The organism is Saccharopolyspora spinosa NRRL 18395 (assembly GCF_000194155.1).
Lineage (GTDB): Bacteria > Actinomycetota > Actinomycetes > Mycobacteriales > Pseudonocardiaceae > Saccharopolyspora > Saccharopolyspora spinosa.
This window is the reverse complement of record NZ_GL877879.1, coordinates 2090879-2147451: the sequence shown is the minus strand read 5'-3', so window position 1 is coordinate 2147451 and position 56573 is coordinate 2090879. Positions and strand designations below refer to the sequence as shown.

Annotated in this window: 46 protein-coding genes, 2 pseudogenes and 1 riboswitch; of the genes and pseudogenes, 27 read left to right on the top strand and 21 right to left on the bottom strand. The window is 68.6% G+C overall.

Features of this window, described 5'->3' with window-relative positions; all coding sequences use genetic code 11:
* Positions 1-1102 precede the first annotated feature (1102 nt).
* Entirely contained in the window at positions 1103-1423 is a 321-nt protein-coding gene (locus tag SSPN_RS0129160; RefSeq protein ID WP_029535817.1) for a GYD domain-containing protein, read from the top strand.
* A 270-nt stretch (positions 1424-1693) separates the two neighbouring features.
* On the opposite strand, the gene SSPN_RS0129155 is transcribed toward SSPN_RS0129160, so the two are convergent.
* On the bottom strand, positions 1694-2677 hold the full coding sequence (locus SSPN_RS0129155) for a pirin family protein (RefSeq protein WP_010311997.1): 984 nt from the start codon (positions 2675-2677) through the stop codon (positions 1694-1696).
* Between the two features lie 90 nt (positions 2678-2767).
* Between SSPN_RS0129155 and SSPN_RS0129150 the strand changes: the two genes are divergently transcribed.
* Together SSPN_RS0129150 and SSPN_RS0129145 are read left to right on the top strand one after the other, a co-directional pair.
* Positions 2768-3106 (top strand): GNAT family N-acetyltransferase, encoded by a 339-nt coding sequence (locus tag SSPN_RS0129150; protein WP_010311995.1) that lies wholly within the window; start codon positions 2768-2770, stop codon positions 3104-3106.
* 651 nt (positions 3107-3757) lie between these two features.
* Positions 3758-4057: a hypothetical protein gene (locus SSPN_RS0129145; protein WP_010311994.1), complete on the top strand. Its 300-nt coding sequence runs from the start codon at positions 3758-3760 to the stop codon at positions 4055-4057.
* A gap of 41 nt (positions 4058-4098) precedes the next feature.
* On the opposite strand, the gene SSPN_RS0129140 is transcribed toward SSPN_RS0129145, so the two are convergent.
* Entirely contained in the window at positions 4099-4335 is a 237-nt protein-coding gene (locus tag SSPN_RS0129140) for a hypothetical protein (protein WP_010311993.1), read from the bottom strand.
* Between the two features lie 186 nt (positions 4336-4521).
* Here SSPN_RS0129140 and SSPN_RS0129135 point away from each other — a divergent pair, with 186 nt between their 5' ends.
* Entirely contained in the window at positions 4522-5496 is a 975-nt protein-coding gene (locus SSPN_RS0129135) for an iron-siderophore ABC transporter substrate-binding protein (protein WP_010311991.1), read from the top strand.
* 23 nt (positions 5497-5519) lie between these two features.
* A complete protein-coding gene (locus SSPN_RS0129130) occupies positions 5520-6524 on the top strand; it encodes a FecCD family ABC transporter permease (RefSeq protein ID WP_010311989.1) in 1005 nt (334 codons plus the stop codon).
* Between the two features lie 47 nt (positions 6525-6571).
* Here SSPN_RS0129130 and SSPN_RS49405 read toward each other — a convergent pair.
* Positions 6572-6736 (bottom strand): annotated as a pseudogene (locus tag SSPN_RS49405) (IS110 family transposase); the annotation flags it as partial.
* 49 nt (positions 6737-6785) lie between these two features.
* On the opposite strand from SSPN_RS49405, the gene SSPN_RS49400 reads away from it, so the two are divergent.
* From SSPN_RS49400 to SSPN_RS0129110, 4 genes are all read left to right on the top strand, one after another.
* On the top strand, positions 6786-6962 hold the full coding sequence (locus SSPN_RS49400; RefSeq protein WP_158309667.1) for a transposase: 177 nt from the start codon (positions 6786-6788) through the stop codon (positions 6960-6962).
* A 13-nt stretch (positions 6963-6975) separates the two neighbouring features.
* On the top strand, positions 6976-7995 hold the full coding sequence (locus tag SSPN_RS0129120) for a FecCD family ABC transporter permease (RefSeq protein WP_010311982.1): 1020 nt from the start codon (positions 6976-6978) through the stop codon (positions 7993-7995).
* Positions 7992-8594 carry an MSMEG_1061 family FMN-dependent PPOX-type flavoprotein gene (locus SSPN_RS0129115; protein ID WP_010311980.1) on the top strand — a complete coding sequence of 201 codons (603 nt, stop codon included), beginning with the start codon at positions 7992-7994 and terminating at the stop codon, positions 8592-8594. Before SSPN_RS0129120 ends, SSPN_RS0129115 begins: the two co-directional genes overlap by 4 nt.
* A 1043-nt stretch (positions 8595-9637) precedes the next feature.
* Positions 9638-11131, top strand: a complete 1494-nt coding sequence (locus SSPN_RS0129110; protein ID WP_010311978.1) for a DHA2 family efflux MFS transporter permease subunit — start codon at positions 9638-9640, stop codon at positions 11129-11131.
* Positions 11132-11440: 309 nt separating this feature from the next.
* Here the strand turns inward: SSPN_RS0129110 and SSPN_RS0129100 are convergent, their stop codons facing one another.
* The 7 genes and pseudogenes from SSPN_RS0129100 to SSPN_RS0129070 form a co-directional block, all read right to left on the bottom strand.
* On the bottom strand, positions 11441-11998 hold the full coding sequence (locus tag SSPN_RS0129100) for an inorganic diphosphatase (RefSeq protein WP_010311975.1): 558 nt from the start codon (positions 11996-11998) through the stop codon (positions 11441-11443).
* A gap of 132 nt (positions 11999-12130) precedes the next feature.
* A complete protein-coding gene (locus tag SSPN_RS49395; protein WP_010311973.1) occupies positions 12131-12937 on the bottom strand; it encodes a hypothetical protein in 807 nt (268 codons plus the stop codon).
* Positions 12938-13110: 173 nt separating this feature from the next.
* Positions 13111-15066: an acetate--CoA ligase gene (gene acs, locus SSPN_RS0129090; protein WP_010311970.1), complete on the bottom strand. Its 1956-nt coding sequence runs from the start codon at positions 15064-15066 to the stop codon at positions 13111-13113.
* Between the two features lie 45 nt (positions 15067-15111).
* Entirely contained in the window at positions 15112-15336 is a 225-nt protein-coding gene (locus tag SSPN_RS0129085; protein WP_010311968.1) for a hypothetical protein, read from the bottom strand.
* A 19-nt stretch (positions 15337-15355) separates the two neighbouring features.
* Positions 15356-15416: riboswitch (Fluoride riboswitch) on the bottom strand.
* Between the two features lie 288 nt (positions 15417-15704).
* Positions 15705-17982 (bottom strand): annotated as a pseudogene (locus SSPN_RS46380) (heavy metal translocating P-type ATPase).
* 35 nt (positions 17983-18017) lie between these two features.
* Complete coding sequence (locus SSPN_RS0129075; protein WP_010311964.1) at positions 18018-18980, bottom strand: hypothetical protein; 963 nt, start codon at positions 18978-18980, stop codon at positions 18018-18020.
* 68 nt (positions 18981-19048) lie between these two features.
* Entirely contained in the window at positions 19049-19258 is a 210-nt protein-coding gene (locus tag SSPN_RS0129070) for a heavy-metal-associated domain-containing protein (protein ID WP_010311963.1), read from the bottom strand.
* A gap of 404 nt (positions 19259-19662) precedes the next feature.
* Here SSPN_RS0129070 and SSPN_RS0129065 point away from each other — a divergent pair, with 404 nt between their 5' ends.
* The 6 genes from SSPN_RS0129065 (at position 19663) to SSPN_RS0129045 (ending at position 23910) form a co-directional block, all read left to right on the top strand.
* Positions 19663-20070 (top strand): ArsR/SmtB family transcription factor, encoded by a 408-nt coding sequence (locus SSPN_RS0129065; RefSeq protein ID WP_010311961.1) that lies wholly within the window; start codon positions 19663-19665, stop codon positions 20068-20070.
* A complete protein-coding gene (locus SSPN_RS0129060; RefSeq protein ID WP_237710775.1) occupies positions 20063-20737 on the top strand; it encodes a cation efflux transmembrane domain-containing protein in 675 nt (224 codons plus the stop codon). Before SSPN_RS0129065 ends, SSPN_RS0129060 begins: the two co-directional genes overlap by 8 nt.
* Before the next feature lie 191 nt (positions 20738-20928).
* A complete protein-coding gene (locus tag SSPN_RS0129055; protein WP_010311956.1) occupies positions 20929-21402 on the top strand; it encodes a carboxymuconolactone decarboxylase family protein in 474 nt (157 codons plus the stop codon).
* A 163-nt stretch (positions 21403-21565) separates the two neighbouring features.
* On the top strand, positions 21566-22171 hold the full coding sequence (locus SSPN_RS46375) for an SDR family NAD(P)-dependent oxidoreductase (protein WP_010311954.1): 606 nt from the start codon (positions 21566-21568) through the stop codon (positions 22169-22171).
* A complete protein-coding gene (locus tag SSPN_RS60530; RefSeq protein ID WP_010311952.1) occupies positions 22168-22374 on the top strand; it encodes a hypothetical protein in 207 nt (68 codons plus the stop codon). Before SSPN_RS46375 ends, SSPN_RS60530 begins: the two co-directional genes overlap by 4 nt.
* A 345-nt stretch (positions 22375-22719) precedes the next feature.
* A complete protein-coding gene (locus SSPN_RS0129045; protein WP_029535814.1) occupies positions 22720-23910 on the top strand; it encodes a cytochrome P450 in 1191 nt (396 codons plus the stop codon).
* Here SSPN_RS0129045 and SSPN_RS46370 read toward each other — a convergent pair.
* The gene (locus SSPN_RS46370) at positions 23870-24301 is read right to left on the bottom strand and encodes a monooxygenase family protein (protein ID WP_010311949.1); all 432 of its coding nucleotides are present in this window, start codon (positions 24299-24301) and stop codon (positions 23870-23872) included. The two genes, SSPN_RS0129045 and SSPN_RS46370, sit on opposite strands and share 41 nt — an antisense overlap.
* Positions 24298-24414 (bottom strand): DUF4188 domain-containing protein, encoded by a 117-nt coding sequence (locus SSPN_RS60525; RefSeq protein WP_237710774.1) that lies wholly within the window; start codon positions 24412-24414, stop codon positions 24298-24300. Before SSPN_RS60525 ends, SSPN_RS46370 begins: the two co-directional genes overlap by 4 nt.
* 544 nt (positions 24415-24958) lie before the next feature.
* On the opposite strand from SSPN_RS60525, the gene SSPN_RS0129035 reads away from it, so the two are divergent.
* Genes SSPN_RS0129035 through SSPN_RS0129025 form a run of 3 tightly spaced genes read left to right on the top strand, consistent with a single transcriptional unit; the run spans position 24959 to position 37540 of the window.
* Complete coding sequence (locus tag SSPN_RS0129035; RefSeq protein ID WP_010311945.1) at positions 24959-34192, top strand: non-ribosomal peptide synthetase/type I polyketide synthase; 9234 nt, start codon at positions 24959-24961, stop codon at positions 34190-34192.
* A complete protein-coding gene (locus SSPN_RS0129030; protein WP_010311943.1) occupies positions 34182-35837 on the top strand; it encodes a phytoene desaturase family protein in 1656 nt (551 codons plus the stop codon). The genes SSPN_RS0129035 and SSPN_RS0129030 overlap by 11 nt, the downstream gene beginning before the upstream one ends.
* Positions 35838-35839: 2 nt before the next feature.
* A complete protein-coding gene (locus SSPN_RS0129025) occupies positions 35840-37540 on the top strand; it encodes a phytoene desaturase family protein (RefSeq protein WP_010311940.1) in 1701 nt (566 codons plus the stop codon).
* Positions 37541-37579: 39 nt separating this feature from the next.
* Here SSPN_RS0129025 and SSPN_RS0129020 read toward each other — a convergent pair whose 3' ends face one another.
* The gene (locus tag SSPN_RS0129020; RefSeq protein ID WP_010311938.1) at positions 37580-38773 is read right to left on the bottom strand and encodes a cytochrome P450; all 1194 of its coding nucleotides are present in this window, start codon (positions 38771-38773) and stop codon (positions 37580-37582) included.
* A gap of 165 nt (positions 38774-38938) precedes the next feature.
* Between SSPN_RS0129020 and SSPN_RS0129015 the strand changes: the two genes are divergently transcribed.
* Complete coding sequence (locus SSPN_RS0129015; protein WP_010311936.1) at positions 38939-39796, top strand: SAM-dependent methyltransferase; 858 nt, start codon at positions 38939-38941, stop codon at positions 39794-39796.
* A 190-nt stretch (positions 39797-39986) separates the two neighbouring features.
* Here the strand turns inward: SSPN_RS0129015 and SSPN_RS46365 are convergent, their stop codons facing one another.
* Positions 39987-40532: a TetR/AcrR family transcriptional regulator gene (locus SSPN_RS46365; protein ID WP_010311933.1), complete on the bottom strand. Its 546-nt coding sequence runs from the start codon at positions 40530-40532 to the stop codon at positions 39987-39989.
* A gap of 124 nt (positions 40533-40656) precedes the next feature.
* Here SSPN_RS46365 and SSPN_RS0129005 point away from each other — a divergent pair, with 124 nt between their 5' ends.
* The 3 genes from SSPN_RS0129005 to SSPN_RS0128995 all read left to right on the top strand — a co-directional run bounded on the left by SSPN_RS0129005 (position 40657) and on the right by SSPN_RS0128995 (position 44614).
* Positions 40657-42165, top strand: a complete 1509-nt coding sequence (locus SSPN_RS0129005; RefSeq protein ID WP_010311932.1) for a CocE/NonD family hydrolase — start codon at positions 40657-40659, stop codon at positions 42163-42165.
* A gap of 289 nt (positions 42166-42454) precedes the next feature.
* Entirely contained in the window at positions 42455-43906 is a 1452-nt protein-coding gene (gene argG / locus SSPN_RS0129000) for an argininosuccinate synthase (protein ID WP_010311930.1), read from the top strand.
* A 177-nt stretch (positions 43907-44083) separates the two neighbouring features.
* The gene (locus SSPN_RS0128995; protein WP_029535812.1) at positions 44084-44614 is read left to right on the top strand and encodes a dihydrofolate reductase family protein; all 531 of its coding nucleotides are present in this window, start codon (positions 44084-44086) and stop codon (positions 44612-44614) included.
* Positions 44615-44987: 373 nt separating this feature from the next.
* On the opposite strand, the gene SSPN_RS0128990 is transcribed toward SSPN_RS0128995, so the two are convergent.
* Positions 44988-45809: a lipase family protein gene (locus SSPN_RS0128990; protein ID WP_010311927.1), complete on the bottom strand. Its 822-nt coding sequence runs from the start codon at positions 45807-45809 to the stop codon at positions 44988-44990.
* Positions 45810-46068: 259 nt separating this feature from the next.
* Here SSPN_RS0128990 and SSPN_RS0128985 point away from each other — a divergent pair, with 259 nt between their 5' ends.
* Positions 46069-46932 carry a LysR family transcriptional regulator gene (locus tag SSPN_RS0128985; RefSeq protein ID WP_010311926.1) on the top strand — a complete coding sequence of 288 codons (864 nt, stop codon included), beginning with the start codon at positions 46069-46071 and terminating at the stop codon, positions 46930-46932.
* On the opposite strand, the gene SSPN_RS0128980 is transcribed toward SSPN_RS0128985, so the two are convergent.
* Positions 46925-47110: a hypothetical protein gene (locus tag SSPN_RS0128980; RefSeq protein ID WP_010311925.1), complete on the bottom strand. Its 186-nt coding sequence runs from the start codon at positions 47108-47110 to the stop codon at positions 46925-46927. The two genes, SSPN_RS0128985 and SSPN_RS0128980, sit on opposite strands and share 8 nt — an antisense overlap.
* A 367-nt stretch (positions 47111-47477) precedes the next feature.
* Between SSPN_RS0128980 and SSPN_RS0128975 the strand changes: the two genes are divergently transcribed.
* Positions 47478-47702, top strand: coding sequence for a hypothetical protein (locus tag SSPN_RS0128975; protein ID WP_010311924.1), 225 nt, complete (start codon positions 47478-47480; stop codon positions 47700-47702).
* On the opposite strand, the gene SSPN_RS0128970 is transcribed toward SSPN_RS0128975, so the two are convergent.
* The 3 genes from SSPN_RS0128970 to SSPN_RS52255 are packed head-to-tail and all read right to left on the bottom strand — an operon-like array spanning position 47692 to position 50500.
* Positions 47692-48921 (bottom strand): cytochrome P450, encoded by a 1230-nt coding sequence (locus SSPN_RS0128970; protein ID WP_010311923.1) that lies wholly within the window; start codon positions 48919-48921, stop codon positions 47692-47694. The two genes, SSPN_RS0128975 and SSPN_RS0128970, sit on opposite strands and share 11 nt — an antisense overlap.
* 24 nt (positions 48922-48945) lie before the next feature.
* On the bottom strand, positions 48946-50340 hold the full coding sequence (locus SSPN_RS0128965) for an NAD(P)/FAD-dependent oxidoreductase (RefSeq protein ID WP_010311921.1): 1395 nt from the start codon (positions 50338-50340) through the stop codon (positions 48946-48948).
* Positions 50330-50500 (bottom strand): ferredoxin, encoded by a 171-nt coding sequence (locus tag SSPN_RS52255; protein ID WP_083822211.1) that lies wholly within the window; start codon positions 50498-50500, stop codon positions 50330-50332. The genes SSPN_RS0128965 and SSPN_RS52255 overlap by 11 nt, the downstream gene beginning before the upstream one ends.
* A 540-nt stretch (positions 50501-51040) precedes the next feature.
* Between SSPN_RS52255 and SSPN_RS63025 the strand changes: the two genes are divergently transcribed.
* Together SSPN_RS63025 and SSPN_RS60520 are read left to right on the top strand one after the other, a co-directional pair.
* Positions 51041-51202, top strand: a complete 162-nt coding sequence (locus SSPN_RS63025) for a helix-turn-helix domain-containing protein (protein ID WP_083822160.1) — start codon at positions 51041-51043, stop codon at positions 51200-51202.
* A gap of 339 nt (positions 51203-51541) precedes the next feature.
* Positions 51542-51748, top strand: a complete 207-nt coding sequence (locus SSPN_RS60520; RefSeq protein ID WP_237710773.1) for a hypothetical protein — start codon at positions 51542-51544, stop codon at positions 51746-51748.
* 246 nt (positions 51749-51994) lie between these two features.
* Here the strand turns inward: SSPN_RS60520 and SSPN_RS61850 are convergent, their stop codons facing one another.
* Together SSPN_RS61850 and SSPN_RS60505 are read right to left on the bottom strand one after the other, a co-directional pair.
* Entirely contained in the window at positions 51995-53362 is a 1368-nt protein-coding gene (locus SSPN_RS61850; protein ID WP_010311909.1) for an alkaline phosphatase D family protein, read from the bottom strand.
* Positions 53363-53932: 570 nt separating this feature from the next.
* Complete coding sequence (locus SSPN_RS60505) at positions 53933-54073, bottom strand: FAD-dependent oxidoreductase (protein WP_010311905.1); 141 nt, start codon at positions 54071-54073, stop codon at positions 53933-53935.
* A gap of 600 nt (positions 54074-54673) precedes the next feature.
* Between SSPN_RS60505 and SSPN_RS0128935 the strand changes: the two genes are divergently transcribed.
* Entirely contained in the window at positions 54674-56542 is a 1869-nt protein-coding gene (locus SSPN_RS0128935) for an HSP90 family protein (RefSeq protein WP_010311903.1), read from the top strand.
* Positions 56543-56573: the final 31 nt, after the last annotated feature.

Below are 56573 nucleotides of genomic sequence, written 5' to 3'. Positions count from 1 at the left end.
TGTGCGGGAAACTAGCGCATAGGATAGGCAAATGGCAGCTTGGGATCTGGGCTCCAGGTGTCTTCTCGTCGAGGGACGACTCTAGTTCTTCCGCTTGGGAATGTGAAGAACCGAGGCGACCTTGGTGCGTGCCTGTTCGCGCCCTGTATCGAGTGGGTTGCGTCGAGTTTTCTCGTAATTGCCGCGTTCCGGCATTCGGGCAGCAGCGTCGCGGCGAGCGTGACATGCCGGTCTGTGGGATCGGAATCGCCGAAGTGGTCCGCGACGTGCCAGTCCTGCCGGCCCCGTCCGCGGTGACGTGCACCACTACCGGCGGGTCCGGTTGTTGAACAGGGCGGCTCCGTGTATGTGTCGTTCCTGCTGCACGCCCGGCGCGCCGAGGGGCGCTACGGCGACCCCTCCACGCGATCCTGCGGCAGGTCGGCGATGCTGGCTAGGTCGGTGGGCAGGAGGACCTGATCATCGATGTGGCAATCGAAATGGCATCCCAGCAAGGGAAAACATGCCAGCTTGAGCCGCTGGGGTCGGCAGCCGCGTCACCGCCAGCTGTCCACAAAGGTCTGTGTCGGATCAATCGCAGGTGATCCGGCACAGACCGGCTGGCGCTTGGGATCGGTACTGCTGTGGATCTACCGCGTCCCCGGTGGATGATTTCCGCAATTTATATTGAAATGAGCGTTTCCAGCCTCGTCTTGCGTTGTGGTGCGGGTGGCGGAACCTCAGCGGTTCGATTTCAATGGAAAATGCGGTACCGCGAGAGCCGGGTACGGCTCAGCTGGCCGCGATGAAGTCGGCGACCAGCTGGCTGCGCGCGCCTTGACTTGGCCGTTGAGTGTCCTCAATGGACATTGTGGGATCGGAGCTGGCCTGGTTCGAGTTCCGGCGGCTTGGAAGGCTCGGCGTCGAGTCCCGGCACCAATGTTCTTCTTTTGATTAGTATTTTCAGTATTGAATGAATTCAATGTGCGAAGGCCCTTGGACTCTTTCCCAGCCTTGGGCGCTTTCCCAGCACGCATCGACGACGGACCGTGCACTTCGGGGCCTTCACGAAGCAGGGAGAGAGCGTACGGTCCGTGCGCGACCAATCGAGGGTGTGATCGAAGTGTCCAAGTACCTGGTGCGGGCGACCTACACCGCCGAGGGTGTCAGGGGCCTGCAGAAGAAAGGCGGCACGGCCCGGGTGGAGGCGGTGCGAAACGCGGTCGCCAAGCTCGGTGGCGAGGTGGAATCGTTCTACTTCGCATTCGGCGACTACGACACCTACGTCGTGGTCGACCTGCCGGACAACGCCTCGGCGGCGTCGCTCGGCCTAGCGGTCAGCGGCTCCGGTGGCGCACGCACGGGAACGGTAGTCCTGCTGACACCTGCCGAGGTAGACGACGCGGTGTCGAAGGAGTTCGACTACCAGGCACCGGGCGATTAACGCAGGAGGTCGGTTCACCGGCCTTCAGCTTCCTGGCGGTCCGGGCCGGCAGCGCCGACGATGCCTTGACCTGGGGAAGGTGTGGGCGGGCGGCATCCGACATGCTCCCGCAAACGTGGTTCCGGGTGCCGGAACGCGGGTAGGTCGGGGCGGCGTTCCTCACCGAGGCCGACGAGTTCCGTTCGCCGGCGAGGTGAGGACGCGCTTGAGACGCGCTCGAGCTGTTCTTCGTGCGGCGAGCCTGACCATGCCCAGATCTGAATCCCGTGGCTACCCGCGGAGTTTGAGGCGGGCGTTGGGGAGTTCGGGGGCGGGCAGGGTTTCGCGCCACTGGTCGGGGAACGGCCCGTACTGGGTCTTCTCGTCGCTGTCCCGCCGCTCGCGTTCGTGCTGCCACTGCGCGCGGAACGCCGCGATCTCCTCGTGGCTGCGTCCGATGAAGTTCCACCACATCACGATCTGCTCGCCGAGTGGTTGCCCGCCGAGCAGCACGACGCGCACGTCCCGACCCGCCGCCACCAGGTCGAGGTGATCGGCACCGGTCTGCTGGTGGACGAGCTGCCCTTCGGTCGCGTCGACCCCGGCGGCGGTCACCTCGCCGGTGTCGACGAGTACGCCGTGCTCGAACTCGGGAGCGACGTCCAGCCGCAACGACTGGCCCGCGCGCAGTGTGATCTCCGCCCCGAGCAGCGGCGTGTAGGTCTGCACGGGAGAGGTTTGGCCGAGCAGGCTGCCAAGGAAGACGAGCACGCGGGCGCCGTCCACGTCCAGTGCCGGCGGTGCGTAGCTCTCGAAGTCGGGGGCGACGAAGCGGTGCTGTTCTGGCAGCGCCACCCACAGCTGCGCTCCGTGCAGCACCGTCGTCTTCTGCGTCGAGTGCTCGGAGTGGGCGATGCCGGAGCCCGCGGTCATCAGGTTCAGCTCGCCGGGCCGGACGAAGGCGTGGCTGCCGACGGTGTCGCGGTGCTCGATTTCGCCGCTGAAGAGCCACGACACCGTCTGCAAGCCGGTGTGCGGGTGTCCGTCGACGCGCATGCCTCCGGTCGAGGAGACCTCGTCGGGCCCGTAGTGGTCGACGAAGCACCAGGCTCCGATCAGCGACTGCGCCCGCTGCGGCAGCGTGCGGCGCACCGTCATCGCACGTGGACCGCCGAGGGGGACCAGTCGCGGCTCCAGGACCCGGCCGCGCACGGTCGGGGCCTCGCCGGTGTTCTCGCAGGTCAGTTCGGCGGGCGCGGTTTCGAGGTTGCTCATCGCAGCCGCCACCTCCGTTGCGGTTTCACGTAAACGTTTATACGCCAGGGCCGCGGGCATAATGGCGGGGTGATCGACGGGGAGGATGAGATGGGCACTGGGCAGCTCGTGCGGAACGCGGTCGAACGCCATCGCTACGAGATCAGCGTCGATGACGAGCTCGCGGGGTTCACCGAGTACGTCGACCGCGACGGGCAGCGGGTGTTCTACCACACCGAAATCGACGACCGGTTCGCCGGACGCGGGCTGGCCACCGCGCTGATCTCCGATGCGTTGAGCGACACCCGCGCCGAGGGCAAGCGGATCGTCCCGGTCTGTCCGTTCGTCGCGAAGTACCTCGGGAAGCACGACGACTTCGCCGATATCGCAGATCCGGTGACGCGGGAGGTGCTTGCCGAGATCCGCGCGCTGAACCAGCGGCAGGGCTGAGCGCCGCCACCTGGACAGGGTGTTGCGGATCGCCCGCAGCCTCGCGAGACCGGCCAGGACGGCGTCGTGGTTTTGGGCGAGCAGCATCTAGCGGGGGTGTTGGCAGCCCGGTTCGCGCCCGACCGGTGAACTTGGGGTAGTTCTGGCTTTGGCCGCGATGAATCGTTTCAGGTGGGCTGGGTGGCTGTTCGTAGCGGGTGGATCACGGTCTGCAATGGACTGGAGGAATGGAGGGCATGTCCGGCATCGGATGGACGGGGCAGATGTCATTCGCGGCAAAGCGCTTCCAATTCATATCGAGCATCCCCTCTCGGCAAGAACCCCCGTGCGGCACCGGCGCGTGCGTTGTTGTTGATCGGTCGGGGGCTCGTCCCGTGTCCTCGGCAATCTCGCGGCTGCGGCACCGGGCTGGTTTTCCTTGGGTGCAAGGAGTTTTTCCGCCTGACAGGCCCGCCGGAGGCTAGCGCGGTGTCGCATTCAGGCGCGGGGAACTTCTCGGCCGCAACAATCGAGATCACCCATCCGGAATCGCAGTCGTGATCGGACGACGCCAGACCGGTAGTCGAAGTTGACCGAAGCGCGAGTCGAGGGCGTTGTGGCGCAACGTCCACAGCTCGTGTCAGCCTACATCAGTCTCAAGAGGACGGTGTCGTGGAAATACAACCCGCGAACGACGCAGAGCGGATCGCCGTGCTGCGCCACCTGCACGCCCAGCTCCGGATCGCTGTTCCATCGCTGGTCGTCGCGCCGGACAGCGACGAGGTGCGCATGATGCTCGATGACCTGCGGAGGACCATCGACGACAAGTGGCGGATGCTCACCGCCGCCGCACCCAGAACGCTGGCCGCCTTGCGTTGCGCCTTCGAATACGCGGGAACGGGTCGGCCCGACCAGTGCGCGTCCGAACTGGTCGCCGCGCACCGCCACCTCGCGGCGATCCTCAACTCCTGACGAAATCCCGCTTGACCGAGACGGATTTGTAGCCGAGATAGTCAATCGAGGAAGCGGGGGCGGCCGCGTTCCAGGCGGCGGGGCTGGACGGCACCACTGATAGTGCTCCTCGCCGTCCCGGTCGTGCGGTTCGTCCCGCCGCTGGCGTCGTGGATCGCGCCGATGACGTCCAGCGAGCTCGCAGGAGGCCCGCGTGGACCAGGCCCAGCAGCCTCGCGGCTCGTGGCGCGGCTCGCGGCGAAGGTCTCCACGGGCTCGTGCTCGCCGGGCAGCCGCATCCCGACCCGTCACTCGCCCGACGTGTCCTACGCCTTCGTAGGGCTCTCGCGGGGTGCGGTGTGGTCGTTTGGCCGACCCCAGTGCTGGACCTCGGCGGATCAATTGGCTAGCTTAGGTTAGGTTTGCTTAACTTCGAAGATGGGGTGTTGATGCGTTCATCTGGTCTGCGGACGCGCGGCTTAGTCATGACGGTCCTGCTGGGTGTGGTGTTGGCGCTCACCGGCTGCGGGGCGCCGGCGGCGGAGCGCGAGACGACGGGTTCCGAGGAGGCCGCCGGGCAGTTCCCGGTGACCATTCCGACGGCGTTCGGCGACGTCACCGTGCCCAAGCGGCCGCAGCGCGTGGTCGCCCTCGGGTGGGGAGACGCGGAGGTCGCCCTGACGCTGGGCGTGCAGCCGGTGGGCGCGGCGGACTGGCTGCCGGTGGGTGGCGACGGGGTTCCGGTGTGGATGCCGGCGGACAAGCGGTACGCGAAGCGGCCGGCGATGCTCGGCACCCTGGAGGTCGACATGGAAGCCGTGGCGGCGCTCGAACCCGACTTGATCCTGGACACCCGGGCCAGTGGCGAGCGCAGCCGCTACGACCTGCTGTCCGGGCTGGGGGTGCCGGTGGTGAGCATCCCGCCCGATGGCAAGGCGTACCGAACGGACTGGGAAGACCAGCTCGACATGATCGCCAAGGCGCTTGGCAAGTCGGCCGAGGCGCAGGAGGTCCGTGCCGGTGTGGAGGAGTCCTTCCGCAAGGCGGCGGCCGCGCACCCGGAGTTCGCGGGCAAGACCACGGTCGTCGGCTCCAAGACGGTCGGCTCCTACGGCGCCTACGTCAACGGTGGTTCTCGCATCGAGTTCATGGAACGCCTCGGTTTCGTGCAGTCGCCGCAGGTGCAGTCCCTCGCCGGCGACAGCTTCTCGGTCAAGATCTCGCCGGAGCGGATGGACCTGCTTAACGCCGACTTCGTGTTGATGTCCCCGATCGGCGTGAGCCCCGGCGACATCGCCGGCGATCCGCTGTTCCGGGCGGTGCCCGCGGTCCAGGCCGGGCATTCGGTCGTGCTGTCGGACGCGGAGGTCGCGCAGGCCTTCGCCAGCGGCACTGCGCTGGGCATGTCGCACGCGGTGGAAAAGGTCGTGCCGCTGATCGCGCAGGCGATGGCGAACTGATCACTGTGGACAGTCGAGGTGCGGTGCGGCGCCCGGCTCGCCTCGGTCTCGTCCTGGGAGTTGTCGGGGTGGCGCTGGCGCTGGCAGTCGTCGCGAGCGTTGCGGTGGGCGCCAAGGGGCTGACGCCGGCGGAAGTGCTGGACGCCCTGCTCCGCGGCAGCCCCGGCGACCCGGACCACCTGATCATCTGGCAGGTGCGCATCCCGCGGACCCTCGTGGGGTTGCTCGCCGGGGCGGCACTGGGCCTGGCCGGGGCCATCATCCAGGGCGTGACGCGCAATCCGCTGGCGGACCCGGGGATCATGGGCGTCAACTCGGGCGCCTCGCTGTGCGTCGTGCTGGCGATCAGCGTGCTCGGCGTGCAGTCCATGTCCGGGTACGTGTGGTTCGCCTTCCTGGGCGCGGCGCTCGCGGCGGGCCTGGTGTACGGCGTGAGCAGTTTGGGCGGGGGCGGCGGAGCGCCGTTGCGGATCGCGCTGGCCGGGGCGGCCTGCACGGCCGCTTTTGGTTCGCTGACCACGGGAATCCTCGTCACGGACAATGCGACCTTCGAGCAGTTCCGGTTCTGGCAGGTGGGCTCGCTCTGGGGGCGGGAGGCGGACATCGTCTGGCAGGCGTTGCCCTTCCTCGCCGTCGGATTCGTGCTGGCCCTCGCGTGCACGAGAATCCTCAATGGACTATCGATGGGAGACGACGTCGCTCTCGCGTTGGGGCACAACGTGGCGGCGGGCCGGGCGGTCTGTGCGTTGGCGGTGGTGGTGCTGTGCGGGACCGCGACCGCGATGGCCGGTCCGATCGCATTCGTCGGTCTGGTCGTCCCGCATGCCGCGCGGCTGCTGACCGGCCCGGACTACCGGTGGCTCCTGCCGTTGTCGATGCTTCTCGCCCCGCTGCTGTTGCTGCTCGCCGACATCGTCGGCCGCGTCATTGCCCAGCCCGAAGAGGTGCAGGTCGGTGTCGTCACGGCGATGATCGGGGCACCGGCGTTCATCCACCTGGTTCGACGTGGCAGGAAGGTGCCTGCCTGATGTTTTTGTCAAGCCGCAGCGGTAGCGGTGTTGGTCCTGTTGTCGGGTTAGTAGGGCTGGCGGGTGCGCAGTGGTGCGAACGGGACGTTGCTGCGGCGTCGTGCGAGCGCGATGAGGGCTTGGTGGTGTCGTTTGCCTTCGGTGCGTTTGCGCCGGTGGAAGGCGTTGCTGGCCGGGTCGGTGCGGATGGCGCAGAACGCGGACTGGTAGCAGCCGAGCTTCAGGGGCTTGCTGCTGATGGTGGCTGGAATGGGAGCCACCTTGACCGCGGAATTCCTCGCGGAGAAAGAAGATCTCACCAGATCCGCCACCGCCGACCAACTCGTCGCGGCCGCCAGTCTCGTCCCTGTGGGGCAGCAATCCGGCAAGTTGCCCGGCAGGCCATCCCTGCCCCGTCTGCAAATCCCGATCTTTCCGGACGACCGGGCGCACGCCTGAAAGGCAGGGCCGCATGACGGCGCTGGTCGCGGTCCGCCGCCGCAACGGATTCCGGTACGCGGTCGTCATGGCGGGACTCGTGCTTACCGTGGTCGGGGTGCTGCTCGCGGTCCTGTGCCTCGGCCGCTATCCGATCGGGGTGTCCGATGTGGTCGGTTCGCTGCTCGGGCAGGGCAGTCCGCGTGTGGATTACGTCGTCCTGCGGCTGCGGTTGCCCCGGGCGTTGACGGGTCTGCTGGTGGGGTTGGCGCTTGGCCTGGCCGGTGCCGTCTTCCAGCACCTGCTGCGGAACCCGCTGGCGAGCCCGGACGTGATCGGCGTGACGTCGGGGTCGAGCCTGGCAGCCCTGCTGTGCATCACCGTGTTCGGTGCCTCCGGGTTCGTGCTGTCGGCGGCGGCGCTGGTGGGCGGGCTGGCCACGGCCGGGCTGATCTACCTGTTGGCGTGGCGGCGGGGCATCACCGGGCACCGCCTCGCGCTGATCGGCATCGGCGTCGCCGCGGTGCTGTCCAGCATCGTGTCGTACCTGATGACGCGCAGCGATACGAAGATCGCGACGGTCGCGCTGTTCTGGTTGACCGGCAGCCTCAACGGCGTCGACTGGACCGATGTGGGCACCGCGGCCGCGCTCCTGGGGGTTCTCGGACCGGTAGCCCTAGTGCTCGGACGCGTGCTGGTCGTAATGCAGCTCGGCGACGAGATCGCCCTGGGGCTGGGGCTGCGGGTGGAGTGGTGCCGCCTGGCACTGCTGGCCGTGGCCGTCGGGCTGGCCGCTGCCGCAACCGCGGTGGCCGGTCCGGTGGCATTCGTGGCGTTCGTGTCCGGGCCGATTTCGGTGCGGCTGCTGCGGACCGGGCGCCCGAGCCTGCTCCCGGCGGCCATGACCGGGGCGCTGGTGACCCTCGTCGCGGACCTCGCGGCCCAGCACCTGTTCGGCGGCGCGCAGTTGCCGGTGGGAGTGGTCACCGGAGCGGTCGGCGCGCCGTACCTGCTTTACCTGTTGGCCATCAGCAACCGGGAGAGGCGCACATGACCACGTGGGAACCGGACCAGGCCGAGCTGGTGACCTCGGAGGAGGAACTCCGCGAGGTGGTCGAACCACCGGTGCCGGCGATCGCGGCCAAGGGAATCGCCGGCATCGACGCGCTCAGCCGTGCTTTCATCGACGCGGCGCGGCTGTTCTTCATCGCCACCACCGGCCCGGACGGCAGCCTGGATCTGTCGCCCCGCGGCGACGAGACCGGCAGCGTGCTGGTCTTCGACGACAACCGCACGCTGGCCTTCGCCGACCGCAACGGCAACCGGCGCCTGGACAGCTTCCGCAACGTCCTCCGGCATCCCCGCGTGGGCATGCTCTTCGTGGTGCCGGGCGTCGACCACGCGCTGCGCGTCAACGGGCGAGCGACGATCGTGCGCTCGGCGCCGTTCTTCGCCGAGTTCGCCGCACGCGGTCTCGAACCCGCGCTGGCGGTGGTCGTCGAGGTCGAGGAGCTGTTCGTGCACTGCGGAAGGGCGTTCCTCCGCTCCGGTGTATGGGATCCCGCGACCTGGCCCGAACCGGAGACCCTGCCCACGTCGGGGCAGCTGCTCAAGAGCCAACTCGCAGCCGCCCATTTCGTCTATAACGGATAGATCGCCGCACTGGTGGTGGGCGGTGCTGCCTGGCGTCGGGGTGTGCGCCGAACGCGTGGGAGTCTTGCGGCTGCGGACCCTGCCGGACGCGGCAGAAGTCAAAGCAGGCATTTTCGGGGATCCTGCCGCCTGTCCTGACACGGTGGGTCAGTGGTCTGGACACCCACTCGTCCTGTGCGGACATGGCGCAGGATTCGGGACCAGACGGGAGCGCCCGCGTCGAATGACGGGAATAAGCACGGCTCGTCGCTGGCCGAGGACTGTGGTGGTGGCGAAAGTCCCTTCAGCGCAGCGAATTCGATCGATTACGCGGAGCAACGAGGCTGAAACCATCATTGCCATGCCGGGAACTGCGAGGAAACTGGTGAGACCGGCCACATCCGTCCGAAGTGGCGGAGTTCGGAGTGGGTGCGATGACGATCGTCGGCTTCGTCGCGGTTCCTTGGTCTTTTGGGCGGTTATAGCTGACCAAACGCTTCGCGGCTCCGGATGGGAGATGCTGCGCAGGCTGCCGGTGCGCGCCTGCGGCGACGCCTCCGGAGGGCGTTCGGTGATCGAGTCAGGTGTTCGCGTGGCGGTAATTCGGTGGAACATCCGCGGGTCGCGTGGGCAGACTGGATTGGTCACGATCCGAGTGCGAGGAACGTCGTCATGGAGTCACCAGCAGCATTGATGAGCTCGTCTCGTCCGCCAGATGTCGAAGTCTGCAGGCAGTTGTGATCGCCTGACTGATGCGGTCGTTTCCTCCTGGGGCGAGGACTGGACCGTTGGTCGAGGACGTCACGGCCCCGATCCCTGCGTTTGTCGGTGGTATCGGGGACACTCTTCCCCGGCGGAGCAAGCTGGTCACCGAGGCGCGGTGGCAGCAGCGCCAGGACCCAGCCCGACGGCGCCGCACGTGCTCTCCGCGAACACGCGTTCCGACGCCTCGGCGCGCGTGCAGACTCGGAATTCCGATCTTGATGCTCGATGACGAGCAGCGGCTCCACCTGGGCCGTGCCGGCGGTCGGGCTCGACCAACATCTGCGAGGTGTCCCCAAACCATGATCGACTCCGCGAGTACCGCGACCGCGGACTCTGAACGCGGCCCAGCGCCGCCGCAAGCTCCCGTGCTGATCGCCGTGCTCGTCGCCTCGGCGTTCGTGATGATCCTAAACGAGACGATCCTGAGCGTCGCACTGCGCGACCTCACCGTCGGCCTCGAGGTCTCGACCACGACGGTGCAATGGCTGACCAGCGGCTTCCTGCTGACGATGGCCGTGGTCATCCCCACCACCGGCTTCCTGCTGGAGCGCTTCACGCCGCGCCAGATCTTCCTGGCCTCGCTGACGCTGTTCAGCGTGGGCACGCTGCTCAGCGGGCTAGCCCCCGGTTTCGCGGTGCTGCTGGTCGGGCGCGTGGTGCAGGCGTGCGGCACCGCGGTCATGCTGCCGCTGCTGATGACCTCGGTGATGCGCCTCGTGCCGTCCGATAAGCGCGGCGCGACGATGGGCACGATCACCATCGTCATCGCCGTCGCTCCCGCCGTGGGGCCGACGATCGGCGGTGCGGTGCTGGCCTCCTTGGGTTGGCGCTGGATGTTCTGGATCGTGTTGCCGCTGGCGGTCTTAGCGCTGGCGATCGGAGCAGTCTGGATGCGGTTGGACAGCGAGACCCGCTCGGTGCCGCTGGACGTGGTCTCGGTGCTGCTGTCGGCCATCGGCTTCGGCGGTCTCCTCTACGGCCTGTCGGCCATCGGGGAGTCCGGCGGGGAGCACCCGGTTCCGGCGTGGATCCCCATCGTGGTCGGCGTCGTGGCGCTCGGCGCGTTCGTCGCGCGCCAGATTCGCCTGCAGCGCCAGGACCGAGCCCTGCTCGACCTGCGCCCGTTCAGCAGTCGCTCGTTCGTCGTGGCTTTGGTCCTCGCCGCCCTGCTGTTCATGTGCCTGCTGGGTGCCGGGGCGATCTTGCTGCCGCTGTACCTCCAGACCGTCCTGCACGTCAGCACGTTCGTCACCGGGTTGGCGGTGCTGCCCGGCGGGTTGGTCCTGGGGCTGCTCGGGCGCCCGGTCGGGCGGCTGTTCGACCGCTACGGCGCGCGCCCGCTGGTGATCCCGGGCGCGCTGGCGATGGTCGTGTCGCTGCTGCTGTTCGCCATCCTCGGGCCGGGCGCGCCGCTTGCCGCCGTCATCGCCGCCCACGTCCTGCTGATGGCCGGGCTCGGGCTGATGATGACGCCACTGATGACCGAGTCCCTCAGCTCGCTGCCCGACCACCTCTACTCGCACGGCAGCGCGATCCTGGCGACCCTCCAGCAGGTCGCGGGCGCGTTCGGCACTGCGGTGTTCGTCACGGTGGCGTCGCTGGGAAGCGCCGCCACGGCAAGCGCTCCCGATGCCGCGGGCCTGCGCACCGCGTTCTTCATCGCTGCCGGCATCGGTGTGCTCGCGTTCATCACATCGCTGTTCGTCAGCCGGTCCTCGGGATCCGCCGAGTCCGAGCAGGAGGGCGTCGCCGGTGTCGGGCGCGACCCGAGCGGAGCGGCTTCCAGGTCTTGAGCGTGCGGGGCTGAAATGCAGCGTTCCGCTCTGCGGATCCTCGCGTTGCGCAGGTGACCGTCCGCAACGGACACGGTGATCGGAAGGGGCCCGCTGGCCTGGCGCGGAAGAGCAGGTCAGCGGGCCTTTCCTAGTTGGCTGCCGTCAGGCGCAGGGGCGCACGCGAAGCCCGCTGCTCGAAATGACACCGCGTTCCAGTGCGCGTTTCGTGTTGTGTGGCTCGCGAATTGCAACCGGTCGATGTGATCGAGAACGAGCTGCGCACCGCGCCGTGCGGCACGGCAGCGCGTCCGGTCGGCTGAGGTCAGGTCAGGCAGTCCGGTGTTCGCGCCCGTCGTCGAAGTGTCTCGCGCCCAGCGCCGGGGCCGGTAGGCCGGGAAGCCCCTCGCCGGCGTCAGCGCGTCTGCGGGCGTCGTTGACGAGCCTTTCGGCGTCGGCGAGGCCCTGCCAGCCACGTGCTTCGCCGCTCTTGCACGGTTCCAGCTCCTTGTAGATGTCGAAGAAGTGGCTGATCTCGTTGAGCTGGTGCTGGGGGACGTCGTTGAGATCGCGGATGTGGTCCATGCGCGGATCATCGGTGGCCACGCAAAGGATCTTGGCGTCCGGACCATTCTCGTCGTGCATCCAGAACACCGCCACCGGCCGCACCCGGACTGTGCAGCCGGGGAAGGTGGGCTGGCCCAGCGGGACGAGCGCGTCGAGCGGGTCTCCGTTCTCGGCGACAGTGCCCGGGATGTAGCCGTAGTCGGCGGGGTACTGGGCGGCGGTGAACAGCGTGCGGTCCAAGCGGATCCGGCCGATGGCGTGGTCCATCTCGTACTTGTTCCGCGAACCCTCCGGGATCTCGACGACCATCTCCAGTTGCATGTCAGCTCCCGGTGCGAGGATGGATGGCGCTCCGCGGAACCCGGGCCGAACGGGGAAACCACCAGCGCCGACGCCGGCCGCGGTGACAACACCAGGGACGCCTCCACGGTAAGTCCGGGGGCTAGTGGGTGCTCACGCATGCGGGTGGGCGAGGTAGCGGACGAGCTCCAGCGCCAGGATCCGATCGAAATGCACGAACGTCTCGAACTTGGCGCCGGGCCGCACGGTGGCATCGTCGGCGAGATCTTGCAGGATCTCGACGAGCGCGCCGATGTCGAGGTGTTCGTCCAGCGCGACGTACGCCCGTTCGACGACGTGGGCGGGCATCGGTGCCGACGGGTGGTCGGCCCATTCCGCCACGAGGCGACGCCACCGATCCAGGACGACATCAGCGCGGTCCAGGCGCGTGCGCGTGAGGGGCAGCGGTTGGTCGTAGCGCTCGCGGAGCAGCGCGAGCCGCAGGGCGAGCGGGTCGTGCCCGTCGTCGGTCAGCGCTGCCACGAAGTCGGGCGTGCCGTGGCCGAGGTCCGTGAGCACCGGCCCGATCCAGAGCCGCAGCGGGAGGTGCAGGGCGCACGACCACTGGCCGCGCGGACTGCTTTCGTGGCCGCTTTCCAGCACCGCATCGGCCGGTCCGCCGAGCAGCTGCGCGGCGTCGTCGATCGACGCGGCGCGAATGGGCGGCGGAATCCACAGCGCGTCGAGGGCGCGTTCCCAGCTGTTCGACGCGGTCTCGATTGCCGCCGCGGTCTGCACCTGGATGCCGTAGATCTCCTCCAGCACGCGCCGGATCGCGTCGGCGACGAGCAGCACGCGCAGCCCGTCGGCTCCGGCTGGGCCGCGCTCGGGCAGTCGCAGGCACATCCGGAACAGGCTGCCCGGGCGCGGGCGGACGATCACTTCGGATCGGGTGCCGGAGTCAAGGATGCGAAGGTTCATCGCGTTCTTCCGTGTCGTGAGGTGACCGGGCTGGGCCGCCCGCCGCCGGATGGAAACCGACTGCGTCGTCCGGTTTCGGTTGCTTCGAACGGGATATCACGCCGGGACCAGGACCACCTGCCGAATCCGCGAACCCATCGGTGGGCGGAGCGCCCGGCGCCACTGTGGACTGCCTAGTCCTCGGTGGGGATCTTCTCCTTGATCTGGTCCATGACGGAGCTGTCGGTGAGAGTGGTGACGTCGCCGGGTTCGCGGTTGGCCGAGATGTCGCGCAGCAGGCGGCGCATGATCTTGCCGGACCGGGTCTTGGGGAGTTCGGGCACGACGAGGATCTGCCGCGGTTTGGCGATCGGCCCGATCTCCTTGGCGACGTGGTCCCGCAGGTGCGCGGCGAGCCCGGCTTCCTCGGTGCCGCCGTCGGCGATGCGGGGGATGACGAAGGCGACGATCGCCTGACCGGTCGTCGGGTCGGGCGCACCGACCACGGCGGCCTCGGCGACCTGGGGATGCGACACCAGCGCCGACTCCACCTCGGTGGTGGAGATCCGGTGCCCGGAGATGTTCATGACGTCATCGACCCGCCCGAGCAGCCAGATGTCGCCGTCGGAGTCCCACTTCGCGCCATCGCCGGCGAAGTACGCGCCCGGGAACCGGGACCAGTAGACCTCCCGGTAGCGCTCGTCGTCGCCCCAGATGGTCTTCATCATGCCGGGCCAGGGTGCCGTCAGCACCAGGTATCCGCCGGCATCCCGGCGCGGCAGGACTTCGCCGTGGTCGTCGTAGATCTCGGCCGCGATCCCGGGCAGCGGCCGCATCGCGGAGCCTGGTTTGCAGGCGTGCACGCCGGGCAGCGGGGAGATGAGGATGCCGCCGGTCTCGGTCTGCCACCAGGTGTCGACGATGGGGCAGCGGTCGCCGCCGATGTGCTCCCGGTACCACATCCACGCCTCGGGGTTGATGGGTTCGCCGACGGTGCCGAGCAGGCGCAGCGAGGTCAGGTCGAACTCGGCCGGCACGTCGTCGCCCCACTTCATGCAGGTGCGGATCGCGGTGGGCGCGGTGTAGATGATCGACACCCGGTACTTCTCGACGAGTTCCCACCACCGGCCGCGGTGCGGGGTGTCGGGCGTGCCCTCGTACATCAGCGAGGTGGCGCCGTTGGCCAGCGGCCCGTAGACGATGTAGGAATGCCCGGTGACCCAGCCGACGTCCGCGGTGCACCAGTAGACGTCGTTCGCCGGCTTGAGGTCGAACACCGCCCAGTGCGTCCAGGCCGCGAAGGCGAGGTAGCCGCCGGTGGTGTGCAGGATTCCTTTCGGTTTGGCGGTGGTGCCGCTGGTGTAGAGCACGAACAGCGGGTGGTCGGAGTCGAAGGAATCCGCGGCGTGTTCGGTGCTCTGCGACTCGACCAGGTCGTGCCACCAGATGTCCCGGCCGTCCTGCCAGGCGACGTCCTGCCCGGTGCGCTGCACGACGAGCACGTTGCGGACGTCCGGGCAGCCCTTCAGCGCCTCGTCCACGTTGGTCTTGAGCCCGCTGGCCGCGCCTCGGCGGTAGCCGCCGTCGGCGGTGATCACGATCCGCGCGTCGCAGTCCAGGATCCGGCTGCGCAGGGAGTCTGCGGAGAACCCGCCGAAGACCACGGTGTGCGGGGCGCCCAGCCGCGCGCAGGCCAGCATCGCGACTACGGTCTCGGGAATCATCGGCAGGTAGATGGCCACCCGGTCACCTGCGGAAACGCCGAGCCCGGCGAGCGCGTTCGCCGCTTGGCAGACCTCGCGGCGCAACTGGGCGTAGGTGATCGTGCGGCTGTCGCCCGGTTCGCCCTCCCAGTGCAGCGCGACCCGGTCGCCCCGGCCCGCTTCCACGTGCCGGTCGACGCAGTTGTGCGCGACGTTGATGCGTCCCCCGGCGAACCAGCGCGCGAACGGCGGCTGCCAGTCGAGGACCTGCTCCCACTCCTGAGCCCACGTGAGGCGTCGTGCGGCTTGCTCCCAGAACGCCAGCGGACCGTGCGCGGCGGTTTCGTAGACGTCGGCCGTCACGTTGGCGTTGGCGGCGAGATCCTCCGGCGGTGGGAAGCGTCGCGTCTCGTGCAGCAGGTCGTCGAGAGTGGCGTCGTCACTCATCGTGCATTCCTCCTCCGGTTCGCATCGACCACTGCGTGCGACCGCTCACCGGCCCTCGCAGGTCTCGCACCAGATCAGCCGGTGCACGGCCAACGGGGTCCGCTCGTCGCGCTCGGTCGCGTAGGTGACCGTGACGGCGCACGGCACGCCGCACATGTCGCACCAGACGTCCTTGTCGATGTGCAGGACCGCGATGCGCAGCCGCTCCACCACCGGTTCGACCGCTTCCCGTTCGGCCGGTGGTCCGCGGCGATACCGGAACAGGAACATCCGTCGCCCCTTCCGATCGCCGGAAGCAGGGGCCATCAGCGGTCACCCGCAGTTCGGCGAGCCCCATCGCAGCTTCCACTGTCCCGCGCTCCCATGCCCCGTACAAGGCACATGGTCGCAACGAGAAACCCGTCAACGTGAGATGGCTTCGCTTCTGGGGCGGAGCATCCTCCAGGCTGCGGCGGGAAGATCGAAACCACTGTCCCGCAAGCGATCCAGGGCTGGAACACGACCAATGTGGACTCGGCGCTACCCGCAGCGAGGAGAAGGCGGACACCAGGAAGGCGGGGCTTGCAAGGGGCGACTGCGTGCAGCAGAACGGGCAGCCACGCGGAAACTCGTGCGGCTGCCCGTCGAAGCGGCTCCGGTCAGTTGCCGTGCATGGGCACCGGTTCCCGCCGGTCGATGACCCGGGTGGGTTCGGCCAGGCCGCCTGCGGTGCTGCGGAAACCGCGCAGCCGCAGGCTGTTGCTGACCACGAACACCGAGCTGAACGCCATCGCGGCACCGGCGATCATCGGGTTGAAAGGCCCAGAACAGGTTGCCCTTGATGGTCCGCAGGGTGCGGCGGGACAACCGGATCGCGTCGACAGCGGCCCGGAGGTCGCCGCGGACCAGGGTCAGGTCGCTGGCCTCGATGGCCACGTCGGTGCCCGTTCCCAGGGCCAGGCCGAGGTCGGCCTGGGCCAGGGCGGCGGCGTCGTTGACACCGTCGCCGACCATCGCCACGACCTTGCCCTCGCCCTGCAGGCGCGTGACCACCTCGACCTTGTCCTTCGGCAGCACCTCGGCGATGATCTCGTCGATGCCGACCTGCTTGGCCACGGACTTGGCGACGGCCTCGTTGTCGCCGGTGAGCAGCATTGGGGTCAGGCCGAGCTCCCGCAGCTGCGCGATGGCCTGCGCCGAGGTGGGCTTGACCGTGTCGGCGACGACCAGCACCGCCCGCGCCTGCCCGTCCCACGCGACCGCCACCGCAGTGCGGCCTTCTGCTTCCGCACCTGCCTTCGCCGCGGCGAGCTCCGCGGTCAGCGGCTGGCTCCACTCCGCCAGCAGCGCCGAGCGGCCGACCAGGACGGCGCGTCCGTCGACGATGCCCTGCACGCCCAGGCCCTCCACGCTGGTGAAGCCCTCCACGGCGGGCAGCTCGCCCACCGCCTGCTCCGCGCCGCGTGCGATGGCGCGGGCGATGGGATGTTCGGAGGCGTTCTCCAGCGCCCCGGCGATCCGCAGGACCTCGTCGAGGTCGGCTCCGGCGTCGAGGTGGACGTCGATCAGTTCCATCTGGCCGGTGGTGACGGTGCCGGTCTTGTCCAGGACGACGGTGTCGATGCGCCGGGTTGACTCCAGCACTTCCGGGCCCTTGATCAGGATGCCGAGCTGAGCACCCCGACCAGTGCCGACCAGCAGCGCGGTCGGCGTGGCCAGGCCCAGGGCGCACGGGCAGGCGATGATAAGCACTGCGACGGCGGCGGTGAAGGCGGCCGCCACGCCGCCCCCGGCGCCGAGCCAGAACGCGAGCGTGCCGATCGACAGGGCGATGACGATGGGGACGAACACTGCCGAGATCCGGTCGGCCAGCCGCTGCACGGCGGCCTTGCCGGTCTGCGCGTCCTCGACGAGTTTGGCCATCTGGGCGAGCTGGGTGTCCGAACCGACCCGGATCGCCCGCACCACCAGCCGACCGCCGGCGTTGACGGTGGCACCGACGATGTTGTCGCCGGGTCCGACCTCGACCGGGACGGATTCGCCGGTGAGCATGCTCGCGTCGACCGCCGAGCTGCCTTCCTCGACCACGCCGTCGGTGGCGATCTTCTCGCCCGGCCGGACGACGAACCGGTCCCCGACGGCGAGTTCGCTGGTGGGGATGCGGACCTCGCGGCCGTCGCGGAGCACTGCGACGTCCTTCGCGCCGAGTTCAAGCAGCGCGCGCAGGGCGGCTCCGGCGCGGCGCTTCGAGCGGGCCTCGAAGTAGCGCCCGGCCAGGATGAAGGTGGTGACACCGGCCGCCACCTCGAGGTAGATCGAGCCGTCCCCGCTCATGCGCTGGATCGTCAGCTCGAACGGGTGCGTCATGCCGGGAGTGCCCGCGGTGCCGAACAGCAGCGCGTACAGGGACCACAGGAACGCCGCGATGGTGCCCACGGAGACCAGGGTGTCCATCGTGGCCGCGCCGTGGCGCAGGTTCGTCCACGCCGCCTTGTGGAACGGCCAGGCGCCCCACACCAGCACCGGTGCGGCCAGCGTCAGCGAGATCCACTGCCAGTAGGTGAACTGCAGGGCCGGGATCATCGCCAATGCGATCACGGGCACGGACAGCACGGTCGAGCCGGTCAGCCGCTGCCGCAGGGACCGCGTCGGGTCGTCGGGTTCTTCGTCGACCGCCGTGGTCTTGGCCTCCTCCTTCGCGGGCAGGCTGGCGCCGTAGCCCGCGGCCTCGACCTCCGCGATGAGCCGTTGCGGGTCGAGGCCTTCCGGGACGCTGACCTTCGCCTTCTCCGTGGCGTAGTTGACCGTGGCCGCGACGCCGTCGAGCTTGTTCAGCTTGCGTTCGATGCGCGCGGCGCAGGACGCGCAGGTCATACCTGAGATCGAGAGCTCAACCTCGCCGATCGCTTGCCCGTGGTTCTGCTCAGTGGCAGTCATGCCCGAATCCTCCTCGCTGCTCTGCCGGGTCCGACTCAGTGACCGGCGTGGCCGCTTCCGGTGCCGTGGTCGGTCGCCGGTGTGGCGTTTTCCTCAGTGTCCACAGTGAACTCGGCGGTGCGCACTACGCCGTTGTGCTGGAAGTCCAGGAACAGGCCCAGGACCAGCCGGTAGTTGCCGGCGGTGGGCACTTCCGCGACGAAGTCGATCTGCGGACCGGGCGCGGTGCGGCCGTCGCCGGGCGCTCCCTCCGGGTGCACGTGCAGGTAGGCGAGATCGCCGGTGCGCAGGGACACCAGGTGCCCGTAGGCGGACAGGTAGGGCTGCAGGTCGGTGACGGGAACGCCGTCCTTGGTCACCGTGAGCCGCACCGGGGACGCCTGGCCCGGAACGAGTTCACCGTCCAGCCGCACCTGGTAACCATCTACTTCGGACACCCGCGAGGGGGCGAAGGTGCGGGGCTCGAACGCGCCGCCTGCCGCGATGTCGGTGCCGAGGGTGGTCGAAGCGGCGCCGGTCGGGACGAAGCCGGTGAAGACCCGGTAGCTGCCGGCTTCGGGCAGGTTCAGCGGGACGGTCCAGGTGCCGTCGGCAGCCATTTCCGGGTGCAGGTGCTGGAATCCCGCGGTGTCGCGGCGCACCACGATTAGGTGCATCCGCTTGTCGTGCTCGACGTCGAAGCCGGTGACCGCGTTGCCGTCCGGTCCGAGGATTCGGAAGGAGAAGGGCTCGGTAATGCCGGTGGCCTGCGTCGTGTCGGTGGGCGCGAGGGTGTAGCCGCCCCTGGACGACGCCAGTCCGCCGGGCAGGTCGGTCTCCGCGACGGTGCCGCTGTGGGCATCCCCGTGTCCGGCGACCTCACCGCCGGGCATGTCGCCGTGGCCGCTCGGGGCCGACATGGCGAAGAAGGGACCGACAGCGGTACCGGCTGCCCAGGCGCCGCCGGCGACCAGGGCGAGCGCCGCACCGTAGGCCGAGAGCTTGCCTGCTGTGTTCATGACATTTCCTCACTGTGCTGGCCGGGCCGGGAGCCCGGGCGGGTTCCCGGCCCGGTCGGGGGTGGAGGTCAGCTGGCGGCCAGCTCGTAGCCGGCCTCTTCGACGGCGGCCCGGACGTCGGCGTCGCTGATCGCCTCGGTGCTGGTCACGGTGATCGCGCCGGTTGTCAGGTCGACGGCCACGTCGGAGACGCCGCCGATCTTGCCGACCTCTTCGGTCACCGACTGCACGCAGTGCCCGCAGGTCATGCCGACAACGGTGTAGTTGGACTCGGCCATCAGATGCTCCTCGGTGTCGTGTCGTACGGTGTGTTGCGGATCCGTACCCCTAGGGGGTTGCTGTATCCACGCACCGTGATTTATACCCCTGGGGGGTACTTGGGTCAAATACCGATCCCATCTTTCCGGGGTCGTCTGTCCACTTGTGCCGAGACCCCGCTTTGTCGCAGGGGGAGGACATGTGCCCTGGTCGGGCGTCTTATCTTGTGGGGGTCGGTGCTCAGTTACCGCTGCCGACCGGCGTTCATGGCGCGGGGTCACGCGCTCGGGCGCATATACCCCCTACACGTATATCTGCACTATGCCTGGGTCGCGGTTTCAATTGAAACTGTGGCCCACCGGGCGGTGTGCGCCGGGCGGTGCCGGGGCGAGTGGTTATCGATGGAATCCGCTATCATCGTGGTATGACGATGAATGGTCCGGAGGAGTGCCCGTCGTCCAGGCCGGCGGCGGACGGGTTGGATGCGGCGGTGGCGTTGTTCCACAGCTTGTCGGACGGCACCCGGTTGGCGATCACGCTTCGACTGGCCGACGGCGAAGCCCGGGTGGCGGACCTGGTGGGCGAGCTGGGGTTGGCCCAGTCCACGGTGTCGGCGCACGTGGCGTGCCTGCGGGACTGCGGACTGGTGGTCGGACGGCCCGAGGGGCGGCAAGTGTACTACTCGCTCGCGCGACCGGAGTTGCTGGAACTGCTGGCATCGGCCGAGACGCTGCTGGCCGCGACTGGTCGGGCCGTGGCCCTATGCCCGAACTACGGCACCGACAGCGGTCCCGGCCGAGTTGCGCAGGTCGCCGAGGTGCCTGGTGAGTGAGGCGGAGAAGTCGCCGGACGGCTGCGGTGACGGGTGCTGCCCGGCATCGGCGGAGACGAATGCCGGCCTAAGCGATGAGCGTCGGGCGGTGCTGGGGCGGCGCATCCGGTGGTTCGTCGCGGCGACGATCACCTACAACGTCATCGAAGCGGTCGTAGCGATCACGGCCGGTTCGGCTTCGTCGTCCACGGCGCTGATCGGTTTCGGGCTGGACTCGGCGATCGAGGTGGCCTCGGCGACGGCGGTGGCCTGGCAGTTCAGCGGACCGGACCCGGAAGCGCGAGAGCGGATCACGTTGCAGGTCATCGGCGCGTCGTTCTTCGCGCTGGCCGCGTACGTCGCGGTCGAATCGGTGCGTGGGCTGCTCGGTGGTTCGGAAGCCGAGCACTCGACGGTCGGAATCGTCCTGGCGGTACTGAGCCTGGCGGTCATGCCGGTGCTGTCCTACGCCCAACGGCGCGCCGGCCGGGAGCTGGGCTCCAACAGCGCCGTGGCCGATTCCAAGCAAACCTTGTTGTGCACCTACCTTTCCGGCGTGCTGCTGGTCGGCCTGCTGCTCAACAGCCTGTTCGGCTGGTACTGGGCGGACCCGGTGGTCGCACTCGTGATCGCGGCCGTCGCGGTGAAGGAAGGGCGTGAAGCCTGGCGCGGCGAGCACTGTTGCTGACCGTAGTGCTGCCACGGGATTGCTGTTGCCGCAGGGCGGACTCGTCCAAGGGGTCATTTCGTCGAAATCGTCCTCTGCGGACAATTGCGTGCTTCAGGCGGGGGAGATGCGCGTCACATTCCTGCCTGTCACATCTAGCGGAGCTATCCCGTCAGATGTGTGTAAGCACCAGTAACGGCAGAGGAGCTTTCATGGACGCTCGCTTGAACCTCTTCGGCAACCCGGTCGCCGCCAAGTTCCTGAAGCACATCGTGTCGGCGGGCAAGGTGGTCGCGGACTCGACGCTGCCAGCCGCGACGCGGGAACTGGTGAATATCCGCGCCAGCCAGATCAATGGCTGCAGCTTCTGCACCGACATGCACACCAAGGACGCCGCGCATGCCGGGGAGACCTCGGTGCGCCTCAACCTGATCGCCACTTGGCGGGAGGCCACGGTGTTCACCGAAGCCGAGCGCGCGGCTCTGGAGTTGGCGGAGCAGGGCACCCGCATCGCCGACGCGACCGGTGGCGTCACGGATGAGGCGTGGGCGAACGCCGCCAAGCACTACGACGAGGACCAGCTCGCCGCCTTGGTGTCGAACATCGCCCTCATCAACGCCTTCAACCGCCTGAACGTGGTCGTCCAGCAGCCCGCCGGCGACTACCAGGTCGGCCAGTTCGGATAATAAGAAACGATTACCTGGCTGGGACGGCCAATGCCGTCCCGCGCCAGCAGCACACGCCCCGGGCGCTCTCGCGAGGGCCCGGGGCGTCGTCGGCGAGGCATCTCGCGGGCGGCCTAGCATGATTGCCGGTGGCCGGCGAGTGGCTTGATTTGAAAGGTGGAACATGCGCATTTGGCTGGTAACCGGCGCGTCGCGCGGGTTGGGGTCGGCGCTCGTTCACGCGGTGCTGGCGGGAGGGGACGCGGTGGTAGCCACAGCCCGAGTTCCCGAGCACATCGCCGCTACCTCGCCGGGAAATGAGCAGCGGCTGCTCAGGTGCCGTCTTGACGTCACCGATCCGGACACCGTGCGGACGGCGGTTGCGGCTGCGGTCGAGCGGTTCGGCCGGATCGATGTACTGGTCAACAATGCCGGACGTGGACTGTTCGGTGCCGTCGAGGAAACGTCAGTGGACGAGGCGAAGACCCTGTTCGACACCAACGTCTTCGGGGTGCTGTCGGTGACGAACGCGGTGCTGCCGGTGATGCGCGCCCAGCGGTCGGGGCACGTGCTGATGATGAGTTCAATGGGTGGGTTCGCCTCCGGGGCGGGATTCGGCGTCTACGCGGCCAGCAAGTTCGCGGTCGAGGGACTGGCCGAAGCGTTGTGCGAGAGATCACGCCGTTCGGGATCACGGTCACGATCGTCGAACCCGGGGTTTTCCAGACCGACTTCGCGTCGACAGGCTCGGAGCAGGCCAGCCGCTCCATCGACGACTACCGCCGGGTGAGCGACACCCTCGCCGAGTACGACGACGGCGAGCCCGGTGGTGACCCGGCGTGGGCCGCCGCCCAGATCGTCGCTGTCACCGAACGGACGAATCCTCCGTTGCGGTTGCCGCTGGGTACCGACGCCGTCGCCCGCATCAACGGCAAGCTCACCTCCGTCGCGGCGGAACTGGCCGATCTCGCCGAAACGACGCCTTCTGCCTGATCACGAGCTACGGTCCGCGACGCGGTTTTCGGGTCAGGGCCAGCCTGAGCTGCGAATTCGTCCCGGTCGACGACGCGGCGCGCCTCCGCGGAGGTCGGCCCGACCCCCCTCGGCGCGCTCGGCGTACCGCGAGACCGACTGCGCTCGATCGCCGAACGGTTGTAGCCAAGCCGTACCCCAATCCGGGCGCCCTGGAAATCGACGAGGTCACCCGGCTTCTGGCGGCGGCCTGGTAGTCCTCGACCGCCTGAATCGGTCGAGTGACTCGCAGTGCCGGGCGGCATCGGCTACCCGATCATGCCAACCGAGCACGCCGATTCCGGCGGATTTCCAGGGGAGTGGAAGATGACGAAGTCCCAACCGGAGCCGGTGCGGCATCCGGATGTGCGCAGCTGCCCGTTCGACCCGTACGACGGGCTCAGGGAGCTGCGGGAGCAGCGGCCGCTGGCCAGGATGCACTGCCCCGACGGGCGCAACGGCTGGCTGGTGACCGGCCACGCGCTGGTCCGGGAGGTGCTGGTCGACCCGCGCTTCGGCTCGCGCCTGGACCTGCAGCGGTTCCCGATGCCTGTCGACGCGAATTTGCAAGTCCCACCGGGGATGTTCAGCGTGCTGGACCCGCCGGAGCACACCTGGTACCGGCGGAAGCTCGCGGGCGGGTTCAGCCCGCGCCGGATGCGGGCGCTGGAACCGCAGATCGAGCGGGTCGTCACCGCGCACCTGACGGCCATGCGGCGCGCTGGCGGCCCCGCCGACCTGGTGGCGTCCTTCGCGGCCCCGGTGTCCGGACGGGTGATCGGCGAGCTGCTCGGCGTCCGCATCGCCGACGAGGCCGGGTTCCGCAAGGCCACCGAACAGGTGCTGGCCCTCGGCGACGACGAAGAACGGGTGAGCGCCGGGTGGCGGGAGGTGTGCGCCGTGCTGGGGGAGTTCGTGCGCGACAAGCGGCAGCGGCCGGGCGATGACCTGCTCAGCGTGCTGACCGCCGACGACGAGCTGACCGACGACGAGATCACCACGATGGCCGCGATGCTGGTCACCGCTGCCCAGGACACGACCACGAGCATGCTCGCGCTGGGCACCTACGCGCTGCTGAGCCACCCGGACCAGCTCGCCGCGCTGCGCGGCGATCCGTCGCTGATCGACGGAGCGGTGGAGGAATTGTTGCGCTACCTGACGATCAACCACTTCGGTGCGACCCGCGCCGCCCTGGCCGACTTCGAGTTCCACGGCGAATCCATCCGCTACGGCGACCTGATGACGCTGTCGCTGTCGGCCGCCAACCGCGACCCGGCGCAATTCCCGGACCCCGATCGGCTGAACCTCGCCCGCCCGGCGGGCGGCCACATGTCGTTCGGCCACGGCGTCCACCACTGCCTAGGTGCGCAACTTGCCCGAATCGAGCTGCGCATCGGTTTCTCCGGGCTGCTGAGGGAATTCCCGAAGCTGAGGCTGGCGGTGCCGCCAGAGCAGATCCCGATGCGCGACGACACCATCATCTACGGTGTCCGCTGCCTCCCGGTCGACTGGACGTGATCTGCTGGCCCCGGTTCGGCCGGGCGCCGCGCAGCCGGTCGGCGGCGCGGTCGGTGTGGCGGTCGATCCGGGTGCTCCCGATCGCCTTGCCCAGTCCGAACCGAAGCATGTTCGCGTAGACGCTCTCGTGCGACCGGGCCGGGACGATGTAGGTCTCGTGCCAGCTTCCGATGTGGTCGCCCGCGGCCTTGGTCCGCCGGTAGAAATCGGTCCATATGGGACGGTGTTGCTGGACCGGATCCACCGCGTAGGCGTACAGCTTCTCGGGAGACTCCCAGTACTGCACCACCGTCAGTAGCCGGGGTGGGCGAGGCAGGACCAGGTGTCCGAGGAAGCCGGTGTCCGGATCCGTCCTGAGCTCCCTCATCATCCGGCGGAAGCCTGCGATCACCGGACCCAGCTGCGCACCGCGGTCGAGGTGTTGATCCGCGCACCGAGCAGGAAGACCACGATGTCGCGGTCCGCGGGCGCCGTGAACCGTCCGATCCTCGTCGGGTCGCGCATCCACATCCTTCCGTCCCGTTCGGACAGTACCGAATCGGTCCGCGCCGCGATGCGCGGAATCGACGTTGATCGCGAGGTCTTTCCCGCCATTTCCACTTGTTGGCATATTCCATATTGCCACCTATCAATAGGAATATTCCGCATCGCCACCTGGTAGTAGGAGTCGGGTGGTGACCGGCAGCGGTCCCCGGTATTGATGTGAGCTAAGATCATTCGGGTGTGAATTGGGGGAGTGCGTGATGCGGATCGGTCAGGGCCTGCGCGGTGGATGTGACTTCGTTGCCGTGCTTGATGTTTCGCCCTGGTGCGCCGGTACGTGTGGCGGAGTGCCGCTGGTCTGCTCTGGCTGACGACACCGCTGCGCCAGATCTCGGGGGAACGAGCTATCGGCTCGTTCCCGCGCTGCGCACCGACGGCATGCCAGCATGCCGTGGCGCCTCCGCGCATTCGCACGCCAGATGATTTGCCGATCCCTTTCGACCCCTTGCCAATTCGAGCGATCATGCCAAGTTCGCGCCACTGCGCCCTACCCGAGGAATCGACGATGGTGAACTCGCAGAATCCTGCTTCCGGAAAAAAGGTCGCGCTCATCGGCATCGGCTGCCGGTTTCCCGGCGGCGCCTCAGATCACCGGACCTTCTGGCAGAACCTGGCCGACGGCAAGGACTGCATCGTGCCGACCCCGGTCGATCGGTACGACGTGGGGACGCTCGGCAGCCGGGATAAGACCAAGCCGGGGAGGCTGGTCGGTGGGCGCGGCGGGTACATCGACGGGTTCGACGAGTTCGACCCGGCGTTTTTCGGGATCAGCCCGCGCGAGGCAGAGCACATGGACCCGCAGCAGCGCAAGCTGCTGGAGGTCGCGTGGGAGGCCCTGGAGGACGGCGGGCAGAAGCCCTCGGAACTGGCCGGCCGTGACGTCGGTGTCTTCGTCGGTGCGTTCACACTGGACTACAAGATCCTCCAGTTCGCCGATCTCGGTTTCGAAACGCTGGCCGCGCACACCGCCACTGGCACGATGATGACGATGGCGTCCAACCGCATCTCCTACTGCCTGGACCTGCGCGGGCCGAGCGTCTCCATCGACACCGCCTGCAGTTCCTCGCTGGTGGCTTTGCACCTGGCGTGCCAGAGCCTGCGCCGTGGTGAGAGCAGCCTCGCGCTGGCCGGCGGCACGCTGCTGCACATGGCGCCGCAGTACACGATCGCGGAGACGAAGGGCGGTTTCCTCTCCCCGGATGGCCGTTCCCGCACCTTCGACGCTTCGGCGAACGGTTACGTGCGGGCCGAAGGGGTCGCGGTGGTCGCGCTGAAACTCCTCGACGACGCGCTGCGCGACGGCGACCCGATCCACGCGGTGATCACCGCCAGCGGGGTCAACCAGGACGGCCGTACCAACGGCATCACGGTGCCGAACGCGGACGCGCAGCTCGAGCTGATCGCGCAGGTCTGCGCCGAGGCAGGCGTCAGCCCCGGTGCGCTCCAGTACATCGAGGCGCACGGGACTTCCACCCCGGTGGGCGATCCGATCGAGGCCAACGCGCTCGGGCAGGCGCTGTCGATCGGGCGGAAACCGGGGGAGAAGTGCTACATCGGCTCGGTCAAGACGAACATCGGGCACACCGAGTCGGCGGCCGGGATGGCCGGGCTGATCAAAACCGCGCTGTCGCTGAAGAACCGCAAGATCGCGCCGCACATCAACCTCACGCGCATCAATCCCGGCATCGACCTGGCGGCCCAGCCGTATGAGATTCCAGATCGGCTGATCGACTGGCCCGAGCACGAAGGCCCGGCCCGCGCCGGTGTGAACTCGTTCGGCTTCGGAGGCACGAACGCCCACGTCGTGCTGGAGGAAGCGCCCCCACGATCAGAGGCCGAGCGTCCGCCCGCGCACCGCACGCATCGCATCCTGCCGCTGACGGCGCAGGATCCGGCGGCACTCCCCGAACTGGCGGCGCGCATCGCTGACCGGCTCGACGAGGTCGACCTGACCGACCTCGGACACACCCTGGCGCACCGCCGCCAGCACCACGAACATCGAGTGTCCATTATGTACCATTCGAAGGAGGAACTTGCCCGGCGGCTGGCCGACTGCGCGCGGGGTGATGCGCATCCGAGCGTGCTTTCCGGCCAGCTGCGCGAGGAACGGCGGCTGGTGTGGGTGTTCACCGGCATGGGGCCGCAGTGGTGGGCTATGGGACGGCAGCTGTTGGCAAGCGAGCCCGTCTTCCGGGAGGCGGTCGAACGCTGCGACCGGGAGATCAACCGCATCGCAGGCTGGTCGCTGCTCACCGAACTCACCGCCGACGAGGTGGACTCGCAGATGGCCGAGACGTGGCTGGCGCAGCCGGCGAACTTCGCCGTGCAGGTCGGGTTGGCCGCGCTGTGGCGGCACTGCGGAGTGCGGCCGGACGCGATCGTCGGGCACAGCACCGGCGAAGTTGCGGCGTTCTACGAGGCCGGGGTCTACAGCCTGGCCGACGCGGTGCGGATCATCGTCCACCGCAGCCGGCTCCAGCAGAAGCTCGTCGGCACGGGCACGATGCTCGCCGTGGGCCTCACCGAGGCCGATGCGCAGCGGCGGGTGCGGCCCTTCGAAGACCGGGTGTCGGTGGCGGCGATCAACGGTCCCACCTCGTGCACCGTCGCCGGGGACGAGGATGCGCTCGCGCAGCTCGCCGACGAGCTGAGGGAGGAGCAGATCTTCGCGAAATTCCTGGATGTCCGCGTGCCCTACCACAGCGCGCGCATGGAGCTGATCAAGGACGAGCTGCTGTCCTCTTTGGATGAGCTGCGGCCGAATCCGGCGCTGGTCCCGCTCTACCTGACCGGCCAGGAGGGCATCGCGCACGGCTCCGAGCTGGATGCCGGCTACTGGTGGCGCAACGTCCGCGACAGCGTCCGCTTCCGGGCGGCGGTGGACCGCCTCGCCGACGACGGGTACCGGCTGTTCCTGGAGATCGGCCCGCATCCGGTACTGGCGCACTCGATCCGGGAATGCCTGCTGGACAAGCAGGTCGAAGGTACCGTGGTGCCGTCCATCCGCCGCGGGGAAGACGAGGCCGAGCGGTTCGTAGCGTCCCTGGCGACCCTGCACAACCTTGGTGTCGACATCGCCTGGGACGTGCTCGAACCCGCTGGCCGGGCGGTTTCGTTGCCGACCTACCCGTGGCGTCGCGACCGCTACTGGGTGGAGCCCGCGCCGGTCGCGCAGGTTCGGCTCGGCCGCGTCGACCACCCGCTGCTCGGGCGGCGCCTGCCCACCGTGAACCCCGGCTGGGAAGCGAGCCTCGACATCGAGTCGACGCCTTACCTGCGCGACCACCGCATCCAGGGTGACGTGGTGTTCCCCGCAGCCGGCTACCTGGAGATGGCGGCGCAAGCGGTGCGGGCCATGACCGGCGGCACCGCGGTCGCGTTGGCCGACATCGAACTGCGGAAGGCGCTGTTCCTGCCGGAGAACGAGGCGAAACGGGTGCAGCTGTCCTACTCCGATGACGCCGCGTTCACCATCGCGACGGTGAACGGCGCGGACCGCCATGCTGTGCACGCCACCGGGGTGTTGCGCGCCGTCCAACCGAGCCCGCCGGGTGCGACGCTGGACGCGGACGCGATCCGCGCCCGATGCCCGCGGCACCTCGACGGCCCGGACTGCTACGCGGCTTTGGCCGGGCTCGGCTACCACTACGGCCCGGCGTTCCAGGCCATCGAGCAGGTCTGGATCGGGCCGGACGAAGCGCTCGCCCGCATCCGGCCGACCGAAGCGCTCGGCGAAACCGCGGGCCACCACTTCCACCCGGCACTTCTGGACGCGTGCTTCCAGACGTTGCTGACCCCGTTGATCGCCGAAGACGTCCCGGGAACAGGCATCCGGCTGCCGCTGTCCATCGCCGATGTGCGGACCGAGCCGATCGGCGACCAGCCGATCTGGGCGCACGCCACGATCGTGCGCCGCGACGGCGAGGAACTCGTCGGCGATCTCGCCGTGCACGCCGATGACGGAACAGTGCTCGGCCGCATCGAGGGATTCCGCGCCGCCGACATCGAGCAGGTGTCGGCGGGCGTCGCACCAACCACAATGGACAATTGGCTGCTCGCGCCGACCTGGGTGCCCGCCCGGGACTTGCCCGGGCGGGCCGATGCGCCCGGCGACCTGCTGATCCTCGCCGATTCGCAGGGCATCGGTGACGAACTCGCCGAGCAGGCGCGCGCCCGGGGAGGGCGCTGCCACCTGGTGCGCGTGGGGGAGGAGTACCGGCGAGGCGAGCGTGAATCGACTGTCGTGCCGGGCAATGCAGGCGACCTGCGGCGCCTGCTCACCGAACTGCCCAGTTCCTTCGATGCCGTGGTGCACCTGTGGAACCTGGACCGCCCGGCCTTCGAGTCCGCCGACGGCTCCGAACGCGCGCGGCAGCACACGACGGGAACCCACTCGCTGCTCGCCCTCGCACAAGCCCTGCTCGCCGAACGGGCCCCGGCCAGGCTGCACGTCGTCACGCGCGGTGCCCAGGCGGTGTCCGGCGGTGCCGAGGTCGAGCCGCTGGGTGCACCGGCCTGGGGCATCGGCCGGGTGCTGTGGCAGCAGGAACTCACCGCGAACCGGGGCAAGCTGATCGATCTCGACCTCGCCGGAACGGACGTGGTCGCCGACGCGGCCGCGCTCCTGCGTGAGATCGCCGCCGCCGATGACGAGGAGGAGATCGCGCTTCGCGGCGACCGCAGGCACACCAGCCGCCTCGCCCGGCCCGACGACCTGCTCAACCCGCTTCCGCTGCGCCTGCGGGCCGACGGCAGCTACCTGGTCACCGGCGCGTTCGGCGCGCTCGGTCGGCTCGTGTGCCGGATGCTGGCCAAGCGCGGAGCCCGCCGCCTGATCCTGGTCGGCCGCACCGAACTGCCCGCCCGGGACCGGTGGCGCGACATTGGCCCGGACAACCCGACCGGCCGGAAGGTGGCCCTGGTCAAAGAGTTGGAGACGCTGGGTGCGCAGCCGATCCCGGTGGCACTGGACGTCGCCGACGAGACTGCCTTCGGCGCCTGGCTCGCCGAGCACCGGAGCCAGGGCATGCCGCCCATCCGCGGGGTTTTCCACCTCGCGGGCAACGTCGAAGACGTGCTGCTGCCGGAGATGGACAGGCAGACCTTCGACACCGTGCACGATCCGAAGACCGTCGGTGCCGCCGTGCTGCACCGGCAGCTGCGCGACGAACCGCTCGACCACTTCGTGCTGTTCGCCTCGATCGCCTCGGTGCTGACCACGGCTGGCCAGACGAACTACGCGGCGGGCAACGCGTTTCTCGACGCACTTGCCCACCACCGGCGGTCGCTCGGACTCCCGGCGCTGAGCATCGACTGGGGCCCGTGGGCGACCGGCATGATCGCCGAACTCGGCCTGGTCGAGCACTACCGCAACAGCCGGGGCATGAGCTCGCTGTCGCCGGAGGCCGGAATGGCGGTGCTCGAACGGGTCATCGGCGAGGACCGCGCTCAGCTGCTGGTGGCCACGATCGTCGACTGGCCGACGTTCCTGTCCTGGTACCCCGCGCCGCCGCTGCTGGTCGCCGATCTCGCCGCCGAGGCGGCCTCCGGGTCCGATGTGGACGGCAGTTTCCTGGAGGAGTTCCACGGCACCGCGCCGGACCGGCGCCGGCAGCTGCTCGCCGGGCACTTCTGCGAGCTGGTCGCCGCCGTGCTCCGGGTTCAGCCCGCCCAGGTCGACGAGACGGCGAGCCTCAACGCGCTGGGACTGGACTCGCTGCTGGCGATGGAACTCCGCGCCCGCATGCAAACCGAGTTCGGCGTCGCGCTGCCGGTGGTGGCGCTGCTGGGTAGCGCGCCGGTCGGCGAACTGGTCGACCGGCTGCACGACCAGCTGGCCGCCGCGGGCAACGACGCGGGCACCGGCGCGGAGGTCGAGGAGTTCCACGACCAGCGGCAATACCCGTTGACGCAGAACCAGCAGGCCCTGTGGTTCCTCAAGCAGCTCAACCCGGACGGCTTCGCCTACAACATCGGCGGCGCGGTGGAGGTGCGCGCCGAACTCGACCCGGACCTGATGTTCGAGGCTTACCGGGCGATGCTGGAACGGCACCCCAGCCTGCGGGCGAACTTCGTCCTGGTCGACGGCGAACCAGTGCAGCGGATCTCCTCGGCGATCACCCCGGACATCGAGCTGTTCGACGTCCGCGACGAGTCCTGGAACGACATCTACCAGCTGATCATCCGCGAGTACCGCAAGCCCTACGACCTCGAGAACGACCCGCTGGTGCGCTTCCGGCTGTTCCGGCGCGGCCCGGACCGCTGGGTGATCACCAAGGCCGTGCACCACATCGTCTCCGATGCGATCTCGACGTTCACCTTCATCGAAGAACTGCTCGCGGTCTACGAGGCGCTGCGGGCCGGCCGCCGCGCCGAACTGCCCCCGGCGACCGCCACCTACCTGGACTTCCTCAACTGGCAGAACCGGTTCCTGGCCAGCCAGGACGCGCAGCGGATGCTCGACTACTGGCGGCAGGCGCTGCCCGCCGAGCCACCAGTGCTGAACCTGCCCACCGACAGGCCGCGCCCGGCCGTGCAGACCAACAACGGCGCCTCCGAGTTCTTCGTCCTCGACGAGGAGCTGACCGCGCGGGTGCACGCCCTAGCGCGCGAACACGACGTGACCGTGTTCATGGTCCTGCTCGCCGCCTACTACCTGCTGCTGCACGGCTACTCGGGACAGGACGACGTGATCGTCGGCAGCCCGGTGAGCGGCCGGACGCAGGACGAGTTCGCCTCGGTGTACGGCTACTTCATCAACCCGCTGCCGTTGCACGTGAGCCTGTCCGGGGAGCCGACCGTCGGAGAACTGCTGGCGCGCACCCGCGACACCGTCCTCAACGGGCTGGACAACCAGGAGTACCCGTTCGTGTTGCTGGTCGACGAGCTGGGCGGGGCGCACGACCCGAGCCGGTCGGCACTGTTCCAGGCCATGTTCATCCTGCTCACCCACAAGGTTGCCACCGAGAAGTACGGCTACCGGCTGGAGTACATCGAACTGCCGGAGGAGGAAGGGCAGTTCGACATCACGCTGTCCGCCTACGAGGACGAGGCGGACCGGCGCTTCCACTGCGTCTTCAAGTACAACTCCGACCTGTTCCGCCCCGAGACGATCCGGCGGCTGGCCGCGCACTACCGCAACCTGGTCGACTCGCTGACCCGCGCTCCCGCCGCCGAACCCATCGCGCACGTGCGGATGCTCGACGCCGCCGAATCCGAGCAACTGCTGGAGAAGTTCAGCGGCTGCGACCGGGCGGTGACCGGTGATGTGCCGGTGCACCGGCTGATCAGCGAGGTGGCCGCCGAGCGGCCCGATGAGATCGCCGTTTCGGTGCCGTCGGAAAGCGGAGAGGTACGGCGACTCAGCTACGCGGAGCTCGAACGCGAGTCCCGGGGCATCGCGCACCGATTGCGCGAACTCGGCGTCTCCGACGGCGCGATCGTGGCGCTGTGCATGGAAAAATCACCCGAGCTGATCATCACGCTGCTCGCGGTGCTGCGCGCCGGCGCCGCGTATCTGCCGCTGGATCCCGGCTACCCGGCGGAGCGGCTCGCCGACATGGTGCGCGGTGCGGGCGTCGGCCTGGCCGTCGTCGACGACGCTCACCGGGACCGGCTGGCCGGAGTGGACGTCGTGCTGACACCGGCAGAGCTGCGTTGCGAGGCCGGGGCGGAAGTCCCGGACGGCCCGACCAACCTCGATTCGACCGCGTACGTCATCTACACCTCCGGCTCGACCGGCCGCCCGAAGGCCGTTCGGGTCAGCCACCGCAACCTGTCCTCGGCGTACCGGGCGTGGCACGCGGAATACCGCCTCGACGACGTCCACGTGCACCTGCAGCTGGCGAGCTTCGCTTTCGACGTGTTCACCGGCGATCTGGTGCGAGCGCTGTGCTCCGGCGGAACCCTGGTGCTGATCAACCGCGAACTGCTGTTCAACACCGCCCGGCTGCACCAGACGATGCGCGCGGAGCGCGTCGACTGCGCCGAATTCGTGCCCGCCGTCGTGCGCGGCCTGATGGGGCACTGCCAGCGGACCGGCGAACGCCTCGACTTCATGCGCCTGCTGGTCGTCGGCTCCGACGCGTGGAAGGTCGAGGAGTACCAGCGGTTGCGCGAGCTGTGCGGCCCGGCCACCCGCGTGATCAACTCCTACGGGCTCAGCGAGGCGACCATCGACAGCGCCTTCTTCGAAGGCCCGGCCGACCACCTCGCGCCGAGCCAACTGGTCCCCATCGGCCGGCCGCTGCCCAACAGCAGGCTCTACATCCTCGACCGGCACGACCAGCCGGTGCCGCCGGGCGTGCCGGGTGAGCTGTGGGTCGGCGGCGACGGCGTGGCCGTCGGCTACCTCGGCGACGACGGGCAGACCGCGCAGCGTTTCGTCACCCACACCTTCGGGCCGGAACCGGTACGGCTCTACCGCACCGGCGATCTAGCCCGCTGGGACGCCGACGGCACCGTGCACCTGCTCGGGCGCGCCGACGCGCAGATCAAGGTGCACGGCCACCGCATCGAGACCGGCGAGATCGAGGCACGGCTGGTGGCCTGGCCGGAACTCGCGCAGTCGGTCGTCACGGCACGGCCGGACGCCGACGGGAACAGCGTGCTGTGCGCCTACTACGTGCCCGCCGACGGCGCGACGCTGGACCGCCGGGCGCTGCGCAGGCACCTCGCCGAATACCTGCCGACGTTCATGATCCCGTCGCACCTCGTCGAGGTCGCCGCCTTGCCGCTCACCCCCAACGGCAAGGTCGACATCGCCGCGCTGCCCGAGCCCCGACCCACCCAGGACGAAACCGACGACGAACCCGTGACCCTGTTCGAGGAGCGCATGGCCGAGCACTGGAAGTCGGTGCTGGGCCTGGAGCAAGTGGGGCTTCGGGACGACTTCTTCGAAGTCGGCGGCAGTTCGATCAGGCTGATCGAGCTCATCCACCACCTCCAGGCCGAGTTCAACATCAGCATCCCGGTCAGCCAGCTGTTCAAGGGCACCACGCTGCACGGCATGGCCACCACGCTGGAGCACATCATCAACGGCCGGATCGGCGAGGCCCAGCCCTACCTGACGTTCAACAACGGCGGTGACCCGCTGTTCTGCTTCCCACCGGCCGGCGGGCACGGGCTGGTCTACCGGCGGTTCGCCGCGCACCTGCCGGCTCGCCGCATCGTCGCGTTCAACTACCTGACCGGCGACGACAAGGTGCTCCGCTACGCGGACCTGGTCGAGGACGGCCAGCCCGGCGGCAGGTGCGTCCTGCTCGGCTACTCGCTGGGCGGCAACCTCGCCTTCGAGGTGGCCGGGGAGCTGGAGCGGCGCGGCCGCGAGGTGTCCGATGTGGTCATCATGGACTCCTACCGGATCGGCGAGTCCTTCCAGTTCGGCGAGGAACACCTCGAAGCGTTCGAGCACGAGCTCACCGAACACCTTCGCAAGCACACCGGATCCGAGGTGGTCGCCGCGGAAACCAGAGAACAAGCCAGGGATTACCTGCACTACTGCAGCCGGACACCGAACACCGGGACGGTCCGGGCCGCGGTGAGCGTGATCTCCGACCACGACAAGGCCGAGTACTACGCCGCCGACGCCCCGGGCAGCTGGCACGGCAGCTCCGCCACGCGCAGCGACGTGCACCGAGGCTCCGGCAGCCACGCGGACATGCTCGACGAGGCGCACCTCCCGGCGAACGCTGGCCTGGTGCGCGAGATCCTGGCGGGAGGTGCGGGCAATGACGCGTGACAACAGTGCGGGCGGCAAGCCGAGCGTCATCATCATCGGTGGGGGAATCGCGGGCCTGGCGGCCGGCTGCTACGCGCAGATGAGCGGGATGGACACCCGCATCCTGGAGAAGCACGTGCTGCCCGGAGGTTGCTGCACCGCGTGGTCGCGCGAGGGCTACATCTTCGACTACTGCATCGAGTGGCTGATCGGCACCGCGCCCGGCAACGAGGCCAACCAGGTCTGGCGCGAGCTCGGCGCGCTCGACGGCAAGGCGATCACCAACTTCGAGATGTTCAACCGCGTCGTGGACGAGAACGAACGCGAGGTGACCTTCTACAACGACCCGGACCGGCTCCAGCAGCACCTCCTGGAGATCTCGCCCGCCGACGCGCAGCTGATCAAATCGTTCTGCCGGGACCTGCGGCGCTTCCTGCGGCTCGACCTCTTCCCGTTCCTGAAGCCGCCGCCGCTGAAGACGCTGCCCGAGAAACTCGACGTGCTGCGGAAGGTGCTCCCGGCGTTCTTCCTCTTCTGGCGCACCTCAGCGACACAAATGGATGACTTCACCGCGAAGTTCCGGGATCCGCTGCTGCGGCGGGCGTTGCCCAACGTCTTCTTCCAGGACCACGAATGCTTCCCGCTGCTGCCGTACCTGTACAACATGGCCTGCGCCTACCACGGAAACGCGGGCTTCCCGCAGGGCGGCTCGCTGGGGCTGGCACGGTCCGTCGAGAGCCGCTACACCGAGCTCGGCGGCGAGATCAGCTACCGCGCCCGCGTGGAGCGCGTTCTGGTCGAGGACGACCGGGCCGTCGGCGTGGAACTGAAGAACGGCGACCGGCTCTACGCCGATCACGTCATCTCGGCCTGCGACGGGAACACCACGATCTACCGCTTCCTGGACGGCAAGTACACCAGCCCGGCCATCGACGAGCTCTACACCGAGATGCTCGGCAAACCAGGCGTCGTGTACCCGAGCATGGTTTCGGCTTTCGTCGGCGTCGACGGGGATTTGTCGCCGGAAGCCCCGCACAGCACCACCTACCTGCTGTCCGAACAGGACTCCGCAGTACTGCCGTGCGTCCTGCAGGACAGCCTCGTGGTGCAGTTGCGCTCCCGCTACTGGCCCGGGTGCGCCCCGCCGGGCAAATCACTGTTCCACTGCACCTACTTCAGCGAATTCGGATACTGGCGCGAGCTGCGCACCCGCAACCGCCGCGAGTACTGGTCGGAGAAGCGCAAGGTGGCCGAGTTCGTGCGGGCGTTCTTGGAGAAGCGCTATCCCGGCGTCGGCGGGCGCATCGAGGTCGTCGACGTGGCCACCCCGACGACCAACCACCGCTACACCGGCAACCACAACGGCAGCATCCTCGGCTGGATGGGCTTCACCGAAGCCGACGACCTGGCAACCGCCCTGGTCGAAAAGCAGCGGATGCGGCTGCCGGGGCTGGCCGGTTTCTCGATGGCGGGCCAATGGGTCAGCGGTGGCGGTCTGATCAAGGCCGCCGCCAGCGGACGATTCGTCACCCAGTACCTGTGCGAGGAGCTCGGCATCCCTTTCCAGGCATGGGAAAGCACCGGTGGCCAGGCCTGGCGCCCGGACATGCTCGGCCACCTGCCCCAACTCGACGTCCGACCCATGCAGTTGACCGAGGAGGCCTGAACATGTCGCGGCGAAGCGTGATCATCATCGGCGGCGGGCTCGGCGGCCTGTCCACCGGCTGCTACGCGCAGATGAACGGCTACCGCAGCCGGATCTTCGAGATGCACGAGATCCCAGGGGGCTGCTGCACCGCCTGGGACAAGGGCGATTTCACGTTCGACTGCTGCGTGAGCTGGCTGCTCGGCAACGGTCCGGGCAACGAGATGCACCAGATCTGGCTGGAACTCGGTGCCCTGCAGGGCAAGCAGATGCGCCACTTCGACGTCTTCAACATCGTGCGCGGCCGCGACGGCCGCGCCGTCTACTTCTACTCCGACCCAGACCGGTTGCAGGAGCACCTGCTCGACCTCTCGCCGGTCGACGCGCGGCTGATCCGGGACTTCTGCAACGGGCTGCGCAAGTTCCGCAAGCTGCTGTCGGTCTACCCCTTCCTGAAGCCGGTCGGTCTGATGGGGACCTTCGAACGCTGGCGGATGCTGGCGTCCTTCGCGCCCTACTTCAACCTCATCCGCAAGTCGATCGGCACGCTGATGACGGACTACTCCACGAAGTTCCGCGATCCGCTGCTGCGGGAGGCGTTCAACTTCATCCTCTACGAGAAGCACCCGGCGTTCCCGGTGCTGCCGTTCTACTTCCAGCTGGCGGCGCACGCGAACGGGTCGGCCGGGGTGCCCGAGGGCGGATCGCTGGGCCTCGCGGAGTCGATCGAGCGGCGCTACCGCCGACTTGGCGGCGAGATTACCTACAACGCGAAGGTCGAGGAGGTGCTGGTCGAAGACGACCGAGCGGTGGGGGTGCGGCTCAGCGACGGGTCCGAGTTCCGGGCCGACATCGTGGTGTCGGCCTGCGACGGCCACACCACGACGATGAAGCTGCTCGGTGGCCGCTACCTGACCGACACCCACCGCGAGCTCTACACCAGCACGATCAACGAGCCGGGCATGATCTTCCCAGGGTACTTCGCGCTTTTCCTCGGCCTGGACCGGCCCTTCCCGGACGGCGAGCCGTGCACCACCCACCTGCTCGACGGGGAGATGGCCAGCGAGCTGATCGGCATCCGGCACCCCAGCATCAACGTCCAGTTCCGCAGCTCGCACTACCCGGAGCTGGCACCGCGCGGGAAGACCATCGTCTATGCCACGTACTTCTGCGACATCGAGCCGTGGCGCGCGCTGTCCACCGGCCCGGAGCAGGCCACCCGGATGCGCAAGGGGGAGCCGCGGTACACCCTCTCGGTGCGCCGCGGAACCTCGTACTACGCGGCGAAGCGCCAGGTGAAGAACGCGATCGTGGACTTCCTGGACGAGCGCTACCCGGGCCTGAAGGACGCGGTGGTCGTCCGCGACATCTCCACGCCGCTGACCCAGGTCCGCTACACCGGCAACTACGACGGCACGGTGCTCGGCTGGCAGCCGTTCGTCGAGGGCGGCGAGACGATGGAGAAGGTGATCAAGAAGCACGGGCCGCGACTGCCCGGGCTGGAGAACTTCTACTTGTCCGGGGTGTGGGCCACCACCGGCGGGCTCATCCGGGCCGCGGCGGCGGGTCGGCAGGTGATGCAGTTCGTCTGCCGAGACGACGGCAGGGAGTTCACCGCGAGCATCGACGACAGCGCCCCCGCACCGACCCACCTGGTGATCCCGGTGGGGCCCGACGCCGCCGCGCGGTCGGCGGAGCACCAGCGCACCGGGGCCATGACTTGACAGCGCGCCCCCAGCAGGGGGCGCGTCCGCCATATCGGATCACCACATGACCGGCAGCGAATCCAGGCCGTGGGTCAGGTAGCCGGAGCGGAACTCGGGCTCGGCGGCCAGCCGCAGCCCGGGGAACCGGCCGAGCAGCGCGGGAAGCGCGATCCGCATCTGCAAGCGGGCCAGCGGCGCACCGATGCAGTGATGCGGTCCGTGGCCGAACGCGACGTGCCGCGACGCCGGGCGGGTGATGTCCAGCTCGTCCGGCCGCACCACGAAGTCCGGGTCGCGGTTGGCAGCGGGCAGCGAGCACATCACGAGGTCACCGGCGTTGATCGTTCGCCCGGCGATCTGCACCTGCCGGGTGGCGACCTTGGCGGTGGTGTTGTGAACGATGGACAACCAGCGCAGCAGCTCTTCGATCGCGGCGTCGACCAGCTCTGGGTCCCGCCGCAGCACGTCGAGCTGCTCGGGGTGCCGCAGCAGGGCGAACATACCCAGCGCGAGCATGTTCGACGTGGTCTCGGCCCCGGCCAGCAGGAGCAGGCTGGCCAGGCCGACGAGTTCGGCGTTGTCGAGCTCCGTACCGTGCCGACTCACCAGCCGTCCCAGCAGCCCGTCGCCGGGCTCAACCCTGTTGCGGGCGACGAGCTTTGCCATGTAGGCGTGCGATTCGGCCTGCAGCGCGGCACGTTCCGCATTGGACGTGGTGATGTCGAGGAAGCCGTCGGTGCGCTTCTGGAAGTCCTCGCGGTCCTCGTGCGGGACGCCCAGGAGCTCGCAGATGACCAGCACCGGAATCGGGCTGGTGAAGGCGGGAACGAGGTCGCCTGGCTCCCCGGAGCGCTCCAGGACGTCGAGGTGATCGTTGACGATCCCGGTGATCCGCGGCTCCAGTCGGCGCAGCCGACGGGCCGTGAATTCCGGTGCGATGGTCCGGCGCAGCCGGGTGTGCTCGGGCGGGTCGGAAGCGAGCAGGTTGAGCGTTCCGAGAACGGCGCTCGTATCGTCGCCGGGTTCCGGTGCTTCGGACTCCTGAATGCCAGCCTGCATGGTGTTGCTGAAGCTTCCCCAGTCGGAAAGCACGCTGCGGACGTCCGCGTAGCGGGTGATCAGCCAGGTGTCCAGGCCGAAACCGCTGGTGATCCGGATGATTCCGTCGTGCTGCCGGAGCGAGCTGAGTTCGGGAACCGGGTCGAACCCGGTCCGCTGCATGTGGATCGGGATTTCCTGCGAGCGTTGCACCGCATCTCCTTCTGCCGGGGGCTCGTCGCGAACATAGCGAAGCGAGCGGACCTCGACATCTACATTGGACACTTCTGGGTAGACCACGATAATTTTAATTGCAGTGTCGCGAATCAGACTGAAAGACTCGCGTGGGATACATCTTTTCCGATGGAGTGGAGTGACGTGGGCAACGGTGCGACCCGGACCGCGGTAGGCCCGATCGCGTTCGTCGCGGTCGATCAGCGCGACGGCAACCCGCTGGTGCGGGACGAACTGGCCCACCGGTTCCTGCCCGCCGGGGTGCGACCGCTTGTGGCGCTGACCAGGTTCCGGCCGGTCCGCCGATGGCTGATCAACGCGACCGAGCGGAAGATGCCGGGAATCTGGGCGAGCACGCTGTGCCGGAAGTGCTACATCGACGACAGGTTCGCGGACGCCGTGCGCGCGGGCGTCGAGGCCGTGGTGATCCTCGGCGCGGGCTTCGACACCCGCGCCCACCGGCGACCCGATCCGCACCGCACCCGGGTCTACGAGGTGGACCTGCCCGAGAACATCGACCGCAAGCGGAAGCTGCTGCGCGGAAGGCTCGGCGAATCCGTGGCGCTGGTGCCGGTCGACCTCGAATCCGGTGAGCTGCCGGCGGCGCTCTCGGCGCACGGTTACCGGCCCGAGCAGCCGACGTTGTTCATCGCGGAAGCCGTCACGCCCTACATGGCCGGGGAATCGGTGCGCGCGATGTTCGAGTTCCTGGCGTCGGCAGCCGCCGGCAGCCGGCTCGTGTGCACCTTCCTCCGCGAAAGCTTCCTCGACGGGACATCGCTGCGCGGTGGGGAGGCGCTGCACGAGGAATACGTGGTCAGGCGCAAGCTCTGGCGGTTCGGGCTCGACCCCGAGCGGATCGGAGACTTCCTCGCGGGCTACGGCTGGCGGCAGGTCGAGCAGTTGGGCCCGCAGGAGTACGCCGACCGCTATCTTGCACCGGCCGGTCGGAGCATGCCCGTGGCTGCACTCGAAACCGCCGTCTACGCCGAGAAGCGCTGACCGCCAATCAGGGAATTGTTCAGGGGTCGGGTCGCCGACCAGGTCGGCACGATTCATGGGTGATGTCGGCTTGAACCGGCTTTCGGGTCGGGTACGCGATGTGGACAGGATCACTGGTGCGTAGTGCGTTATGGGGAGGTCAGGTAGGCCACGGCCATCTCGGTGGTCTCGTCGGCCCAGCTGGTCCAGGTCAGCCCATCCGGCCAGGAGTGGCAGGTGGCGGCCCGGTGCACGCACGAGCTGCCGCCCGCAGGGCCAGCCTGCGGTCCGCCCTGCGGATGTCGTCCCCGTACGGCTCGGCGGCCTCGGCGAGGGCGTCCTGGATGGCCGCGAGCGCCTGCAGGCCGCGCTCGACCCCTTCCGTGCGTTGTCCGCTGAGCAGGTCGGGGAAGATCCGGTCGTGGTGGGAGAACGTGCGCGCCATCGCGTGGGTGAACGCGGCGACCACGCCGTCCAGTCCGGACTCCGCTGAACGGAGTGCCTCCGCGACACCGGTTTCCAGCTGGCCGAGCAGCTGGTCCTTGACCGCGTGGAGCAGTTGCTCCTTGCCGGTGAACCGCCGGTAGATCGCGCCAACGGACACGCCGGCCTGCTTGGCGACCGCTGCGACCGTGAACTCCTCGATGCCGCCGGTGGCCAGCACGTGCTCGGTTGCGGCCAGCACCTTCTGCAGGGACATCCGGCTGCGGGCTTGCTGCGGAGGGCGGAAGGCGGGGTCGGCGTGCTGCTGGCTCACCGGTCTGACGTTACTGCCCACCGAGGGGTGGGTGGCCGACACCCCAGGTGCGAACGATAATTTACGTTCACATATCGCGGGTGGCACCGTCTCCCGGCGGCGGCGCCCAAAAGAGGGGATACCCATGCGAATCGACCGCGACGTGACCGTCCCGACCAGAGACAGCACACCGATCGCCATCGACGTGTTCCGGCCCGACGACGAGCAACCGGTGCCCGTGATCGCTTCGATGAGCCCCTACGGCAAAGACGTCCACTGGCCGGAGCGCTACCCGATGTACGAGCTCGTCGACCAGGGCGACCACATGGTGTGGGAGACCCCGAACCCGCAGTGGTGGACCGAACGCGGGTACGCCGTCGTCCGCGCCGACGCGCGCGGCACCGGCAAGTCCGCCGGTCGCCTCGACGTCTTCAGCCGCAAGGACGCCGAAGACTTCTACGACGTCATCGAATGGTGCGGGGTGCAGCCGTGGTCAACCGGCAAGGTCGCCAGCAGCGGTATCTCCTGGTACGCGATGATGGGCTGGCGCGTCGCCGCGCTCCAGCCGCCGCACCTGGCCGCGGTCGTCGCCTGGGAAGGCTGCACCGACTTCTACCGTGACTGGGGCCGCCAAGGCGGCATCTACACCAACGCCACCGAGAGTTGGTGGCAGCGGCAGATCATCCCGCAGTTGGGCGGCGGCGACCACGCCAGCATGCCCGACGACCTCAAAGCACACGAGTTGCTCGACGACTGGTACCGCGAGCGAACCGTCGACCTCGCCCAAGTGCGGGTGCCCGTGCTGTCGGCGGGGAACTGGGGCTCGATCCACCTGCACCTGCGCGGCAACATCGAAGGGTGGCTCGACGCCGCCTCCGAGCACAAATGGCTCGTGGTTCACGTCGGCTCCCACATCGACCCCTACTACGCGGACTGGGCCAAGGACCTCCAGTTGCGGTTCCTGCAACGCTTCCTCGGCGGCGACCAGACCGCGATGGACGGCGTCGCGCCCGTCCGGCTCGCGATCCGCCGCGGCCATGACGTCGAATGGCGCGACGAACAGAACTGGCCGCTTCCCCGCACCCAATGGCGCCAGCTTTACCTGGGGCAGAACGAACTCAGCTGGTACCAGCCGGCCGGGGGCCGGACGCCGTACCCGGCCACCTTCGACTTCACCGCCACCGAACGGCTGGAACTCACCGGCCCGCTCGCCCTGCGGCTGTGGGTCTCGTGCGTCGCCGACGACCTGGACGTCTTCGTCCAACTCGAACAGTACGACGTCGACGGCCAGCGCATCCCCGCGATCGGTCCCGGCGGGGCAGCGACACCGGTGCCGATGGGCATCGGCTGGCTGCGCGCCTCCCACCGCAGACTCGACCCCGAACGCACCCTTGCGCACCGCCCGTGGCACAGCCACGACGAGATCCAGCCCCTCGAACCCGGCGTGCCAACCCTGCTCGAAGTGGAGATCTGGCCCACCTCGATCACACTCGAACCCGGGCAACGCCTCCAACTGCGCGTCCAAGCCGACGACGACAACATGGGACTGCTCGCTCACAACGACCCAGACGACCGCAAGAGCGGACACGGTGCCACCATCCACCTCGGCGGCGACCACGCCTCACACCTGTACGTTCCGGTCATCCCCAACTGACACGGCAAACCGGTGGTGTGCCAACGTCGAACGGCCACGACCTCGGACCATGCCGTAGTCGCAGCACGTGGCCAGTAGCGAGACAGAACATCACCGTCCAGCGCACGCTCATGTCGAGAGTGCGGAAATCGAGGTCTCTGCCTCGATGGATCTGTATCGATTGAGTTCTCGGCCTGGAACTTGGCTGGCTGGGGGTGTGGTGAATGCTTCTGGTGGTCGGCCGCGTGTGTCCGGTCCTGAATGACCCCCGGATTTGCATGGTCATTCATCGCGGTGCATACTTTCTCTCATGTCCAAGGTTCTCACCTCCCTGCCCGTCGGCGAGCGCGTCGGCATCGCCTTCTCCGGCGGCCTCGACACTTCGGTCGCGGTCGCGTGGATGCGCGACAAGGGTGCCGTCCCGTGCACCTACACCGCCGACATCGGCCAGTACGACGAGCCCGACATCGCCTCGGTGCCCGGCCGCGCGTTGACCTACGGTGCCGAGATCGCGCGCTTGGTCGACTGCCGCGCGGCGCTGGTCGAAGAGGGCCTGGCCGCGCTGACCTGCGGTGCGTTCCACATCCGCTCCGGCGGGCGACCGTACTTCAACACCACGCCGCTCGGTCGCGCCGTCACTGGAACCCTGCTGGTCCGGGCGATGCTCGAGGACAACGTGCAGATCTGGGGCGACGGATCGACGTTCAAGGGCAACGACATCGAGCGGTTCTACCGGTACGGCCTGCTCGCGAACCCGCACCTGCGCATCTACAAGCCCTGGCTCGACGCGGACTTCGTCTCCGAGCTCGGCGGCCGCAAGGAGATGTCGGAGTGGCTGCTCGCGCACGACCTGCCCTACCGCGACAGCACCGAGAAGGCCTACTCGACCGACGCCAACATCTGGGGTGCCACCCACGAGGCCAAAACCCTGGAGCACCTCGACACCGGCATCGAGACCGTGGACCCGATCATGGGCGTGCGGTTCTGGGATCCCGAGGTCGAGATCGCCACCGAGGACGTGACCATCGGCTTCCAGCAGGGCCGCCCGGTGACGATCAACGGCAAGGAGTTCGCCACCCCGGTCGACCTGGTGATGGAGGCGAACGCGATCGGTGGCCGGCACGGCCTGGGCATGTCGGACCAGATCGAGAACCGAGTGATCGAGGCCAAGAGCCGCGGCATCTACGAGGCTCCCGGCATGGCGCTGCTGCACGCCGCGTACGAGCGGCTGGTCAACGCGATCCACAACGAGGACACCCTGGCGGCCTACCACAACGAGGGCCGGCGGCTCGGTCGGCTGATGTACGAGGGCCGCTGGCTCGACCCGCAGGCGCTGATGCTGCGCGAGTCGCTGCAGCGCTGGGTCGGAATGGCGGTCACCGGCGAGGTCGTGCTGCGGCTGCGGCGCGGTGAGGACTACTCGATCCTGAACACCTCCGGTCCCGCCTTCAGCTATCACCCGGACAAGCTGTCGATGGAGCGCACTGAGGACGCGGCGTTCGGCCCGGTGGACCGGATCGGTCAGCTCACCATGCGCAACCTGGACATCGCCGACTCGCGCGCCAAGCTGGAGCAGTACGCCGGGCTCGGCATGGTTGGCACCAGCCCCGCGTTCATCGGTGCCGCCCAGGCGGCCTCGACCGGGCTGATCGGTGCGATGCCGCAGGGCGGAGCCGAGGCCATCGCCGCGCGCGGCGAGGCTCCGGTCTCCGGCGAAGGCGAGACGCTCGACCGCGCCGCGATGGAGTTCGGCACCGACTGACCGGATCGCGGTCCACATCGGACAAATTCGAAGATGCCGCGCAGCCCTGCTTCGCGGCATCTTCGCCTGTGCAGGTCCGCGGTTCCGGAATCGGCGATGCGGCCGGCGATTCTGCTGGTAGCGTGCGTGAACCGAGCCCGGCGGTGTGGATCGGCGGAAAGCCGTGCGGAGGTGGTCATGAGCAAGGTGCAATACCAGTGCAGCATGTCGTTGGACGGTTTCATCGCGGGACCGGGCGGTGACATGTCCTGGCTGGGCGAGCTGGAGCTGGAGTCCGATCCGGCCACGGCTGCCATCGTGCACCAGGTTGGTGCCCTCCTGATCGGCAACAACACCTTCCGTGGCGACGATCCGAACAAGGGGACCGAGAGCGAGGGCGCCTACGGCGGGCAGTGGACGGGACCGAGCTTCGTGCTCACCCACCGCATCCCGGACACACCGGTCCCCGACGTAACGTTCGTCAGCGACCTCGAAACCGCGGTCGCTGCGGCGAAGGAAGCCGCCGGCGGCAAGGTGGTCAGCGTGCTCGGAGCCAACGTTGCCAAGCAGTTGATCGAGGCGGGGCTGCTCGACGAGATCCTGGTCTGGATCACGCCCGTGCTGCTCGGCGACGGCGTTCGGCTGTTCGACCACCCGGGCGGGACCAACATCAAGCTCGAAGTCCTGGACATGACGGGTCCGAACATGCTGATGCGCGTCGTGAAGTGACGCTGTGGCCTTCCGACGTGACCGCGATGCCCCGTGGTCCGGAACCGCGTTGGCCGTCGTGCTTTGATGTTGGCATGTTTGAACCGGCTGGGCGCGCCGCTGGAAGACCTGTCATGCCAAGCGTTCATAGCCGGGAATCGCGCGGGAGTCGCTCGACTCCCTTCGCAAGCGCCGGACGAGCGGTTCGGCCACTACGGCACGCAACAGTCCGATGTGGACAACCATCGCGCGGGCGATCGGTCGTGAGTCCAGCGATCGCGGCCTGCGCTAGAGGCAGGTTGAACGCTTCACCGCCTTGGCGGGCTCAGGTCGTCGCCGGCAGCCCGCGCGCCGAGTGCTGCGGGCTGCGGGCTGCCAGCGAACTGATTGCTGGTCAGGTGATGTTCTTCTCGATCGCTTCGAGGTAGCGGTCGATCATGTGGTCGCGCACCCCGTCGGAGGCAGGGGCGAACACGTCGGCGGTAAAGCCCTTGAAGCGGTCCGCGAGGCCGTTATTGACGGTCATCTTCTCGTGCAGCTTGCCCTTGCTGTCGATGTAGCGGATCTGGTCGACGTGGTGGAAGACCGGTTCCGGCGGGAGGTGGGGAACGATGTCGTTGTTGTTTACGAACCGGAACACCCGCGAGGTGAGCGCCTGGTTGTAGGGCGTGGCCAGCAACCGGTCGCAGGTCCGCGGCTGGCCGAAGGTGTAGACGCCGTCGGCCAGCAAGTTGGGGTCCTCGAAGTGCATTCGGGCGGAGGCGAGCATGGCCAGCGCGCCGCCGAGGCTGTGCCCGGTGAACCACAGGGTCTGGCCGTTGTCCTTGAAGCGCTTGATGGCGTCGCGGACCCGCGGGTAGATCGAGTCCAGGGCACGGCTGAAGCCCAGGTGCACGAGCCCCTTGCCGGCGGGGCCGGGGGCGGCGAGGGTGTTGGTGTCGGTGAGCCAGTCCTTGATCTTCTTCGGCTCGGTTCCGCGGAATGCGACGATGATCATCTTATCGCTGCGGGCGACGAAGCCCTGGGTGTCCTCGATGGGGAAGGACGCGTCGAGTTCGGCGTAGAAGTAGTCGCAGTCGTCGAAGCCCCACTGCCGCGTGGTCTCGCGGATTTCGGCCTCGTCGGCGTAGGCGAGTTTTGCCGCCTTGGCCAGCCAGTAGGCGTGCGGGAGTTGGTAGTCGGTAACTGCGTGGTCCAATTCGGACAGCGCTGCCATCGTTGACCTCCTGGAGACGAATTCTGTTCACGTAGAAGCGGAAATTCCTCGCGGTGGGAATCCGTTCCCAACTATGAACACGAGAATCGGTGCGTACCCGGCTGGTCACCGAAACGGATGGTGGGAGCGATCCGGTTCAGCGAGCTGGAACGCGATTGGGACGCGATCGGTTGCGGTGCGTGCGGCAGCTCCTCGCCCGATCCGCTCAGCGTTCTGTCCTGCCGCTCGAACGCGCCCCATCCAGCGATAGGATCGCTGGATGGAGCTGAGGCAGGTCGAGCACTTCCTCGCCGTGGCCCGCACCGGCAGCTTCACCGCCGCCGCGCGCGAGACCCACATCGTCCAATCGGCGTTGAGCGCCTCGGTCCGCAAGCTCGAAGCCGAACTGGGCGCGCCGCTGTTCGAGCGGACCACCCGCCGGGTGGCGCTGACCGAAGCTGGCCGCGCCCTGCTCCCGGTCGCGCGCAGGCTCGCGGCCGACGTAGTCGCGGCGCGCGGCGAGGTGTCCGCGGTCGTCGGCCTGTCCCGCGGCAGGGTTTCCATCGGCACGATCCAGACGCTGACGGTCGTCGACCTGCCCCGGGAGATCGGCGTGTTCCAACGGCGCCACCCCGGGATCCAGATCCACGTCCGCGACGGCATGGTCCCCGAACTCGCGGCGGCGATCCGCGACGGCGAACTCGACCTGGCCTACCTGGCCGCCGATGGACCGCTGCCGGGCGAGCTGACCAGCTACGCGCAGTGGAGCCAGCGGCTGGTCCTGGTCACCTATCCGGGACATCGGCTCGAACACCGGCGGCGCGTTCGCCTCGCCGAGATCGACGACGAACCGTTCGTGGACTTCAGCGGGAGCGTGACGCAGTCGATGGTTCGCCAGCGGTTCGCCGAAGCCGGGCTCCGCCACAACCCCGTGTGCGAGGCCACGCACGTCCCGCTGCTGATCGAGCTGGTGGCGATGGGTCTGGGCGTCACGATCGTGCCACAATCGGTCGCCGAGCGGGCGAGGCTGCCATTCGCCAGGATCGAACAGGTGGACTTCAACAGGACGATCTACCTGGCTGGGCGGGTGCCGGAACCGACGAACCCGGCGGCGCGAGCACTGCTGGAGCACCTCGCTAATTGACGTCCCGCCGGTGCGCCGCCCCGGCGCCGATCGGAGCCATGAGCAGCCCGACTCCGGCGATCGCGAAGAGCATCGCCAGGATCTCCTCGCCCACGATCCCGGCGATGAACGCGAGAGCCAGGGTGCGCACGGCGAGAACCCGCAACAGCCGGTCCACGTCGGCTGACGACGTGTCCACGTTCCGCTCATCCTGCGGTTCTCGTTGCCAAAGGGGCTGACATCCATCGAGCACCAACCAAGTGTTCCGCCGAACGGTCATCGAGTCCAACGCTCATTAGCACTGCCATTCAGCACTCAGATCGCTTAATGCCTCGCGGGCCGGAGACGAATGATCACGCTGTGGCAATCGCGAAGCAGCGGCGGCTTTCCGGCGCGGAACACGATCGCGGTTTGCAGGCGGTCGCACATCCTCGCCGATAGCGCGGGATTCACTTTGCCCATAACGGAAAAGGTTCCGAAGGTGATCCACTGGCTTCGGCCCGAGCTGGGTGCGGCGGCCGTCAGGTACTCCCACCTGCGGAGCCGAAGCTCGGGGGCGTTGGGACATGGATTCGAAGAAGCAGCAGAACCCGCTGGAGCCAATCGCGGGCGTGGCCAGATCGTTGTTCAACATCACTGCGGTGCTTTCCGCGATCGGCCTGCTCCTTCCGCCAGGGTCATGGCCGTCGGTGGCCAGATGCGCGACGAACGCCAACGGCTGGGCCGAGCGCGACGAACCGGAAGTCGCTTTCACGACAACCGAATTCGCGTGCTGGCGCGTCAGTCGGTGATGCCCTCGACCGTCACCTGCAAGTGGCGGGGGCCGCGCAGGATCGGGCTCGGCCGGTACGGCGGCGGGTCCGCCTCCAGTTGTGGGCCGTGCAGCCTGCGGGTGAGTTCCGTGAGCGCGAGCTGCGTTTCCAGGCGCGCCAGCGGCGCTCCGAAGCAGGCGTGCACGCCGAAGCCGAAACCGAGGTGCTGGTTGTCCTGGCGCATCGGGTCGAAGCGGTCCGGGTCGGCGAAGCGCCGCGGGTCGCGGTTGCCCGAGGCGAGCAGCAGCCACACCGGAGCGCCCTTGGGGATGACCGCGCCCGCGATCTCGATGTCCGCCAACGTGTTTCGCTGGGGGAGCATCTGCACCGGAGGCTCGTAGCGAAGCAGTTCCTCCACGGTGGCAGCAGCCGTCGACGGATCGTCCCGCAGCCGTTCGAGGGCCGCCGGCTCGCGCAGCAGGGTGAGCACCCCGTTGGTGATCAGGTTGACGGTGGTCTCGTGGCCGGCGATGAGCAGCAGAACAGCGTTGGTGATCAGTTCCACCAGGGACATCCGCCCCTCCGGGCCATCGTCGGTGGCCCAGACGGAGAGCATGTCGTCTCCGGGGTGGCGGCGGTGCTCCTCGATCAGCCCGGCCAGGTACTGCCCGAGTTCGAGGCGGCTCTGCTGCGCCCGGCGCCGCTGCTCGGCCGCGTCCTCGGCCGGGCTGAGGCCCGCCACCACCGCGTCGACGAGGGTCCGGAAGCGCGGCTCGTCCTCCTGGGGTACGCCCAGCAGCTGGCAGATCACCGCGACGGGGAACGGGTATGCGAAGTCGTCGACCACGTCGAACCGGTCCCGGCCCACGAGCCCGTCGATCAGGTCGGTCACGATCCTGGCGAGCTCGCCGTGCATGTCGTGGATGCGCCGCGGGCTGTGCGGCGGGCCGAACGGCCGCATCGCCAGGCGCCGCAGCCGGTCGTGTTCGGGCGGGTCCAGCCGGATGAAGCTCGGCGGCAGCGTGCCCTCGTCGTCCTGCGCGGCGGACATCGGGTAGTTGCCCGGGGCGAGGTTGCGGGCGTCGGAGCTGATCCGCGGGTCCTGGAGCAGGTCGCGGATCTCCCAGTAGGTGGTGACGAGGTGGACGCCGCTCTCGTCCCGCACCACCGGTTGCCGGCGGAGCTCGGCGTAGATCGGGTAGGGGTCGGCGCGGACGGAGAAATCGGTGATCATCTGCGCCGGGCTGGTCGACGGCATGGGACGGGCTCCTCGATGTGTCGGTCAGGCGCGGGCCGGGGTGAAGACGACCCGCCGCTCGCTGGGCGAGTGGCCGGTCAGGGTGACGGTGGGGCCGTGGGTGGGCAGCGCCGGGTCCGGGAACCCGGCGGGCACCGGCCGCAGTCCAGCGGAGCGCCGGTCCACGCCGGTGAATTCGGGCGGGAACGGGGCCGCCTGCTCGATCAGCCGCCGGTAGAAGTCCATCCACTTCGCCTGGTCGAAGCCGACCGCGGCGATCACGCGGCCTTGGTACCCGTAGGCGGCGACGAAGCTGCGTTCCGTGAGCGCGCCCTGGGTCACGATGAGTTCGTCGGCCATCGACGGCGCCCCGACGGACTTGATGTTCACGCCGAACTGGGCCGACCAGAACGACGGCGTCCACAGGTGCGGTCGCCGCTGCGATCCGGCGCTGATCATGTTGTGCGCGGCGATCTCGGCCTGCGCCACGGCGTTGCCCCAGTGCTCCAGCGAGAGGAACTGGTACCCGAACAGCGGGTGCGGGGTCCGGGCCACATCGCCCGCCGCGAACACGTCGTCGGTGACGATGCCGTGGACGTCGAAGGCGCGGCACCCCGTGTCGCAGGCGACCCCCCTCGGGCCCGCCGCCAGGCCGGATCCCTCCAGCCACGCCGTGTTGCGCACCGCGCCCAACGCCACCACGGCCACTTCCACGTCGAGCACGGTGCCGTCGGACAGGTGAGCGCGCTTGAGCCGACCGCCGGGGTCGCCTTCCAGCGCGGTCACCATGACCCCGCAGCGGAGGTCGACCCCGTGTTCGCGCTGCAGTTGCGCGGCCACGTCGCCGACCACCCCGCCGAGCGCCCCCACCAGCGGCGATTCGCCGCGCTCCGCGACGGTGACCTGGAGCCCCCGCTCCCGGCAGGCCGAGGCGATCTCCGAGCCGGTGAAACCGGCGCCGATGATCAGCACCCGGCTCGGCCTCCTGGACAGCAGCCGGTCGAGCCGGTCGGTGTCTTCCCTCGTGCGCAGCACGCACACACCGTCCAGCGCGGCCTCGGTCTCGTGCGGCCACGGCCGGGAGCGCACGCCGGTGGCGATCAGGAGGCGGTCGTACTCGACGTCCTCCCCGTCGGCCAGCCGGACCCGCCTGCGGTCGCGATCGAGTCCGGTCGCGGCGACGCCCAGCCGCCACTGCGCATCGATGGCGCGCCGCCGGGGAAGCGCGGTGTCCTCCGGCAGCGCCCGGCCGATCAGCACCTGCTTGGACAGCGGGGGCCGGTCGTACGGCTCGTGCGGCTCGTCCCCGATCAAGGTGAGGGAACCGGTGAAGCCCTCCTCGCGCAGTTGTTCGGCGGCGCGCAGCCCGGCCAGCGAAGCGCCGACGATCACGATGCGGCCTTCTTCGCGGAGCGCCTTCAGGAAGCTTTCAGCGGTCATCGCCGCTCGTCTCCCGGGACGTGTCGAGGCGGTCCACCAGAATCGCCTGGACCGGGCAGGCGGCAGCCGCGCGCAGCACGTCGTCGCGGTGCATGTCGTCGACGCGCGGTTGGTACAGCAACGCTTCTTCGCCGTGCAGCGCGAAAACCTCTGGTGCCATGAACACGCACTGGGTTCAGATCGACGACGATCCTCATCCTGACCTCGCCTCCTCGACGTCAGCGGGTCGCACCCCCGTCCCATGCTGACCGAGGCCAGCCGGAACCGCATGATCACGAGTGTCACCGCCCATCCGATTGCGGGCGGTGACCCGATCAAGAACTTGACCGGCCCCACTCCTGCATGGCTGACCAGCCGCAACGATGCTTGCGAAGCCGTCATGCTCCTTCGCTAGTTCGACCGCAGTGGTCAGGACGCAGGTTTCGCAGCCGATGCGGGGGCGGGAGGGGTCGCCTCCGACGAGTTGTCGGCACATGGTCAGCACCGGTCCGGTCTTGGGGCGGACGATGTGAACGGTGCCCTGTCCGTCGGTCCAGCGGTCGTCGCCGAGCATGTCAGTCTCGTTTCTTCTTCTCGAATTGGGCGCAGTGGTCGCGGACCCATTTCCTGGCGCGTTCGGTGAGCGCGGTGGGGTCCCAGGTGGTGTCGATCTCGACGGTCCACGGGAGCGCCGACGACGCCTACCTGTGGGGACTGCCAGGTGTCCACAATCGACGGACCAGGCAGGTGGCTGCGCGCGGCGCGGGAAGAAGCTGACGTAAGCCTCACTCGGATGGCCCAACTAACCAGTTTCTCGAAGTCATATCTGGGCATGGTGGAGACGGGACAGTGGCCGTGCTCGCCGGATATCGTGCTCGCATAGGAAAGAGTTTTTGGTCCGATTGGGGACGATATGTGGCGCCGGAGGAACATCACGCACCCACGGGTAATGCAGACCAAGAGAGCTGGCCTCGCGGAGCTTCTCCACTCGGTGGATCAGGGGCATCCGGGTTCGTTGCTCGACACACCCACATCGCTTGCCGCTGATGAACTGCTGGCGGCGCAGGTGTCTCCCAAAGGCGTGGAACACCTGCGGAACTGGATGTCCGAAGGGAAGACCGCGACGCTTCGGGTCAACTCACTTAGCATTCTCGCCCGCAGGAGTGACCGCGGAGATGCACTGAAGATCATTGAAGTGCTGGAATCCGACGAGCGAGTCCGAATGTTGAGCCTGGCATCGACGGTGTCGCGGCTGATGCAGTACGACTGGAAGACCTGCCGGAGTATCGCCCGCGAGCCCGGCTCCGCTCCTGATCCGGTACGTCTCGCCAAGCGCCTGGCCAAGGATGCCGTTGACGTCAAGGATGCTGAGGCGCGGTGGTGCGGTGCCTACCTGCTCCGCGAACTGGTCCCGGTGCTCGCGCGCTAGCGATTTCCGGGGTTGTGCATGTCGGTGACGGACTCGGCGACGCCAGCACAGCCTCGAACGCCAGCTGCCGCCAGGCGGAATCGTGAACCGCTCGGTGATCCTGCGGACCCGCAAGCGAGTGGGTCGGCTGATGCACCCGGACGGCCACTGCACCGGCGAGGTCCTCCCGCTCTCCGGGCCGCTGACCGACCCCCGGGCCGAAAGCCGGGCGCGGGTGCGGAAATCCCGTACCCGCGCCCGGGGCGGTCAGACCTGCTCGGCGCCGCGCCGGCCGTTCTCGATGACGAAACGGGCGCGGTCGCGCACGGGCGAACCGGGCGTCTCGACGTAGTCGATGACGCGGAAGTCGGCCGTCCACTCCGAGTGGGTGATGGTGTTGCGGACGTAGCCGCGATTGCGGTTGATGAACTTGATGTGCGGGTTCTCCTGGAGCTGGACCGCGTCGGTGGGGTTCTGGTCGACGCCGTTGCCGTTCGAGGTGATCGAGGTGCCGACCAACTCGGTGGCCACGGTCACCGAGGCCGGGTCGTCGAAGTCGGCCTTGACGTCGGCGACATAGTTGGCGTGCACGTCGCCGGTGATCACGACCGGGTTGGAAGCCTTGGCCAACTGGTCGCGCACGAGGTTGCGCTCCACGACGTAGTTGTCCCAGGCATCATCGCTGAAGGAATCGGCGTCGCCCGCGGTGAAGTCGCGCTGCGAGAAGAAGACCTGCTGCGCCAGCACGTTCCAGCTGGCGGTCTGGCCGCCCAGGTTCCCGAACAGCCAGTCGCGCTGGTCGGTCCCCAGGATCGTGCGTGCGGGATCCAGGCGCTTGGCCTGGTCCTGGAAGTCGCGGTACTGGCGCGTGTCCAGCAGGTGGAAGTCAACGAGGTCGCCGAAGGTCAGCCGGCGGTGGATGCGGATGTTCGCGCCCGACGGGCGCTGCGTCGCGCGCAGCGGCATGTTCTCGTAGTAGGCCTGGAACGCCTCGGCGCGGCGCTGGCGGAAGACCGCCGGATCCTGGTCGGGCTCGTTGTCCGGCTGGGAGCGGTCGCCGGCCCAGTTGTTCTCCACCTCGTGGTCGTCGAAGACGACCGCCCACGGGAAGGCGGCGTGCGCGGCCTGCAGATCCGGGTCGGTCTTGTACTGGGCGAGCCGCGTGCGGTAATCGGCGAGGCCGAAGATCTCGCGCGCGGGCACGTGCGGGCGGCCGATGCTGCCCTTGGCCGGGCCCTCGTAGATGTAGTCGCCGAGGAAGGCGACCAGGTCGAGGTCTTCCTCGATCATGTGGGAGTAGGCGCTGAAGTGGCCGACGGGGTAGTTCTGGCAGCTGGCGAAGGCGAACGCGAAGCGGTCGAGCCGCGCGCCGAAGCGCGGCGCGGTCTTCGTGCGGCCGACCCGGCTGAGCTCGTCCCCGACCCGGAAGCGGTAGAAGTACTCGGTGCCGGGTTCCAGGTGGTCGAGCTCGACGTGTACCGAGTGCGCCGATTCCGGCCGGGCCAGTTCGGTTCCGGCGGCCACGATGCGGCGGAACCGCTCGTCGGTGGCGACCTGCCAATGCACCGGCACGACCCGGTTGGGCATGCCGCCGAGCCCGTCTTCGGCGAGGGGTTCGGGGCCAACCGGGTCCACAGCACGACGCCGGAGGGCATTGGGTCACCGGAGGCGACGCCGAGCAAGAACGGCTCGCGGATCGGCCCGGCGCCCGCGCCGGGGGCGGCGCTGGCGACGGCACCAAGACCGGTGCTGCCCAGCGCTGCCGCGCCGAGGGCTGCCGTGCCGGCTAACAGGACCTTGCGACGGGACGGGGTCGCTTCGCTGAGGCCAGGATTCTCTGACATGTGCCACCTGTTCGGAAGTGCGCGTCCGCGCGGAGGGCGTCCACACAGGATCGGAAATTCGGACGAACGGTAGTTCCGCCAGATGACCTACAGGCGAACCAGCGCTGACCCCGCGATGTACCTTGAAGGGTGGGGGAATGGGCATCGCGCCATCAGCGGGCAACCCTCAAGATCGTCGGTGGCTTATCCGCTGGCGGGCGCGTCGATGTCCGGCGAGATGCCGTTCTTGGCGCGGTCCACCGACTCCTCGGAGCAGGTCGGCCGGGGTTCTCGGTGGCCAGCGCCCGGTTGAGGGCGACGAACGAGCGCATCCGCCGCTCGTAGGCGGCGAACGCGGCGGCGTGATCGACGACAGATCGGCTCAACTCCGCCAGTTGTCGAGGCCCAGGAAGTTGGTCGTCGGGAAGATCGCCATGTACTGGCCGAGGTGCTTGCTGAACTGCTGCTCCGGCCCGAAAGCCCGGCGGCCCACGGCGGAGTGCGCGCTGTCCGCGCCGATCACGAAGTCGCGCGCAATCCGCCATCAGCGGAGGGGCACCACTCGGGGCTGCCGCAAGCGGCGTAGTCGCCTTAGCCCATCCGCGCAACCGGGACCGCCTCGGGTTCTCAGCGGTCTTCTCGCGAGGACTGCCCGGACGCCGCTGGTCATTCACAAGCCGGGATCCCGGAGTCGAGAACGCCGTTGGGGTTCCGCTACCCGCACCGCAACGCAAGAAGATGCTGGAAAACGCTCATCGTGACCGGCTCCGTCCTTTCCATTGTGGACCGCGTGGTACGGTTCGGACCGACGCTTCCTGCGGTCGAGTCGTAGGCGTGGGGTGAGTTCGTCGAGAACCGGGTTCTCCGTTTGCGCCGGTCCGCAGGGGCGTCGGGATCAGCGAGACCCTTGAAGGGCGGGGAGAGCTCGGGTGGCGGCAGTAGCGTCATTTTTGCCGACACGGTCGCTTGTGCGGGCGTTCTAGTCTGTTCAGCTGGGGTGTCGTCGACCGGGAGGCGTCGACGAATTCCGTTCCGCGGCCGACCGTTGGCGCATTTCCAATGGCGGTTGTCGTCCGGGTGTCCCGCGTGCTCGCTGCGGATATGTTCAGGAGGAGGCTTTTCGATGGATTCCGCCGAGAATTCGCTTGTGCGCCCGTTCCAGGTGGAACTTGGTGGGGTTGTCGATCTGCTCAGCCGGCACATTTACTCCGGCGCGCAAATCTATCTGCGCGAGCTGCTGCAGAACGGGCGCGATGCCGTCGCCGCTCGCGCCAAGCTCCCCGGGCAGCCCGACGGGGGCTCTCTCGAGATCTACCCGGTCGGCACGGCCCCGGATGCGCCGGAGGCGTTCGTCTTCCGCGATGCCGGGCTCGGGTTGAGCGCCGCCGAGGCCGGCGAGCTGCTGGCTACGGTGGGGAAGAGCTCCAAGCGCGACGATGTGCTGAGCCTCCGCGACGAGAACTACCTGGGGCAGTTCGGCATCGGCCTGCTGAGTTGCTTCATGGTCTGCGACCGGATCGTCGTCCGGAGTCGTTCGGTGCACGGGCATCCGCCGGTGGAGTGGGCGGGATCTGCCGACGGGACCTTCTCCATCCGGGAGCTGTCCGAGGACGAGGCGGACGGGTTGCCGATCGGGACCGAGGTGCGGCTCACGCCGCGGCCGGACGACGCGGCCTTGCTGGCGAGCGACCGGGTTGCGGAGCTGGCCCGGCGGTTCGGCCGGTACCTGCCGGTGGAGGTGCGGGTCTGGCGCGCGGACCGCAGTTGGGAGTCGGTCAACGAACCGGCGCTGTTCTTGCCACCGGACCGGCCGTCGGACGAGCGGTCGGCCGTCGAGGCATTGGAAGACCTCGGCGCGCGGCTGATCGGCAACCGTCCACTTGAGACGATCGAGCTGTCCGTGCCTGCTACCGGAACGCACGGCGTGGCGTATGTGCTGCCGTATGCGCCGCCGCCCGGTTACCGCCGCAGCGGTCGGCTCTACCTCGGCCGGATGCTGCTGGGCGAGGACATGTCGGAGCTGCTGCCCGACTGGGCGTATTTCGTGCGCTGCATCATCAACACCGATGGGCTGCGCCCGACGGCGTCCCGCGAGCAGCTGGTCGCCGACGAGGCGCTGGAGTACACCCGCGAGGAGCTGGGGAAGGCCCTGCGGCGGTGGATCGTGCGGCAGGCCACCACCCGGCCGGCCCGGTTCCAGCGGTTCGTGGCGGTGCACCAACTGGGGCTGAAGTCGATGGCCGTCCACGACGACGGCCTGGCGGCGGCGGTGCTGCCCTGGCTGACCGTCGAGACCTCGGCCGGCCGGAGGACCGTCCGCGACTACCTCGAGCAGTCCCGGCACGTCCGCTATGTGGAGACGGTCGACGAGTTCCGGCAGATCGCGGCGGTGGTCTCCGCCGACCAGCCGGTGATCAACGGTGGCTACACCTACGAGTCGGACCTGCTGCGGCGCCTGCCGCACCTGATCACCGACGTCACCGTGGAGCAGATCCACGCCAGCTCGATCCTGGACGAGCTCGGCCCGCCGCCGCTGGACGACCGCGACCGGACGAGCGCCCTGGAGCGGCGCGCCGCTGCGGTGCTTGCCGGGCTCGGCTGCGATGCGCTGGTCCGTTCCTTCCGGCCGGACAACGTGACGGCGTTGTACGTGGCCGATTCCGCCGCCATCCGCCGGATCGAGCGCACCGAAGTGCGCGACTCGGCGCCCTCGGTGTGGGCGGACGTGCTCGGCGGGGTGGACGAGATCATGACCGGCAAGGCAGCCCTCGCCCCGCGCAGCACCACCGCGCAGCTCTGCCTGAACTGGCTGAATCCGCTGATCCGGCAGTTGTCCAAGGTGGACGACCAGCTCGTCTTCGACCGCAGCATCCGGCTGGTCTACATCCAGTCCCTGCTGGCCGGCCACCGGCCGCTGTCGAGGAGCGACCGGACCGTGATGACCACAGCGATGAGCGACCTGATCCAGCTCAGCGTCGGCGTCACGGGCTGACGATTGCCAATATTCCCAACGTTTCGAGCAC

What these genes read in the sequence shown, in the direction of transcription:
- SSPN_RS0129155 (WP_010311997.1), bottom strand. Translation starts at nt 2,677, where the DNA reads ATGAGCAACCTCGAAACCGCGCCCGCCGAACTGACCTGCGAGAACACC.
- SSPN_RS0128990 (WP_010311927.1), bottom strand. Translation starts at nt 45,809, where the DNA reads ATGGCAGCGCTGTCCGAATTGGACCACGCAGTTACCGACTACCAACTC.
- SSPN_RS0128985 (WP_010311926.1), top strand. Translation starts at nt 46,069, where the DNA reads ATGGAGCTGAGGCAGGTCGAGCACTTCCTCGCCGTGGCCCGCACCGGC.
- SSPN_RS0129140 (WP_010311993.1), bottom strand. Translation starts at nt 4,335, where the DNA reads ATGCGGCTGCCCGGCGAGCACGAGCCCGTGGAGACCTTCGCCGCGAGC.
- SSPN_RS0129055 (WP_010311956.1), top strand. Translation starts at nt 20,929, where the DNA reads ATGGACGCTCGCTTGAACCTCTTCGGCAACCCGGTCGCCGCCAAGTTC.
- SSPN_RS0129045 (WP_029535814.1), top strand. Translation starts at nt 22,720, where the DNA reads ATGACGAAGTCCCAACCGGAGCCGGTGCGGCATCCGGATGTGCGCAGC.
- SSPN_RS49395 (WP_010311973.1), bottom strand. Translation starts at nt 12,937, where the DNA reads ATGAACCTTCGCATCCTTGACTCCGGCACCCGATCCGAAGTGATCGTC.
- SSPN_RS0129025 (WP_010311940.1), top strand. Translation starts at nt 35,840, where the DNA reads ATGTCGCGGCGAAGCGTGATCATCATCGGCGGCGGGCTCGGCGGCCTG.
- SSPN_RS0129005 (WP_010311932.1), top strand. Translation starts at nt 40,657, where the DNA reads ATGCGAATCGACCGCGACGTGACCGTCCCGACCAGAGACAGCACACCG.
- SSPN_RS0128965 (WP_010311921.1), bottom strand. Translation starts at nt 50,340, where the DNA reads ATGACCGCTGAAAGCTTCCTGAAGGCGCTCCGCGAAGAAGGCCGCATC.
- SSPN_RS0128975 (WP_010311924.1), top strand. Translation starts at nt 47,478, where the DNA reads ATGGATTCGAAGAAGCAGCAGAACCCGCTGGAGCCAATCGCGGGCGTG.
- SSPN_RS0128970 (WP_010311923.1), bottom strand. Translation starts at nt 48,921, where the DNA reads ATGCCGTCGACCAGCCCGGCGCAGATGATCACCGATTTCTCCGTCCGC.
- SSPN_RS46375 (WP_010311954.1), top strand. Translation starts at nt 21,566, where the DNA reads ATGCGCATTTGGCTGGTAACCGGCGCGTCGCGCGGGTTGGGGTCGGCG.
- SSPN_RS52255 (WP_083822211.1), bottom strand. Translation starts at nt 50,500, where the DNA reads ATGGCACCAGAGGTTTTCGCGCTGCACGGCGAAGAAGCGTTGCTGTAC.
- argG (WP_010311930.1), top strand. Translation starts at nt 42,455, where the DNA reads ATGTCCAAGGTTCTCACCTCCCTGCCCGTCGGCGAGCGCGTCGGCATC.
- SSPN_RS0129035 (WP_010311945.1), top strand. Translation starts at nt 24,959, where the DNA reads ATGGTGAACTCGCAGAATCCTGCTTCCGGAAAAAAGGTCGCGCTCATC.
- SSPN_RS60525 (WP_237710774.1), bottom strand. Translation starts at nt 24,414, where the DNA reads ATGCGCGACCCGACGAGGATCGGACGGTTCACGGCGCCCGCGGACCGC.
- SSPN_RS0129100 (WP_010311975.1), bottom strand. Translation starts at nt 11,998, where the DNA reads ATGCAACTGGAGATGGTCGTCGAGATCCCGGAGGGTTCGCGGAACAAG.
- SSPN_RS0129135 (WP_010311991.1), top strand. Translation starts at nt 4,522, where the DNA reads ATGACGGTCCTGCTGGGTGTGGTGTTGGCGCTCACCGGCTGCGGGGCG.
- SSPN_RS0129085 (WP_010311968.1), bottom strand. Translation starts at nt 15,336, where the DNA reads ATGTTCCTGTTCCGGTATCGCCGCGGACCACCGGCCGAACGGGAAGCG.
- SSPN_RS0128935 (WP_010311903.1), top strand. Translation starts at nt 54,674, where the DNA reads ATGGATTCCGCCGAGAATTCGCTTGTGCGCCCGTTCCAGGTGGAACTT.
- SSPN_RS0129065 (WP_010311961.1), top strand. Translation starts at nt 19,663, where the DNA reads ATGACGATGAATGGTCCGGAGGAGTGCCCGTCGTCCAGGCCGGCGGCG.
- SSPN_RS0129115 (WP_010311980.1), top strand. Translation starts at nt 7,992, where the DNA reads ATGACCACGTGGGAACCGGACCAGGCCGAGCTGGTGACCTCGGAGGAG.
- SSPN_RS0129075 (WP_010311964.1), bottom strand. Translation starts at nt 18,980, where the DNA reads ATGAACACAGCAGGCAAGCTCTCGGCCTACGGTGCGGCGCTCGCCCTG.
- acs (WP_010311970.1), bottom strand. Translation starts at nt 15,066, where the DNA reads ATGAGTGACGACGCCACTCTCGACGACCTGCTGCACGAGACGCGACGC.
- SSPN_RS0129070 (WP_010311963.1), bottom strand. Translation starts at nt 19,258, where the DNA reads ATGGCCGAGTCCAACTACACCGTTGTCGGCATGACCTGCGGGCACTGC.
- SSPN_RS0129150 (WP_010311995.1), top strand. Translation starts at nt 2,768, where the DNA reads ATGGGCACTGGGCAGCTCGTGCGGAACGCGGTCGAACGCCATCGCTAC.
- SSPN_RS0129120 (WP_010311982.1), top strand. Translation starts at nt 6,976, where the DNA reads ATGACGGCGCTGGTCGCGGTCCGCCGCCGCAACGGATTCCGGTACGCG.
- SSPN_RS0129110 (WP_010311978.1), top strand. Translation starts at nt 9,638, where the DNA reads ATGATCGACTCCGCGAGTACCGCGACCGCGGACTCTGAACGCGGCCCA.
- SSPN_RS60520 (WP_237710773.1), top strand. Translation starts at nt 51,542, where the DNA reads ATGTTGAGCCTGGCATCGACGGTGTCGCGGCTGATGCAGTACGACTGG.
- SSPN_RS0128995 (WP_029535812.1), top strand. Translation starts at nt 44,084, where the DNA reads ATGAGCAAGGTGCAATACCAGTGCAGCATGTCGTTGGACGGTTTCATC.
- SSPN_RS0129030 (WP_010311943.1), top strand. Translation starts at nt 34,182, where the DNA reads ATGACGCGTGACAACAGTGCGGGCGGCAAGCCGAGCGTCATCATCATC.